Genomic DNA, 57,671 nt, shown 5'->3' with positions numbered 1-57,671 from the left:
ACTTGGCATCAAGGTCAGTCTGGGGCATACGAACGCATCTACCTCCCTCTTGGAAGCGGCCGTGGCGGCTGGGGCCACCGGATTCACCCACTTGGGCAATGCCTGTCCCCAGGCTTTGGATCGGCACGACAACATCGTTCTTCGGGTGCTGAATCTGCCTGGTTTGCGCTGGGGTGTGATTCCGGACGGGATCCATGTTTCGAAGCTAATGTTCCGGTTGATGCATCAGGTGGCCTCGGCCGACACGATCTATTACACCACCGACGCCATGGCTGCCGCGGGTGCGCCGCCGGGCCGCTACCGGTTAGGGCAATCGGTTCTGGAAGTGGGGAGCGATGAAGTGGTGCGAAAGCCTGGAGCCCAGAATTTTGCCGGTTCGGCCTTGCGTCCGGTGGAGGGGGTTATTCGAGCGGCGGGGATGTTAGATGAGCCTTGGCAGAAAGCCTGGCTCCGCTTCTCCGACCGATTGACCACCTGGATGGGATGGGAGCCGGGGTTGAGAGTGGGAGGACCGGCTGAGTTTTGCCTTATCGAGGCTCAACCGGGCGGGAAGCCCCGGTTAACCCGGGTTGTGTGGGAAGCTTCCTGAAGCACCATCGAAAGCAACACACGCCGAGCAACAGGCCAGCGGGCAGGTCGATGAAATAGTGTTGTTTCACGGCCAAGGTGGACCAGGTGATGAGTGCGGCGATCACCCAATAGGTGGTTCCAGCCCGCCAACCCCGGAGCCGCCACATCCAGCACGCTAGGAACACCGTGTTCGAGACATGCAGGCTGGGAAAGATGTTATAACCGGGGTCGAGTCGGTATACCCAGCTCATGGCCAGTCCAGTCCAGTCAGAGACGGGGCCCAGTTCCGGGCGGATCATCTGAAAGGGCAGGAGAAAGCAGGGAAGCGCCAGTCCGAATTGGAGTGAATATCCCCAGGCCGTGTCGCGGAACAGTGGGAGGTCCTTCCACATTTCCCGACAAAAGATGGGGGAGGCGCAGACCAGGAAATAGGAGAGGTAGACCCACACCCAGACTGGAGAAAAGGTGATGCTCGAATCAATCGGGAGGGCGAGATTCCAGCGTTCCGGATGATCCGCCCATCGGTGGGCATTCCACCAGGCCAGCCCATGAAACGACAGCGACAGTGTCACGGCCAAGGCGACGGCGACTACCGTTCGTTCAACGAGAGGGTTGGCGAGCGGCGACAGCGAGCTTGGGTCCCTGGAGAGCAGGGGACGCTGCCAAGCGCGATCTGGTTTCATGGGGGCATGCCTCTCGATAGAGCCTGGCGGATCGGCGCGGGGTATGCCGAAACCCACCCCCAAGGCAGCAAAGCCGTTGGGGGTCCACCTTTCTACCGGGGCGGTTTGGCGAGCTTAGCTCCGCGCGGGGAGCTTCTTCTCGACCATATTTTTGTCCAGCGTGACGTACTTTGGCAGGCCGCCTTCGCTGGGAACGCGGACTTCGCCTTCGACCAACGGTTTGATGTAGTCGACGAACTTCTCGTTCGGGGTGAAACCATCGGCGCTCAACCAATCCCGCGGGATCAGGTGTTCGACATTGGCGATTTCGTCGAGCGGGTGCAGCCCGGTGGTCCAGCGATAAGGAGAATCCGAGGAACGGACAATCTTGACCATGAACCCACTTTGACCCTCGGCGGCAGCGCGGACGGCGGCAGCGCCGCAGGCGGCGGCTTCTTGGATGTCGACTCCGCTGGCATAGTGTCCGGCCGCCCGTTGGGCATAGCCCAGCTTGACCGTGCGGGTCTTCAACCCGAGGCGCTTGGTAAGCAGTTTGCCCAGATTATCTGCGGCCCCTGAGAGAACGGGGTGACCAAAAGAGTCCAGTTGCGACTTGTCTGCGGCGATTTCTTCGCCCTTCTCATTCTTGACCCCTTCGCCGACCACCACGACGCAATACTTCAGGGCGTCGATCGTCTCCTTGACCTTGGCCAGGAAAGCTTCCTCGTTGAGCGGGATCTCCGGCACCAGGATCAGGTGCGGGGCATCCATCGGCTGGCGCTTGGCCACGATGGTTCCGGCGGCAATCCAACCGGCCGAGCGACCCATCACTTCCACCAAACAGCAGGCGCCATCGTCGGTGGCCATGGCACCGACATCGAGGGCGATTTCCATCACGGTGGCGGCGTTGTATTTGACCACGGAACCAAAGCCTGGGCAGTGGTCGGTGTGGGGAAGGTCATTGTCGATCGTTTTGGGAACGCCGATCACCTTCATCTCGTAGCCGCGCTTGATGGCTTCGTGATGGATCTTGTTGGCGGTATCCTGAGAGTCATTACCACCGATGTAGAAGAAATAGCGGATGTTATGCGCCTGGAAAACCTCGAAGAGGCGGTCCATATCCCGAGCGGCTTGCTCAGGTTTCTTGCTGAAATCGATCTTGTAACGGCAAGTGCCCAAGGCGGCGGCCGGGGTGTATTTCAACCCCTCGATATTCTTGGCTTTTTCATCGTTGAGGTCGATCAGCTCTTCATTCAGTACACCCAGGATGCCGTTCAGTCCACCGAAGATCTCTTCGATGAACTCGTGGCGACCGGCCTCTTGAATGACTCCAGCCAGGCTGGCGTTGATGACCGCGGTAGGGCCGCCCGACTGGGCAACCAACAAATTTCCAACTAGTTCAGGCATAATATCGTTTGCGAGTTCCGCGTCCGTTCATGTTCGCTTCGGTCACAGCGTCACCCGCTTGCTTAGAAGTGAGCTGGCGAACCTTGCCAATCCGTCCGGACGCTGTCAAAGGCGATTTCCTAATTTAGCGGGGGCCCGCCTCAGCTTAGTCAGGCAACGGCACCTGGAATGGACCTGAATCCTGAGGTGATCTGCCCCCTCCACCCTTGCTCTTCTAGAAGCATTTGCAGTAAACCTATACGCTTTCATGCCATCCGCCTTTGAATACCAACTCGTACAATTAGTTAACGGAAGCTTCAGTATCCGGTCGCTGGCGGAGAAGGAGACGTTCCATCCGGTGGTTGGACCGGTGGCGGAGGCCGAGGCTCTTTATCTCCGTCAGTTGAAGCTGAAGGAGCGGTTGCAGGGCCACCAGGGCGAGTTTGTGATTTGGGACATCGGGCTGGGGGCCGCCGCCAACGTGCTTACCGTGTTGCGTCAGACGCGGGAGATTGCCTCCCGAGTCCGGATTATCAGCTTCGATCATACCCTGGAACCGTTGCGGTTTGCCTTGGCCCATCAGGAGTCGCTGGGCTACTTCGAGGGTTTTGGGGGAGAGGTGGCGCGGTTCTTGGCAGAGCGGGAGACTCAGTTTGTTCATGAGCGGCAAGAAGTTAGCTGGAGCTTTATTGAGGGCGATTTTCCGACCCGTCTGAACGAGCACGCCGCCGGTGCATGGCCGAAGCCCCACGCCATCTTTTTCGATGCCTTTTCCCCGGCGAAGAATCCCGACATGTGGACGCAGCCCCTGTTTGCCAGGATTCACAGCCTGCTCGACCCTGGTCGTCCGTGTGCACTGCCCACCTATTCCCGAAGCACCCTGCTGCGGGTCTCCCTCTTGCTTGCTGGTTTCTATGTGGGAGCCGGTCACGCCACCGGAGAGAAGGAGGAAACGACCTTGGCGGCCAACAACTTGGGCTTGTTGGATGAGCCCCTCGATGCATTATGGCTAGCCCGCGCTCGGCGATCGACCAGCGCGGAGCCGTTGTGGACACCGGTGTACCGCCAGGAACGAATGTCAGCGACGACTTGGGAAAAGCTGCAGTCGCACCCCCAGTTTCGCTGAGTTATCTCTCAGGAAACGTCGCGACAGGCTGCTAAGGAGAGCGTCACGGCTCCAAGCAGCGACCCGAGGAGAATCATGCGGGTTCCGGTGTAGGGTCGGATCGAGTGAAACGACAGACCTCTGAGAGTGTTGGAGAGGAGCAGCCCACCGAGCATTCCCACGAAGCCACCGAAAATGGCAGCGAGGACGACCTCCACGACCAGACTTTCGACATCGGCGACGCCGACCCCGTTGCTGGTCAAGCCCGAGGCCCGGCTGGTTAGCCGTGGGATGACTGGGAGATGGAACCAATTCTGCATGAATGCGGGTTGTTGAGTGTGCTGCGACGGACCCTAACCCATGGGCTTTAAGGATGCAAGACGATGGCGTAGCGGGGTGCGTCGGTCTTTGCGGGCTTTCCGTTGAGTCCTTGACGTAGCCCCGGATCCCGTTAGTGTCGCGTCCAGCCACAAGGAATGGCTCAGGCGGCTTAAGGGATTCCGCAGCCTGCCGAGATAACATGTAAGTAACTTATAGAAAGCGAATGAAATCGAAACTTCTCACGCTTTGTTTGACCGGCGTTGCCGCGAGCCTTATGGCTGCAGATTCGGCACCTTCCAAGGTCGACAAGCAGAAAATCAGCTACAGCTTCGGAATGCAGTATGGCACGTTCTTGAAGCGCAACGGGATCGAGATCGACCTCACCGAGTGGACCAAGGCGGTCAATGACACTTTGGCGGGTAAGCCGGGGATGACCGATCAGGAAGCCCAGGAGGTCATGAACGCGTTTCGCACGGAGATGATGGCGAAACAGCAGATCAAGCAAAAGGAAGAGGGCGAGAAAAACGAGAAGGCCGGCGTGGCTTTTCTCGAGGAGAATGCCAAGAAAGAGGGCATTAAGACCACCGCCAGCGGTCTGCAATACAAGATTATCAAAGAGGGCACGGGAGCCAAGCCGACTCCGACCGACACCGTGACCACTCATTACAAGGGAACGCTGATCGACGGCACGGAGTTCGACAGCTCCTACGGCCGTGGTGAGCCCGCTTCCTTCCCGGTCAACGGCGTGATCGCCGGTTGGACGGAAGCGTTGCAGCTCATGCCGGTTGGCTCCAAGTGGCAGTTGTTCATCCCCTCCAAGCTCGCTTACAAGGAGCGGGGTAGCCCGCCCAAGATTGGGCCAAACTCTACCCTCGTTTTTGATATCGAATTACTCGATATCAAGAAGGCTGAGGCGGCCAAGCCCGTCACCAGTGACATCATCAAGGTTCCCTCGGCTGAAGAGCTGAAGAAGGGCGCCAAGATTGAGGTCATCAAGGACGTGGACGCCGAGATCAAGAAGCAGAAGGAAGAAGCGGCCAAGAAGGGCGCTGACTCCAACAAGCCGAAGTAAGCTTCTCAGGAATCCCTTTTAGTCAAAAACCACCCCTGGATTTCCATCCAGGGGTGGTTTTGTTTTTAGGGAACGCGGGTCCTCGTCAGCCTACCAACGAGCGGCCCTCTCGCCCGGAACCAGGCCCGAGCAGACTTACACCGCAGAGACGGGAAAGGCGCAGAGAGGGAGAGTACCTGGTGAACCACGGATTTCGCTGATCCCACGGATTAAGAATCCTGAGGGGATCGGAAGTGAAGCTCACTTGTTCTTTTCCATCCGAGACATCCGAGAAATCCGTGGTTAAGACCACCGCCTTCCTACCCTCCGGAACTCGCAAAAACAAACGGGGGCCTCGCTGGTTGGCGAGGCCCCCGTTTCGAAGTGGCTCCCTGCCGTGATTTGATGGGGCAGGGTAGACGGGTGTCTTGAGACTACGCGGACGGCTCAGGGCCGGCCGGGGGCAAGGGAGGAGTTCCCGGATCCTCGCCTTCGCCTTCGACGTCGGTTTTTTCCGAAATCACCGGGGCGATGGCTTGAAGACGATCACTCTCATCGAGGTCGATCAGTTTGACCCCCTGGGTGTTGCGGCCGGCTTCTCGAATGTCCTTCACCTGGGTGCGAACCATTTGTCCGCCGACGGTGATCAACATGAGATCCTCGTCATCCCTCACACTGAGTGCGCCCACGACTCCACCGGTCTTATCCGTGGTTTTCATGGTGATGATGCCTTTGCCGCCCCGGGATTGGACCCTGTATTCGGTGAAGTCGGTTCGTTTGCCAATGCCGTTTTCGCCCGCGACCAACAGGGTGTTGCTGGGGACCACGATCGCCAGCGCGACGACCGCATCGGTGGCTTCCAAACTGATTCCACGCACCCCGGCCGCCGGCCGGCCCATGGAACGCACCCCGTCCTCGGAAAAGCGAATGCTCATGCCCTCGCGCGTGATGAGCACCACATCGTCGGTTCCGGTGGTGAATTTGACATCGATTAGGAGATCACCCGGCTCGATGGTGATAGCAATGATGCCGCCCTTGCGCACATTGCCGAAATCGGCCAGTTCCGTCTTTTTGACGGTGCCCAGCTTGGTCGCAAAGAAGAGGAAGCCGGGCTGGGTCCAGGTTTGGTCCTCCCCGGACTGGCCGGCTTTGGACTGAATCCGGATCAAGGCGGCAATGGTCTCGCCGCCTTTCAACTCGAGCAAGTTCGCGATGTTTCGGCCCTTTGCCGCCCGTCCCATGTCGGGGATCTCATGCACCCGTTCGACATACACCCGACCGGTGTTGGTAAAGAACATGAGGTAGTCGTGCGTGCTGGCCGTGAAGAGATGCTGGATGAAGTCGGCATCGTCGCCTTCCGAACCACTGCCCTCTCGAGTGGTCATCCCGATCACTCCTTTGCCACCGCGGCGCTGAGCTTTGTACGAACTCACGTTCGTGCGCTTGATCAGCCCGTTGTGCGTCAGAGTGATGATGACGCCTTCGTTGGCGATGAGATCTTCGATCGCGATCTCCCCTTCGTCGGCGACCAGCTCGGTGAGCCGCGGGGTGGCGTGCTTCTCTTTAATCGCCAGCAACTCTTCCTTGATGATCGCCAGCACGCGAGCTTCGCGGGCGATGATGTCGAGCAGATCTTTGATGCGCTCGAGAAGTTCCCCGTATTCGCCTTTGACCTTGTCGATTTCCAGTCCGGTCAGCTGGTAGAGTCGCAGCTCGAGGATGGCATTAACCTGGGCCTCGCTGAATTCGTATCGGCCGTTGGTCAGCCGGGCCTCGCTGCGGATCAGAATGCCGAAGCGCTCGACCTGGGCGCGGGTCCATTCGAAAGCCAGCAGCTTGATCCGCGCCTCTTCCCGATTCGCGGACGAGCGGATGATTCGGATGAACTCATCCAGATTGGCCAGGGCGATGAGGTAGGCCTCCAGCGTTTCGGCCCGTTCCTCGGCCTTGCGCAGCTCAAAGCGCGTGCGGCGCAGCACGACTTCGCGCCGATGCTCGATGTAGCAGGCGATGATCTCCTTGAGATTGAGAATCTTCGGCCGGCCATGATCGATGGCCAGCATGTTGACGGCGAAGCTGTTCTCGAGGGAGGTCAGCTTGTAGAGATTGTTGATCACCACCTTGGCGATCGCATCCCGCTTGAGCTCCACCACCACCCGGGTGTTCTCGTCCGACTCGTCGCGGATCGCGCTGATGTCGGTCATGCCGGGGGTTTTCTCGTTCACCAGCTCGGCGATGCGTTCGACGAGAGTGGCTCGGTTGACAGAGTAGGGGATCTCCGTGATCACGAGTTGCTCGCGGTTGCCCTTGAGCTGTTCGACGCCGACGCGACCGCGCACTCGGAGGCTGCCTTTGCCGGTGGTGAAGTAGTCCTTGATCGGCTCGAGTCCGCACAGAGTACAGCCGGTCGGGAAGTCGGGCCCCTTGATGAACTTCATCAGGCCCGGGATCGTGATATCCGGGTTGTCGATCTGCGCGCAGATGCCGTCGACCACCTCGCCCAGGTTGTGGGGCGGGATGTTGGTGGCCATGCCTACCGCGATGCCCGTGCCGCCGTTGATCAACAGGTTCGGGAACGCCGCCGGGAATACCTTAGGTTCGGTGAGACGTTCGTCGTAGTTCGGCACGAAGTCCACGGTGTCCCGATCCATGTCGGTCATGAGCGCTGCGCCGAGGTGCGTGAGCCGCGCTTCGGTATAACGCATGGCGGCGGGAGGATCGCCTTCGACGCTTCCGAAATTTCCCTGCGGGTCGATCAGTGGCGCGCGCATGGCCCACGGCTGGGCCATATGCACCAGGGTAGGGTAGATGACAGCCTCGCCGTGGGGATGGTAGTTACCTGAAGTATCACCGCAGATCTTGGCGCACTTCATGTGCTTGCGCCCGGGGACGAGGGACAGCTCGTGCATCGCGAACAGGATGCGGCGTTGGGACGGTTTGAGGCCGTCGCGAACATCGGGCAGGGCACGAGAAACGATCACCGACATCGAGTAGTCGAGGAAGGAGTTCTTGATCTCCTCGGCCACGTTGATTTTGGCGATCTTCTCGTTGGGAGCGAACAGAGGCACGCTCCCGGAAGGGGGGATCGGTGGGTCTTGTGAGTCAGACATATGTCAAATCGGAATCGGTCGAAGCCATTAAACGTCGAGGTTGCGCACGTTGAGGGCGTTGTCCTCGATGAACTGACGGCGGGGTTCCACTTCGTCGCCCATGAGTTTGGTGAACATCTCCTCGGCCTCCACGGCATCGGTGAGGTCGATGCGGAGCAGCTTGCGCTTTTCCGGGTTCATGGTGGTTTCAAACAGCTCCTTCGGGTTCATTTCACCCAGACCCTTGAAGCGTTTCACCTGAATACCCCGGCGGCCGACTTCGATCACCCCGGCGAGAATTTCGGATATCGAGAAGAGCGGTTTGACCTGCTGTCGCTCGCCTTCACCCTCGACCAGTTCGAACAAGGGCTTATCCTGTGCCGAATAGTGCTCCACCGCGAGACCTTTGCGGGAGAGGTTGGTGAGCAGCTCGCCAATCGACTTGCTCTCATGAAGTTCCACGTGGCGAGCCCGGCGAGAGGGCATTCCTCGCTCCTTTTCGATGCGCTCCGTGTCGCCCTCGCTCTCGCCGAAAAGGCGGAGATCCGGGTTGGCCTCGCCGAATTTCCGGAGGTCTTCCTCGGTGTGGAAATACTGCACGGTCTCCTCGTTGCCTGAGCGGACCTTGACCAGGTGCCGCGCCAGTTCCCCCGTTTGGGGATCGCGCTTCTCGACATATTCGGCGAGGTCGCCTCCGTGACGCTTCAGCGCACGAGAATATTTGTCCAAGGATTCCAGCAACTCGAGGATTTCGGCCAGTTGCTTGCTGCTGAGTTCCTTGCCATCGGTCAGATTCCTCAGTTTGACTTCGTCGGTGCCGAGCTGGATCAAGATCTTGTTCAGCTGTGCGTCGTCATCCACATACTCCACGCGTTTCTTTCGGGAGATTTGATAAAGCGGAGGCTGGGCGATGTAGACAAACCCCTGTTTGATGAGCTCCGGCATTTGACGGTAAAAGAAAGTTAGGAGGAGGGTGCGGATGTGCGATCCGTCGACATCGGCGTCCGTCATGATGATGATCTTGTGATAGCGCAGCTTCTCAAGATTGAAGGAGCCCTCGGTCTCGCCCGATCCGATGCCGGTGCCCACGGCGGTGATCATGGTCCGGATTTCGTTGTTTTGCAGCACCTTGTCGAGCCGGGCTTTCTCGACGTTGATCAGCTTACCGCGGATCGGGAGAATCGCCTGGAATTTGCGGTCGCGTCCCTGTTTGGCGGAGCCACCGGCCGAGTCACCTTCGACGATGTAGAGCTCGGTGTTGGCGGGGTCTCGATCCGAACAGTCGGCTAGTTTTCCGGGCAGTCCGCCTCCGGTCATCGCAGTTTTGCGAACCGCTTCACGAGCACGGCGGGCCGCTTCGCGCGCGCGCGCGGCGTTGAGGCCCTTCTCAATGACCCGCTTCGCCACCGCTGGGTTGGCGTCGAAGAAGTTCATCAGATGGTCGTAAGTGATGGAGGAAACAATGCCCTCCACCTCTTGGGTGACCAGTTTGACCTTGGTCTGGGATTCGAAGCTGGGGCTGGGGTGCTTGACCGCGAGCACGGCCACCAAACCTTCGCGCACGTCGTCGCCGGTGATGGCAGGGTCCTTCTCCTTGAGGACGTTATTCTGCTTGGCGTATTGATTGATGGCCCGCGTCAGCGCGGTTCGGAAGCCGGTGGAGTGGGTTCCTCCGTCCGGATTGGGAATGGCGTTGGTGTAGCAGAGGATCTGGTCGCTATAGCTGTCGTTGTACTGCAGCACACAGTCCACGATCATGTCCGCCTCCATCTCCAACCCTTCCTTGCCCTTGTATTTGACGGGCCGGTGCCCGTTCAGCACGATGGGTTTGGGATGGATGACCTCCTTATTCTTGCCGAGCTGACGGACGAACTCCTCGATGCCGTCCTTGTAGTAAAACTTCTCGATCTTGTTTTCGACCCGCTCGTCGGTCAGGGCGATCTCCACACCCGGGTTAAGGAAGGCCAGTTCGCGGAGGCGATTGGCCAGGATCTCGAATTTGAACTCCGTGGTGATGGTGAAGATGGTCGCGTCCGGCTTGAAGGTGATGAGCGTGCCGGTGGAGCGGGTTTTGCCGATCACTTCCAGCTTCCTCATGGTCCGGCCGCGCTCGAATGCCATGTGATAGACCTGGCCGTTTCGATACACCTCGACCTCGAACCACTCGGAAAGCGCGTTCACGCACTTGGCGCCCACCCCATGCAGACCCCCGGAGTATTTGTACGCGCCCTGCCCGAACTTGCCGCCCGCGTGCAGGTTGGTCAGCACCAGCTCCACGGCGGGAATGTTGAACTTCGGATGGATATCCACGGGAATGCCCCGGCCATCATCCTTGAGCGTAACCGACCCGTCGACGTGGATGGTCACCTCGATATGATCGCAGAACCCGGCGAGATGCTCGTCGATGGAGTTGTCCAGGACCTCAAACACGCAATGGTGGAGGCCGCGCTCATCGGTGTGACCGATGTACATACCCGGACGTTCACGAACCGCCTCCAATCCCTCCAGCTTGTCGATCTTCGAGGCATTGTAATCCGCACCACCTCCCTCGCTGACCGGCCGCTGCTGGGCGGAGTCTTCATTCACATTCGACATAGATTCGTCGTCCGAAACCGTAGTTGCTTTGGCCATAAGGCAAATTGAAAAACGACATCGAAATGCCGTTCGTTTTAGAGCAGGCCAAGCGTAGGATTCCGACCGGGTTTTAACAACAAGAAACTGAGGGTGAGTCTGGGGGCTTCCTCAAGCTGTTGGGGATGGAGTTCTTGCCGCCTACAGGATCTTGAGGTCGAGGCGAGCACGACGGAGCTTCGCTTCAGACGCAGCAATCGAGGAGGGAACCCAAACCCTGATGTCCCGGGGCGGTCAACGTGATTTTGCTGCCGTTGGCGTTGGCAGAGTAGGTTACCCCGGCTTCCGGGCTTCGCTCCTTGCCACGCGGGGGGGAGGAGTCAGCTCGCACCGCCTCGTCTCGGGTCTGCTCGGCCTTTTCGACGGCTCGGAGCCCGGTGAGGATCAAATTTGATTTGATGGTCGGAAGCATCGCAGATGGTTTCCTGGGAGGGACTGGCGGGAACGAGGATCTTGGGTCCTGGGATGTTCCTGCTCGATCTCCCTCTACCCCGCCTTCTTTCAGCTATCGCCGTGCCATGACAAAAAAGAGCTGGAATCTCGTTGGCCGATGTAAAGTCCTAGCCTGGAGCGTCCGATAGCACGAGCAGTCGCTGTCCGGTGGGACTTTTCGGGGGAGATGTCTGCTCACGGAACACGGCCTGTCTGCATAGATGCCAGGCGTGGGACAATCCTGGCCATTAACTCCTTCCGGATTCCGCCGATGGAACTAACTAACGCGTTCGGTGCAGCGTGGCCGCCTGAGATGTCGGAAACCCCGGGGTTACTGGTTTCTGCGGGTGGGGCGGGCGTTCGGACCGGTTTGACCAGAACACATGTCGCAACAGGTTGGAAATCGTATTCTGAGGATTCATCCGCAGCCTTCCGGAGGAATGATACCGACTGCTTCCGATTTGGCTTCACCGTTGGATGCCGCCTCCGACCTGGCCTCCTCGGCCGGGGCGACGACGGCGCGCTTACAGCTGGCCTCCCTGTTGGGGCTGGTTCCCGACACCGTGCTGAGAATCCGCTCGGACGGCACCATCCTGGAGTACCATCCTTCCCAGGATAGCGAGCTATCACTGTCGGTCTCTCAGGTTCGGGGCGCCCGGTTGCAGGATTTGCTGCCGGGGCGCTACGCCGAGGAGGCCATGCATTTGATCTCCCAGGCGTTGCTGAAGGATGCTGTTCAGAGCCACACGGCCGAGATTCCAGTCAACTCGTTGGTGCGGGAACTGGAAGCCAGAGTATTGCCTTGTGGTCCGGACGAGGTGATGGTGCTGGTGCGGGACGTCACGGATCGGCAGCGTCTGGAGAAGGAGATTCTGGAGATCAGCCATCGGGAGCAGCAGCGGATTGGCCAGGATCTTCACGACAGTCTCGGGCAGCACCTTACGGGCATCAGCTTTCTGAGCAAGGCCCTGCAAACGAAGCTGACCTCTCGAAATCTTGCCGAGGCGGCTCAGGCCGGCGAAATCGCCCAGCTGGTGGTGCAGACCCTCGCTCACACCCGGAATATTGCGCGCGGGCTCTTTCCCGTGGAGTTGGAGACCACGGGACGGCTCGCTCCCGCCCTCACGGAACTCATCGCCAACACGGAGAAGCTCTTTCGAGTCACCTGCCGATTGGAGTTGGATCCCGCCCTGGACATTGCGGATGTTCGGATCTCGACCGAGCTTTTTCGGATCGCTCAAGAAGCCATCAGCAATGCCATCAAGCATGGCAAAGCTCGTCGGATCTGCGTTCGGCTGCAGGCGAGCCCGCCGCACGCCAAGCTGCTGATCCAGGACGATGGGGGTGGCATTGCCTCTGGAACGGGCACTACGGGTCTGGGACTGCGGATCATGGGCTTTCGAGCGAATCGTATTGGCGGGCGCATCGATGTCTCTCCGCTGGACATTGGCGGCACCCTGGTAACCTGCGAATTTCCTTTTCCTGGCGCCGCGGCTGACGCGTCGAGGATGGAGTTGAAACCTGTTTAGTAACCGACTTTATGCAGAACAAGCCCCCGACCCCTCAACCTGTGAACCGAAAGCCCAAGACGAAAGTTTTGCTGGTGGATGATCATCCGGTCCTGCGTCGAGGTCTTGGACAATTGATCAATCAGGAGCCGGACATGGTTGTGTGCGGTGAGGCGGAGGATGCCCCGCGTGCTTTCGAGGCCGTGGGAGAACTCGCCCCGGACGTTGTTGTGGTGGATGTTTCCCTGAAAGGGAGCAACGGCATCGAGTTGCTGAAGAACCTGAAGGCCCGGTATCCCAACCTGCCGGTCCTGGTGCTCTCCATGCACGACGAGTCCCTGTATGCCGAGCGAGCGTTGCGCGCCGGCGGCCTGGGCTACATCATGAAGGACGAGGCATTCGAGCAGGTGCTTTCCGCCATCCGACAGGTGCTGAAGGGAGAGATATTTCTCAGTGAGAAAATGAAAGGCAAGATGCTGCAGCAAGTTGCGCTGGGCAAGGGTAAGGTGGTGGCTTCGCCGATCGAGACGTTGACCGACCGGGAGCTGGAGGTTTTTCGGCTGATTGGACAAGGCCACGGAACTCGCCAGATCGCCGAGGAGTTGCATCTAAGCGTGCGCACCGTCGAAGCTTACCGCGAATACATCAAGGATAAGCTGAACCTGAAGAACGCCACCGAGCTGGTTCAGCATGCCTTTCATTGGGTGCATCACCAGGAGGCGGCATGACGCGCGGCCTGAAGACCCATTCGCCGTTATTTCTCGAACCACTCCCGGTCTCCTGACAGGTCACATGAAGCGCGTTCTGGTCATCGACGACACACCCGAGATTCTGGAAGTGATCTCGGAGTGTCTGACGTACCAGGGCCTCGAAACCGTGGTTGCCCGGGACGGCACCACCGGAATAGCCCTCGCTCAGCAAAAGCCTCCCGACCTGATCATCTGCGACGTCAATATGCCCGGCTTGGATGGGTATTCCGTGTTGATGGCCCTGCGCAAGATTGAGGTCACCGCCACCGTGCCCTTTATTTTTCTGACCGGCGTGGCCGACAAGATTCATGTTCGCCGCGGGATGGAGTTGGGAGCCGACGACTACCTCACCAAGCCTTTCACCCAGAAGGAGCTGAAGGCGGCGGTCGCCGCCCGCTTGGAGAAGCAGGCCGAACTTCAGCGTCAAGCCGACCGTCGCCTGGACGAGCTGCGGGGAAGCTTGACCTTGGCGCTGCCGCACGAGCTGCGCACGCCCTTGAACGGGATTCTGGGCCTGGCTGGAATCCTGATCGAGGATTACGCCAACTGCACTCCAAACGAGGTGCTGGCCACCGCTCAGGACATCCATTCCTCGGCCGAGCGGCTGCACCACCTCATCGAGAACTTCCTGGTCTTTGCGCAGATCCAGCTGCTCGTGACGGAACGGAAGTCGTTGGCGGACGGCGATTGGCTGCCGGTTTCGGGCCGGGATGTCATTCCCGAGATCGCGATGGCAGTGGCACGGCGTTACCATCGGGAGGCCGATTTGGTATTGGAGCTTTCGAGTGTTGCGTTCAACGTTCCAGGGGAGAAGCTGCGCAAGATCCTGGGCGAATCCTTGGACAACGCCTTCAAGTTCTCAGCGCCGTCGAAGAAGGTCCGGGTGGCTACCCAAGAGACTGAGGACGGCCGCAGCGAGTTGGTGATCGAGGATCACGGCCGGGGCATGACGGCGGAGCAGGTGGCCAAGATTGGTCCGCATATCCAGTTTGAGCGTCAGTTGTATGAGCAGCAGGGCGCGGGGCTGGGGCTGATTATTTCCAAGCGCATGACCGAGCTTCTCGGAGGCGACTTCCTGGTTCGCAGCACCCCGGGTGTCGGGACATCCATCCACGCCCGGTTTCCCGCCCCCGCGATTCGTGAGCAACCCCTGTCTTCCGACACCGAGTTGACAGCCAAGGCTGCCTGATCCCTTCCGCCTGTCACCGAAAGTCGGCAGCGCCGCGGTGCCCGGGCTCTTTCGGCTATACAAATCAGTTCTCGGATGGTGATGTTGCCGACATGAATCAGCGCGCATGGCGGCAGCTTTCGGCAGGGTGCATCGTGACGGCGGTTCTGGTTTTCAGCGGCGTCATCGGACCGGTTCCAACGATCGTTGCCCAAGAGACCAAGCTCGGATATTATCGTTTTCCCGCCCTCTATCGCGACACGGTGCTGTTCACGGCCGAGGGAGATCTGTGGCGCGTCGGAGCATCGGGAGGCGTGGCGCAGCGCTTGACCACGCATCCCGAGGAGGAACGTCGCGCGTGCGTCTCACCCGACGGCAAGTGGATCGCCTTTGCTGCCAGCTACGAAGGCCCCACCGAGGTCTACACCATGCCCTTTTCGGGCGGCTTGCCGGTGCGCCGCACCTACACGGATCAGACCACCGAGCCCGTGGGTTGGACTCCGGACGGCAAACTGCTTTACACCACCCTTCGGTACTGGGTCCTTCCCGATCAGCAGATTCACGTTCTGGACTTGGAGAGCGGGGCCACCACGCTGCTGCCTCTGGCCCAGGCAAGCCGAGGGGTCTTTGATGATGCGGGAGATTCCTTCTTCTTCACCCGGCTGCCTTTCAATCAGGGCAGCGTGAAGCGTTATCGCGGCGGCACGGCGGAAAACCTTTGGAAGTTCAAAGCCGGAGAGCCCGAGGCGGTGCCTTTGACGGCCGACTACGCGGGCAGCAGTCGCTGGCCGCTCTGGTGGCAAGGACGGGTTTATTTCGTCAGCGACCGTGACGGCTTCATGAATCTGTGGTCGATGGCACCGGATGGCACGGGCGTGAAACAGCACACGGCCCACCAGGGTTGGGATGTCAAATGGCCGAGCCTCTCAGAAGGGCGGATCGTGTATCAGCTGGGCGGCGACCTCCGGCGGCACGACATCGCATCGGGCCAGGACATCGTGATCCCGATTTCTCTCGCCTCGGATTTCGATCATCAGAGGGAGAAATGGGTGAAGAAGCCGCTGGACTACGTCACCGCGGCGCACCTGTCTCCGACGGGCGATCGCGTCGCGCTCACCGCGCGTGGGCAGGTCTTTGTGGCTCCGGTGGGACCCGGGCGGCTGGTGGAGGCGACGCGGCAGTCCGGCTTCCGATACCGCGACGCCCGGTTCATGCCCGATGGCCGGAACCTGGTCTCGCTTTCCGATGAAAGCGGCGAGGTGGAGTTCACGCGGCTTCCCGCCAATGGCCTTGGTCAGCCGGAGCGATTGACGACGAATGGAACGGTTCTCCGCTGGGAGGGCGTTCCTTCCCCGGACGGCCAGTGGCTCGCCTGGGCGGACAAGGACCAGAAGCTCTGGGTCTTTCACTTGGAGCGAAAGGAGCTTCGCTGGGTGGCCGATTCACCTCACTTCGATTCCTTTGACTTCAGCTGGTCTCCGGACAGTCGCTGGCTCGCCTATTCCGTCGCGGGCGACAATCAGTACTATCGCATCTGGCTCTACCGCCTCCAGGATCAGTCCAAGACTCCGGTCACGAGCGATCGCGTCTATAGCATCGGCCCGCAGTGGAGCCCGGACGGCAAGTGGATCTACTTCCTCTCCGACCGCCATCTGGAGTCCCTGGTTTCCAGCCCCTGGGGGCCGCGGCAGCCAGAGCCGTTTTTCGATCGATCCACCAAGCTCTACCTCGCGGCCTTGACGCCGGGGTTGCGCTCGCCTTTTGAGCCGCCCACGGAACTGCATCCTCCCGCCGACAAGAAGGACGACAAGAAAGACGACAAGCCTGACTCCAAGAGCGGCACAGCTGAGGCCAAGGAACTCAAGCAGACCGAGTCTGCCGGGAGTGGAGAAGCCAGTAAACCCAAGGAGGTCGCAGCCTCGACCAACGCGCCGCCGGAAGTGGTGATCGATCTGGCGGGAGTTTCCTCGCGGATTTGGCCGGCACCGCTGCCTCCGGGAAATTACCAGGAGCTGGCGGTGGGTGAGAAGCGGGTGTTCTGGCTGTCCCGCGACGCCGGCAAGGATTCCAAGCCCAAGCTCCAGACTCTCGAGATTGGTTTCGACGACCCGAAACCCAAAACGCTGGTGGAGGACGTTCAGGGCTATGAGTTGTCGGCCGATCGGAAGAAGCTCCTCATTCGCAAGGGAGACAACTTTCATGTCGAGGACGCGTCCGCGTCGGCTCCCGCCAAGCTGGAGAAGTCGATCGATTTGAAGGGCTGGAGCTTTTCGCTGGATCCTCGCGAGGAGTGGCGCCAGATGTTTCGCGAGGCGTGGCGGTTGGAGCGCGACTATTTTTACGACCGCAAGATGCACGGCGTCGACTGGCGGGCGGTGCTGGAGAGATACTTGCCTTCGGTGGATCGGATCACCGACCGGGCGGAGCTCAGCGACCTGATCGGCGACATGGTCAGCGAGTTGGCCGCCCTTCACATTCGCGTTGTGGGAGGGGACCATCGCGACGGGCCGGATAACGTGAATCCAGGCACCTTGGGAGCCGAGCTGGTTCGCGACTCCCAGCGCGAGGGATGGCGGATTGAGCGTCTCTATCGGTCCGACCCCGACTACCCTGAAAAGCTGTCCCCGCTCGCCCGCCCCGGGGTGGAGCTCCAGGAGGGCGACGTGATTCAGTGGATCAACGGGGTGAGCACTCTCACCGTTCCTCATCCCTATGCATTGCTTCGCAATCAGGCCGGCCGCCAGGTGATTCTTCGGATTAAACCCCGGTCCGGTGAAGGCACGCGGGATGTCGTGGTGGTGCCTCTGGATCGCGGAGGAGAGACGGATCTGCGGTACTCGGAATGGGAATATACCCGTCGTTTGCGAGTGGAGGAGCAGGGGAAGGGGCAGCTCGGCTACGTGCATCTGCGGGCGATGGGCGGTGACGATATCGCCCAGTGGGCGCGCGAGTTTTATCCCATCTATGATCGCAGAGGCTTGATCATCGATGTGCGCCACAACCGCGGCGGCAACATTGATAGCTGGATCCTCGAGAAGCTGCTTCGGAAGGCCTGGTTCTATTGGCAGCCGCGGGTGGGAAAACCCACGTGGAACATGCAGTATGCGTTTCGGGGGCATATGGTGGTGCTCTGCGATGAATTCACGGCATCCGACGGGGAAGCTTTCGCGGAAGGGTTCAAGCGTCTCGGCCTGGGCAAGGTGATCGGCAAACGAACCTGGGGCGGCGAGATCTGGCTTTCGGCCAACAACTGGCTGGTGGATAAAGGAATCGCCACGGCGGCGGAGATCGGGGTCTACGGGCCGGAAGGGCAGTGGCTGATCGAAGGCCACGGGGTGGAGCCGGACGTGGTGGTGGATAATCCTCCGCACGCCACCTTCAAAGGGGAGGACGCCCAGCTGACCCGCGCGATCGAGCACCTGTTGGAGGAAATCCGACTGAAGCCCGTGGAGGTTCCACCCGCGCCCCCGCACCCCGATAAGTCGTTCAAGCCCGCGCGGTAGCCGTTGCGTGGGAGACGCCCGCGAACGCGATAGCCCAAGAATCCTTAGGGACAATCCGCCTAGATCCAGCTAGCCTTGGTCCGGTCGCCGCCGCAAGGCGCCCGAATTTATCGTCCTGCATGTCGTCTGATGGAAGCGTGTCAACGTCCCGATCCAGTACCACCGTCCTGTGCCTGGGATTTCTGCTTTGCCTTGCGGGAACCACCCAGGCCGGCGAGCCGGCGCCTCACTGGGCCTTCCAGCCCATGCGGGAGCAGCCGCCGCCCGCCGTTCGAAACGAGCGCTGGATTCAATCGCCTGTGGATCGATTCATTCTCGCGCGGCTCGAAGCGCTCCGAGTGGCACCCAGCCCGGCGGCGGGACGGCAGCAGCTGATTCGCAGGGCGACGTTTGATCTGACCGGGCTGGCCCCGACGGCGGCAGAAACCGAGGCTTTTCTGGCGGACACTTCGCCCCGCGCCTTCCAGACCGTGGTGGACCGTCTGCTGAATTCGCCTCGCTATGGGGAACGGTGGGGCAGGTGGTGGCTCGATATTGCCCGTTACGCCGACAGCAATGGGCAGGACGAGAACAAGTTCATGGCGAATGCCTGGAGATACCGCGACTGGGTTATCCGGTCCTTCGATCGCGATCTTCCCTTCGACCAGTTCGTAACCCTGCAGCTCGCCGGGGATCTGCTTCCGGCCGAGGGGGTGCCGGAGCCGGTGCTCTTTGATCGATGGACCGCCACCGGCTTTCTGGTTCTCGGGCCGAAGATGCTGGCGGAGCAGGACAAGCCCAAGCTCGTCATGGATTTGGTGGACGAGCAGCTCGACACGATCGGCCGCGCTTTTCTGGGGCTGACGGTGAGTTGCGCGCGCTGTCATGACCACAAGTTCGACCCTATCTCCACCCGGGATTACTATGCGCTGGCCGGTATCCTGAAGAGCACCCGTTCGATGGAGAACTTGTCGTTTGTGTCCAAATGGAACGAACGCAGCATCGCCACTCGGGAGCATCGCGACCTGCTCGCTCGTTTTCGTCAGCGGACCAACGAGATCGGGCTGGCGTTGGCCGCGACGATCCGTGAGGCCAATCAGGCGGTGGAGAAAGCAGGCGTGGCCGGGGCGGGGAACACCAATGCTCCCTCCGCTGCAGCGGTGCCGGCGGACCGCCGTCCGCTTTGGTCAGCACAGCATCTGGCTGCGGTGAGCCGCCTCGAAGCGGAGCGTGCGAGCCTGCTTTCCAATGCTCCGCCGGCAGAGCCGTTCGCGCCTTCGGCCGATGAGGGATCGGTCACGAATCTGCCGGTGCATGTGCGCGGCAGCCATTTGACCCTCGCCAAGGAGGCCGTTCCGCGTGGATTCATCCAGGTGCTAGGGGTGTCGCATGCTGACCCGATTCCCGAGCGGCAGAGCGGGCGGCTGGAGCTGGCCCGGTGGCTTGTGAATCCCCAGCATCCATTGCTGGCGCGGGTGACCGTCAATCGGCTCTGGCAGGCCCACTTCGGGGAGGGCTTGGTTCGGACTTCGGACAATTTTGGGGTGAAGGGCGAGGAGCCATCGCATCCGGAGCTTCTGGACTGGCTGGCCGCTGAGCTGATTCGCTCCGGCTGGAGTGTGAAATCGATGCATCGGCAGCTGATGCTTTCGGCGGTTTACCAGCAATCCTCAGCTGCGCCGGAGCGCACGGCGGGGGGGCACGAGATGCCGCTGGATGTGCTGGATCCAGACAACCGCCTGTTGAGCCGTTTTCCCCGGCAGCGGCTGGAGGCGGAGATGGTTCGGGATGCGCTGCTGCAGGTGGCCGGGCAGCTGGACGTCACGGTTGGAGGGTCCCTGGCCCCTTGGAAGAACGATGAGTATGTGCCGGGCGACGAAGAACCTTTTCGATCGCAGCGGCGATCGGTGTACCTTCCCATCATCCGTGATCGGGTGTATGATGTGTTCACTCTGTTCGATTTTGCCAACCCCAGCGTGGGGACGGCCAAACGCGGATCCACGGTGGTCGCTCACCAGGCCCTCTTTTACATGAACAGTCCGCTGGTCAAGTCTTCGGCGAAGCGGCTTGCGGCGGAGGTTCTGGACGCGCCCCGGGCTACGGATGCTGAGCGCGCGCAGCGGTTGTATCGCCGTGTTCTGGGGCGTTTGCCGACTCGGGACGAAGTGGGCCGGGCCGTTGCGTTTCTCCAGCGTGCGGGAGCTGATGCGAAGGCATCGGGTGAGCTTCTTCATCGTGGCTGGTCGGCGCTGGCGCAGGTGCTTTTGGCATCGAACGAGTTCGCTTATCGAGATTGACCATGATTTTGCCTTATCCCCGTGATCTGAACCCGATCAGCCGCCGGCGCTGGCTGTCGCGGTGTGCGTTGGGCTTTGGTCAGCTGGCGCTGGGTGGCATTCTTTCGGGCCTGGGCAGGGCGGCTGCCGAGAGCCCGCTGGCCGCCAAACCGTCGCGTTTCCCAGCCCGTGCGAAGCGCGTGATCTTTCTGTTCATGCATGGCGGTCCCTCTCATGTGGACACCTTTGACTACAAGCCGTCGCTCATCAGGGATCACGGCAAGCCGCTGCCCTTCGCCAAGCCGCGGGTCCAGTTTGCCCAAACCGGGAATCTGGGCCGATCGCCGTGGGACTTTCGCGCTTACGGACAGAGCGGGGCGATGGTCAGCGACCTATTTCCGCAGGTCGGGGCTTGCGCGGATGATTTGTGCTTTCTCAAATCGGTTCATGGAACCAACGAGGCGCATGGAGGTGCGCTGCTCAAGCTTCACACCGGCTCGGATACGTTTGTGCGGCCGGGAATGGGAGCCTGGGTGTCCTATGGGCTGGGCTCCGAGAATGCCAACCTTCCCAGCTTCATCACGATGAACCCGACGCAGGGGCATGGCGGCGTGGGAAACTATTCCAGCGCTTTCTTGCCTGCGGTGCACCATGGCACTTCCATCAGCACCGGCGGTGGCAAGACCGCGATCCACTATCTGCACGATCCGGAGGAAAACCCTCAGCTGCAGCGTGCCCAGCTGGATTTGCTGGGTGCCATGAATCGCGATCACCTGGCGCACACCGGCGCCGATTCCGCGCTCGAGGCGCGGATCGAGTCCTTCGAACTGGCATTTCGGATGCAGATGGAGGCTCCGGAGGTGATGAATCTGGACCGGGAGACGGCCGCGACCCGCCGCCTTTACGGACTGGACGATCCCCAGACTGCCTCCTTCGCGCGGCAATGCCTCATGGCGCGCCGATTCAGCGAACGAGGCGTACGCTTCGTGCAAGCGACCCACGGATACTGGGATCAGCACGACAATCTCACCAAGGACCACGGCCGGTTGGCGGCGGAAGTGGATCGGCCGATCGCTGGGCTGCTTCAGGATCTCAAGTCGCGCGGGATGCTCGAGGAAACCTTGGTTATCTGGGGGGGCGAGTTCGGAAGGACTCCCACCCTGCAGGGTAAGGACGGCCGGGACCATCATCCTCACGCCTTCACCATGTGGCTTGCGGGAGGCGGGGTCAAGGCGGGGTTCAGCTACGGTGTGACCGATGAGTATGGATTTTATTGCGTCGATCAGAAGCTGCATGTGCACGATCTGCATGCCACCTTGCTCGCCCTGCTGGGCTTGGACCACGAGGAGTTGACCTTCCGTCACGCCGGGCGCGATTTTCGACTGACTGACGTTCATGGCCGCGTGGTAGACGATCTCTTCGCCTAGATGGGTGGTTCAGCACTTGGCAGGCGGTTCGATTCTAACAATGGACGAGATATGAATAAACCGTGTGTCAGGACAAACCGTCTCCCCGTTCGAGGGTGGCCGTTCGGCTTCGTCGCCCTCCTATGGATTGGGCTGTCCTTCGCATCGGGAGTTCCTCCGGACGCGAACTGGCTATCCCTCGCCAAGATCGATTCCGAGCCCGTGGCCATGTCCTGGGATACCCGTCCCCGGCTGTGGCTGCTGGAAGCGGTCACCACCTCCCCAGGACGTCAGGGGCGTGTCCTCATCGTCGAAGAGTCCGCGGCTCCGCAGCCGTCCCACGCCCTGAAATTGTTTAGTGACGAATTGCCTGACTCCACGGGCTTCATCTGGACCCCGCAGGGGGTGTTGGTGGGGACAGCCACCGGACTGTGGCTATTGCAGGATACCAATCTCGATGATCGCGTTGACCGACGTCAGCAGTTGGTCACCGGCTTTCTGGGGACTGGCCAGGGTGGCAAGCTCACCTCGTTCGTGCGCGGGCCTGACTCTTGGATCTACTTTCTCCACGAAGGATCGGGGGTGGCTTCGCTTGAGTCCAAACAGGCGGGGGTGGTCGTTCCCTCGCGCGCGGGGTGTGGAGTGATGAGGTACCATCCCGAGGCACGAATCCTCGAGACCGTCTCGGACGGCCCGTTGCTGCCGGTAGCTCTTGCCTTCGATCCTGAGGGGAACCTTTTCGCAGCAACGCGCACGCGGGAAAGCCTCTTCCACATCGTCGCGGGGGGCAATTTCCTTCCTTTGAACTCTTTCCCGACGCCCCTGCAGTATCGGACGCCTCGAATGGGTGCGGTTGGTGACCCAAGTTTGCACCGCTACGGAAGCTACGGGCTTACCTTCGCAGAAGCATCCGATGCAGTGGGCTCCGGTGTTGTGGGGGGTGTTTTGTGGTTTACCAACGTTCCCTCCCGATTGAGTTTTCGCCTCCAGCCCGATGGGGCCGGTTTTCGCGCGAGTGCGGTCTTCTCAACCTTGGGACCAGAAGCGGCGTCATGGCTGGAGCGGGGAGAACGCTCGATCGCGGGACCCGGAGGGGCGATGTGGGTGCGCAGCGGCGTCGGCATTGCTCGTATTGGGGGGGCGGGGCTGGCTTCCGCGGCCTCGTGGAGTTCGCTCGCTCGCGTGCGCTCCGCGGAACTGATCCCGTTGTTGGAGTCCACTAATGGATGGTTGCGAACCTGGGCGCGTCAGCGCCTGGCTAGCGAGGCTTCGGCGGAAGACCGACAGGCCTTGTTTCGGCGGCTGGACGAAGGGCCTTCAACCCGCGTTCGGCTGGAGTCGCTTTGGACGCTGGCATCCCTGAAGGCAGGGCGGGCTGAGGCTCTAACGCGAGCCTTGGCGGCCTCCGATGCCGTGGTGCGCGCCTGGGGGGTCCGACTACTCGGTGAGGTCGGAAGTTTGAGTCCTGAGCAGGGGGTAGCCCTGAGGGCCCAAGCGGAGCATCGCGACCCACGCGTTCGCCGCGAGGTGGCCAACTCCCTCAGGCGACTGGCTTACGGGGCCGCAGCCGCTACGAATGAACCCACTGGTTCAGCGGCGCAGACCGTGTTGCAGCAGGCGATGGAATCGTTGCTCCTGACCTCGGCGGGCGAGGCGGATGACGTGATCAAGTCCTTGGCCGCCGGTGCGTTCGACTCGCTTGTGGCGAGGGATGAGGTGGGTGCGTTTCAGGTTCTTCGGCGGGTAGGGGATCCTGGCTTGTCGCTGGCGGGGGAACTGCTGAACAGGGCCGTGCAGCAGCTTTTTGCCTCGCGCGACGCTCGTGCGGTGAATCGTGGATTGGATTTCCTGTTTGAGATCTCGGAGGAGTCTCCCGCGCTGTGTGCGGCGGGGTTGATGGGGATGATGAAGGGGCAGAAATCCAGCAAAGTCTGGACTGGATACCCAGGAGTGAAGCGATTGCTGAAACGACTTGCGGCGAGCCCGAACGACGAGCTGGCAGGGGCAGCTCGGCAAGTTGATGCGTTTTGCGGAAATCCGGCGGCTCAGAATGCGATCATCGCCAAGGTCAACGACAGTCGGCTGCCCGAGGCCGAGCGGTTGAAGGCGATTCGATTTACGGAAGTGATTCCGAGCGAGTTGGCTCGCTCGGCGTTGTTGGAGGCCGTTATGGCGACCAATTTGGTTTCCTTGCAGGGTGCTGCGATGGAGGTGCTGCGCGTGATTGGAAAGACGGAGGATCTCGAACGCTTGGTTCGCCGATGGGACGGCTTATCGACCGAGCTTCGACAGGTGTCTTCCGAAGTGCTGGTGGCCAAACTCGAATGGGTGCCGGTTTTGCTGCGCGGCCTTGAGGAAGGTCGCGTGAGGGCCGCCGATCTTTCTCCTCAGGCCGTGGTTCGACTCCGGGAACACCCGAACCTGAAGATTCGCGCTCGTGCGTTGGCGGCGCTGGATTCCAGCGACCGTTGATTTGGGGTGGGAGGGACTGTAGAACCTTGGCGGCAAGGGGATTACATTCCTCAATAAGTTCTTTGCTCTCGACGGGGCATTAGTGATTCAATCACCCGCCTGATGAAGATTTTGGTCATTGGCTCGGGCGGTCGCGAGCATGCCTTAGTGTGGAAGTTGGCGAACTCCAGTCGAGTGAAGCACCTCTGGTGCGCTCCTGGCAATGCAGGCATCGGCCAGGAAACCCTGGCCTCGAGTGGCGAAGCGGTGGAGTGCGTTCCGATCTCCGCGGAAGCCATTGCAGCTTTGGCCGATTTCGCCAGTGTTCAGCAGGTGGACTTGACCGTGGTCGGGCCCGACAACCCTTTGGCATTGGGCATCGTTGATCTGTTCAACGAGCGGGGACTGAGGATTTGGGGCCCGAACCGTGTAGCCGCCCAGTTTGAATCTTCGAAGGCGTTTTCCCAAGCCTTCATGGAGCGCCACGGCATCCCGACTGCGCGGGCGGGAACCTTCACCGACCCCGTGCTGGCCAAGCGTTTCGCGGCTTCGCTGGGGGGGCGTTGTGCGGTGAAGGCCGATGGTTTGGCGCTGGGCAAGGGGGTGCTGCTGTGCCATTCGGTGAGTGAGTCGGACGCGGCGATCGATGACATTTTGGTGAAGCAGGCCTTCGGACAGGCGGGGAGTTTGGTCGTCATTCAGGAGTTGCTGGAGGGCGTCGAGATCTCCCTGCATGCCCTGTGCGACGGCCGAGTTGCCAAGCTGTTTCCGAGTTCCCAGGATCACAAGCGAGCGTTGGATGGCGACCAGGGGCTGAACACGGGCGGCATGGGCACCTATTGCCCGACACCGTTCCTCACCGAGCAGCAGTTGCAGGAAACAGGTGAGCAGATCCTCGGTCCCTGGGTGCGTGGCTGTGAGCGGGAGGGGATTGATTTTCATGGCATTTTGTATCCTGGAGTCATGCTGACTCGCGAAGGTCCGCGGGTGCTCGAGTTCAACGCGCGGTTTGGCGACCCGGAAACGCAGGTTTACTTGACGCGACTGGAGAACGACTTGCTGGAGCTGCTCGAAGCGAGCGTCGACGGGACGCTGTCGAAGCAGGAGTTGCGCTGGAAAGCGGGCGCCTCCGTGTGTGTGGTGCTCGCCTCGGGCGGCTATCCGGGATCCTATGCCAAGGGCAAGGTCATCCGGGGGTTGGCGGCGGCCGCAAAGTTGGCGCAGGTGAAGGTGTTTCACGCCGGCACCGCGCTTCAAGGCGAGGATGTTGTCACGCAAGGCGGCCGCGTCCTGGGCGTCACGGCATGGGATGTCACCCTGGCGGCGGCGCAGAAGCGCGCCTATGACGCGGCCGAGCTGATTCAGTTTGAGGGGAAGCAGTATCGACGCGACATCGGGGCCAAGGGGCTGAGTCCCGGCTTGGCTTGCGGATGAACGACACACGCCGATGGTGCTGAACTCCGATTCACGTATGGAAACGAAGAACAAGAGCTGGACTTGTCTGAGCAGACTGGTGGGGTGGTGCTGGGTGGCATCCCTCTCCGCACTGCCGATGTCCGGTGCTGAGCCTGTCTCCTCGCCGGACTTTCGGGAGGTTTACGAGCTACTCCGAACGAACCTGCCCGGAATAGATGAAGCAGCATTGCAGAAGGCTTCCGTAAGGGGGTTGCTTTCCCAGTTCGCTGACCGAGTCAACCTCATATCGGGAACGAACGCACCAGCACCCGCCCGCCAGGATTCGGTGGAGGCCAGGCTGATGGAGGAGCGCTTCGCTTACCTCAGGCTCCCCCTGTTGGACGGCGTGGCTGATGAGGTGGCTCAGCAGTTGCGGGCCTTGGTATCCAGCAATCAGGTGAATGGCGGGATCTTGGACCTGCGGTTTACCAAGGGGCGCGATTTTGGGTCGGCGGTGGCGGTGGCCTCCCAGTTGGTCGCCGGGACTCAGCCATTGCTCGATTGGGGCGGGGGATTGGTTCAGTCGGGTGGAACGAGCATCGTGGCCCGGATTCCTTGGACCATTTTGGTCAATGCCGAGACCTCGGGGAGTCCGGAGGCCCTGGCGGCTGCGCTCCGCTTTACTGAGACGGGGATTTTGGTCGGAAGCAAGACGGCTGGGAATGCGGCGACCTTCCGCGAGTTCGCGCTCCAGAATGGGCAGCGGTTGTCGATTGCTAACCAACCCGTGAAAACCCCTGATGGAAAGGAGATTCCGAGCGGGGGTTTGGTTCCTGACATCACCGTTTCCGTGGACTTGGAACAGGAACGCTTGTATCAGCAGGATCCGTCGCGCACACTGGGCAAACCGGATGCGGCAGCCGCCAGTGGCAAGAACACTTCGGCCTCCGCTCGGGCGGCTCGCCGGCGCGTGAACGAGGCGGATTTAGTGCGTTTGCAGAAGGAAGGAAAACGTCTGGATTCGGACACCATTAGCACGGGCAACCAGCTGGATCCGGTGGAGGAAACCCCTCGGGTTCAGGATCCTGTCCTGAATCGTGCTCTGGACCTGCTGAAGGGTCTAGCCATTGTCCGCAAGGCGCGGCGCGGATAATTTCACCATTGACGAGTTGATAACACAGTTCCAATTTCGAAAGATCGCTACGACATGAAACGGGTTTTGTTCGTTTGCACCGGAAACATTTGCCGCAGCCCCATGGCCGAGGGGCTGTTCCGTCACATCACTCGGGGCCGAAAGGGCTACGAGGCCTTGTCGGCCGGGGTTGGGGCGATCGACGGTCAAGCTCCGAGCGAGTATTCGGTTCGGGCGTTGGCGGAATTGGGCATCGATATTGCGCACCAGCGCAGCCGTCCGCTGAGCGCCGACCTGGTAGCACGGGCCGACTACATTTTTGGGATGACCCACAACCACGTGGACAATATCATCCTCCTGTACCCGCAAGCTGCGGAAAAGACCTTCCTGCTGCGGGAGTTTGACGAGACGTTGGATCAGTATGAGAAAGACATCAGTGATCCGATCGGTGGTTCCTATGAAGTGTATCGGAACTGCCGCGACCAGATTGAGCAAGGCATTGCATCCATGTTGAATTTTCTAGACCAGACGGCCGGCGTATCCGGAGGAGCAGTTGAAAACACCGCGAAGGGCACCGTGGCCCTGGGTGCTGATCATGGCGGTTTCGAGCTGAAGGAGGCCATCAAGGAGCATCTCAAGGGGCTTGGACTGCGGGTCAACGACATTGGCACCCATTCTTTGGATTCTACAGATTATCCCGACTATGGTCATGCGGTCGCCCAGATGGTCGCTGACCATCAGGTCGAGTTGGGGATTCTGTTCTGCACGACCGGCGTCGGCATGAGCATCGCTGCCAACAAAGTGCCCGGCGTCCGTGCCGCCTTGGTGTTTGACGAAAAAACCGCCCAACTGGCGCGCGAGCACAACAATGCCAACGTCTTGTGCTTGTCCGGTCGATCGACATCCGCGGCTCAGGCGCGAAAGATTACCGAGGCTTTTCTGGCTTCGCGTTTTGAGGGCGGACGCCATGAGCGTCGGGTTCGCAAGCTGGAGCGTGCCGTCCCGCCGGAGCTGCAGCTGCGAAATGTGGACTCCGAGATCTCGCAGGTCATCGAGCACGAGCGCGATCGTCAGATGGAAAACATCGAGCTGATCGCCAGTGAGAACTTTACCAGCCCGGCCGTGATGGATGCTCAAGGGTCCGTCCTGACGAACAAGTATGCGGAAGGGTATCCGGGCAAGCGATGGTATGGCGGCTGTGAGAATGTGGACGTGGTAGAGCGCCTGGCCATTGAGCGTGCTAAGAAGCTATTCGGCGCGGAGCATGCCAATGTGCAGCCTCACTCGGGCAGCGGGGCGAACATGGCGGTGTATTTCGCCTTTCTGAAGCCTGGTGACAAGATGCTTACCATGGACCTGAGCCATGGCGGTCATTTGACCCATGGAAACAAGGCGAACTTCTCCGGTAAGTTTTTTGAGATCGTGCACTATGGAGTGCGCAAAGAGGATGAGCGGATCGACTATGATCAGCTGGCCCGCATGGCGCGGGAACATCGCCCCAAGATGATCACGGTGGGCGCCAGCGCTTACCCGCGAGTCATTGACTTTGCCCGCATGGGAGAGATTGCCCGGGAAGTGGGGGCCATGCTCTTGGCGGATATCGCCCATATCGCCGGACTCGTGGTGGCGGGCGAGCACCCGAGCCCAGTCGGTCATGCCGATTTCGTGACCACCACCACACACAAGACCCTTCGGGGGCCTCGCGGTGGCCTGATCATGTGTCGGGAACAGTTCGCCAAAGAGATCGATTCCCAAGTTTTCCCTGGAATTCAAGGCGGCCCGCTGATGCACGTGATCGCGGCCAAGGCGGTCTGCTTCCAGGAAGCGCTCCAGGAATCGTTCCACGCTTACCAGCATCAGGTCGTACGAAATGCTCGTGCGCTTGCAGATGGAATGAAGCGAAACGGCTTTCGTCTCGTCAGTGGTGGGACGGACAATCATTTGATGTTGGTGGATGTGGGAGCCCGCGGGCTTACTGGCAAGGATTGCCAGCTAGCCCTTGATGAGGCGGGGATCACGGTGAACAAGAACACGATCCCCTTTGAGACGCGATCGCCCTTCCAGGCCAGCGGGATACGTCTGGGCACGCCGGCGGTGACCACCCGGGGCATGGGCGAGCCAGAGATGGCCGCCATTGCCGACATGATCAGCGAAGTCCTCATGGATATTAAGAATCTTGACGCTGCGCACGTTGTGAGGCAGCGTGTTCGTGAACTGACCGCAAGTTTTCCCTTGCCGTATTGACCGAGCTGCCTGTTTAGCTCTACCGCAGCTGCCCACCCGGATTATCACCGGACCAGCCCTGCACGGAACAGTCCCGCACAATTCCCACATCAAAGTTCTGGGAACCTCACGAGGCCTTAACTGACCTCGTGAGGGCGCGAATCAAGCCTGATCGAGCGGCGTTTTATTTTACTGAAAAATTAATTATGGCCAAAGTAACGAAGAAGTCGGACAAGCCTGCTGAAGCACCTCAGAAAGCGGCATCCGGCCCTGGTGCTGTGCGTGACGCAGCCGACAAGCCTCGTGGTTTTCGTGGGGCTAAGCCCAAGATGGCGCGCAAGCCGAAGGCGGGGGAAGCTCCTGGAGCAGTTGAGCCTCGCGGTGAAGAGCAGTTACCCTTGAGGGAGCGGGATCCGGTATCGATTCCGTCGGTGCCCGGGAATCAGTCGCGGATTACGGCTGAGGTGGCGGAAGCGCCGCTGACCGAGTCGACCCAGCTGAATCCTCCCAAGCATGCGATTGAAACCGCGGAAGCCGAGGATACCCGTCCCGTTCGCAAGCCCGCTCCTGCCGACCAGCCGCAAGGGCAGACCGTGAACATCGCCAATCTTCAGGCGATGAGCATGAGTGATTTGAACCAGATGGCCCGCCAGATGGGCATCGAGAACTTTGGCACCATGCGCAAGCATGAGGTCATTTTCCACATCCTGCAGAAGAACGCCGAGCGGAACGGTATTCTCTTCTCTGAAGGCGTTCTGGAAGTGCTCGGTGAAGGGTTTGGCTTCTTGCGTTCCCAGAGCTTCAACTACCTGCCGTGTCCGGAAGACATTTACGTCTCTCCTTCCCAGATCCGACGTTTCGATCTTCAGACCGGCAATGTCATCGCCGGACAGATCCGGCCGCCGAAGGATAAGGAACGTTTTTTTGCGTTGTTGAAGGTGGAGGCTGTGGACGGCGAGGAGCCGGACAAGGCCAAGGACAAGACTCATTTTGACAACCTCACGCCGCTCTTCCCCAACCGGCGTTTCTTGCTCGAGACGAGCAATGACGAGCTGTCGACCCGCGTGTTGGACTTGGTGTGTCCGATCGGCAAGGGCACGCGCGGCTTGATTGTCGCGCCACCGCGGACCGGCAAGACGGTGCTGATGCAGAAGCTGGCGAACGCCATTCTGAAGAATAATCCGGAAGTGTACCTGTTTATTCTCCTGATCGATGAGCGCCCGGAAGAAGTCACGGAGATGGAGCGGAGCTGCAAGCCGGCCGAAGTCGTTAGCTCCACCTTCGATGAACCGCCTGAGCGCCATGTGCAGGTGGCCGAGATGGTGATCGAGAAGGCCAAGCGCATGGTGGAGCATAAGCGCGATGTGGTGATTCTGCTCGATTCCATCACTCGTCTGGCGCGCGCCTACAACACGGTGCAGCCTCATTCCGGGAAAATCCTCTCGGGTGGTGTCGATGCCAACGCGCTGCACAAGCCTAAACGCTTTTTCGGTGCGGCTCGTAACATCGAGGAAGGCGGGTCGCTGTCCATCATCGCGACGGCGCTCGTCGATACCGGTTCGCGGATGGATGAAGTGATCTTTGAAGAGTTCAAGGGCACGGGGAATATGGAAGTCCATCTCGATCGCCATTTGGTCGACCGCCGCATCTTTCCCTCGATCAACGTCGAGCTCTCTGGTACGCGGAAAGAAGAGCTGCTCTATCACCCTGACGAGTACAACAAGGTGGTGGTGCTCCGCCGGGCGCTCACAGGAGTCCCGCCGGTCGAGGCGATGGAGTTGCTGCTCAATAAGCTCAAGAAGACCCGCAGCAACATTGAGTTCCTGCTCGGGATGAACATGGGCTGATCTGAGGGTTCTTTTCTGTTCGTGCCGCCGCTTGCGTTACGAACTGGGCCGTCAGTGCAGCGTATGATGCAGCCGCGGTTGCCGAATCAGCTCCGCGTCCAAGTTCAGGTAGAAATCCAGCCGACGATCCGTTTCCGGGTCGTTGATGGCTTTCGCCATCAGTAGGTAGGTCGCGTAGTGGTTTCCCTCGGATTCCACCAGACTTCCGTAGAATGTTCCCAGCTCCGAATCGATGGATTGCAGCGCTGCCGCCAGGATCTGGAACTTCTCGCAGCTCCGGCCTTCGATCAAGGCGCAGCACACCAGGTGGTCGATCACCTGCTCGCGTCTTCCTCTTCGATGGCTGCCCATGAGACCCTTAATCCAGCGGCTCGGGAACGGCTGGCCGAACTGAATGTTGCGCCGTCGGAGCAGGGTGAGGACTTGGTCGAAGTGCTGGAGTTCCTCGATGGCAATGGCGTTGAGCTCACCGACCCGGGCATAAAGCTCCGGGTATTTCTCCAGGTTGAGGGAGGTGGTGGCCGCTTTGCGCTCGAGATGGGCGTGGTCCACCAGGACTTCCGGCAGGTGTTCCAGCACCGAAGGCAGCCAATCTGAGGGGATTTTTTCGCGAAACAGCAGCATCCCGAAGGTGTTAGCGATTGCCTGAGCCGAGGCAAGCTTGTTCGTTGATCCCCTTTTGTCTCGAATTCCGGTAACCCTGGGCGCAGTTTGGTGTCTATAGGTATATGGAAACGCGTCTTCCTGCCCAATCCCTTAGTGTGGTACGAACCTCCGCGCCCGCTTCAACTGCGGCCTTTACCCTTATTGAGCTGCTGGTGGTCATTGCCATCATCGGGATTTTGGCGGCGATGCTCCTTCCGGCTTTGGGTAGCGCTCAGGAGTTGGGACGACGTGCTTCGTGCCTCAATAATCACCGTCAGCTGGGGTTATCGCTGATTCTCTATCTCGATGAGAGTGAGGGGCTTTATCCCCCCCGCACCAAACCGACCTGGGTGGAGCGGCTCTTCCCGTTCTATCAGACCATCAAGCTCTTGAAATGTCCGAGCGATCGGATTCTGCCCACCGGACCGGAGGGGAACACCGCCGAGTTGGCTCCCAATGCTGCCCGGACCTACATCATTAACGGGTGGGACGACTATTTCAAAACGACCTTGAAGCCTGAGGATTGGCTCAACTTCCTGGATCATAAGTATCCCATAGGCATGCCGGAGTCCTATGTAAAGTATCCCTCGGACACCGTGACCTTCGGGGAGAAACTCACCGAGTCCAGGCATTTCCATGTGGATATCTATCAAGGGTTAGGCAATGACATTACCGAGATTGATCATGGCAAACACTCCAATCGGGGACGGGCTGGTACCGGGGGGGGATCCAACTACACGTTTGCCGATGGTCATGCGGAGTATATCCGCTACGGGCGCACCTTGAACCCGGTGAATCTCTGGGCTGTTACCGAGCAGTGGCGGACCAATGCGGTGACGAATGTTCAATAGACCGACCTGATCTAAGGCGTTGATTGGCCTCTGTTTGTCGGGGTAGAGGAAAGCCAAATTTCGGTCAAGGTGCGCGTTTGACAGCCGGACAGCCCATGCTAGGCTCGCCGCTCACCCGCCACGGGCTCGGCCGAGACGCGCAGAGCCTGGGAGACGGGCCAATGCAACACAGCACACATACGAATCATGAGTGAAACGGTTGTCTCCACCCCCGCTATCGGTGGCAATTCCCAGGTTTCGAGGATCACCGAGGCGGTGATTCGCATTGCCGGTAACTCCCAGGACGGCATTCAGGCTATCGGAGGTTTCTTGGCCCGGCTTGCCGGGCGCAGCGAACAGGAGGTCATGACCTTCATGACCATCCCGTCCACGATCTCGGGCGGTCCGTCGATTTTCCAGGTTCGTATCGGTTCGGGCGAGGTGTTGAGCTCGGGTGACGAAGCGGATGTGCTGCTGGCCTTCTACCAGCACTCCTACGAGGGACATCTGAACTCGCTGCGCAAAGGCGGGATCGTTCTCTATGATTCGGACCATGTTCAGCCGAATCCGGAGTTGCAGGCCAATTACCGTCATGTGGGCGTGCCCATCTCGTCGCGAACGATCGAGGCCATCGGCGGCAGCGGCAAAGACAAAGGAAAGAATCTCTTCGCGCTGGGCTTGGTCGCCAAGATGTTCGACCTGAATTTGCCCAAACTCGAGAAGCTGATCGCCGAACGGTTTACCGGCAAGGATGCGAGCATCACTCAGAACGCTCTCTCCGCTTTTCATGCGGGCTTTAGTTTCCAATTGGACAATGTTCTCGAGACGTTCCGTTTCGTGGATAGCCAGAAGCGCGGCTCCCAGCAGGTGGTCATGGGCGGCAACGAAGCCCTGGGTTTCGGACTGATCGCTGCGGGCGTTCGTTTCGGCGCGGGATATCCGATTACTCCTTGGTCGGACATCATGGAGCTGCTCCGTCGCGAACTTCCCAAGTATGGCGGTGCCTTCATCCAATGCGAAGACGAGATCGCCAGTATCTCGATGGCGTTGGGCGCTAGCTATGCGGGGAGCGTTTCGGTGACCGGCTCCAGCGGTCCTGGCATTTCACTGAAGACCGAAGCCTTGGGCTGGGCGGTCATGGCGGAGATGCCGATCGTGATTGTCGATGTCCAGCGCGGCGGCCCTTCAACCGGCATGCCGACCAATGTGGAACAGAGCGATTTGAACATCGCCTGTTTCGGAGGTCATGGTGACTCCCCGCGCGTGGTTTTGGCTCCGGCCAATGTGGAGGATTGCTTCTACACAGCGATCGAAGCGGTGAACATCGCGCGCAAGTATAGCGTTCCCGTCATCCTGCTGACCGATCAGGCGATCGCGACCCGGATCGAGGCGTTCGAACAACCGGATCTGCAGAAGGTCATGCAGGATATTTCTCCGGACCTCACGCCGGTTGCGGATCACAAGCCTTACGATTTAACGCCCGCTGATGGCGTGACCCGTCATATTGTTCCCGGAACCCGCGTGGCCACTGGCAAGTACCCCGTGGTGACTGGGCTGGAACATGATGAGCTGGGCCATCCCACCGGATCGCCGAAGCTTCATCAGGCCATGACGATCAAGCGTCGCAAGAAGCTGCAGACCTTGGCCAACGAGCTGCCGGTTCCCAAGATCTTCGGTCCGAACGAAGGGCAGGTCCTGTTCGTGGGCTGGGGTTCCACCCAGGGCCCGATTCAGGAGGCGGTTGGCAAAGCGCGGGCGCAAGGTTTGGCGTATTCCGCGATGCACCTCAAATACATCAACCCGCTTCCGAACGGGCTCGAAAACATCTTTGCCGGATTCAAGCACGTGTTTGTCGTGGAGATGAACGATGGGGGGCTTTACGGGCACGGACAGCTCGCCAGTTTGCTACGGGCTCGCTATTGCGATCCAAAGATCCGGGGCATCAACAAGGTGGATGGCCTGACGTGGAAAGTGCGGGACGTCCTGGAGTATTCTGAAGCCCTATTGGCTGAAATCTCCAAGGGTAACCAGTAAGCCCGCGAGCGCTAAACGATTTTATCTGAACTCCCTGATTCTCAAGTCACACACATGAGCACAATTCTTTTTCAAACTCCTCCCCGCAGTTCAGCGGTGCAGATTCCTCCGATTCCTGATAGTGAACGGAAGGGGCTCACGAAGAAGGAAATCGCGGCGGATCATCCCACCTGGTGTCCCGGGTGCGGCGACTTTTCGGTGTTGGCCTTGTATTTTAAGCTGATCGAAAAGCGGAAGATTCACCACGAGAAGGTGACGACGATCGCGGGCATTGGCTGCTCCAGCCGCTTCCCGTACTTCGTTCAAGCCCACGGCGCCCACTACATCCACGGTCGTGCGCTTCCGTTCGCCAGTGGCGTGAGCCTCTCCCGTCCAGACCTGCATGTCTTCGCGTTCAGCGGCGACGGGGATGCCTTTTCCATCGGTGGCAATCACTTCAACCATACGGCCCGCAAGAACATCAAGATGACCCTGGTGGTCATGGACAACTGGGTCTACGGGTTGACCAAGAAGCAGACCTCGCCGACGTCTCCGCTTGGCTTCAAGAGCAAGACCGACCAGTGGGGTGCGGTGGATCAACCGATCAACCCCATGAAGCAGGCGATCAGCGCCGGCGCCACCTTCGTCGCCCGCACGACGCACACGAATCCCAATCATGTGTTGCAGATGATGGAAGCGGCGATGGATCATGACGGCTTCAGCTTCATCGAGTGCTTGAGCGAGTGCGTGGAGTTTTATGAAGGCGCCTTCGATGCCTCCAATCCCCGCAAAGGCGGCAAGTTCGAACTCGTCCCCGCGGATCACGATGTGACCAACGAGATGGCGGCTTACAAGCTGGCGAGCGAAGATTTCCCGGGTAAGTTTGGCATCTTCTACCAGGTCAAGAAGCCGACCAAGAATGCACGAGAAACACAGATCATGACCGACGCGAAGGCGAAGGTTCAGGGGTTGGCCGATTGGCAGATCCTCCAGAAGAGCTTCGATCGAATGAAGTGATTCCGTTGTTCGGCCTATGCCCATCTATGAGTTCGCCTGCGGCAAGTGTCGCAAGGTATTTAGCTTCCTGTCCAAGCGGGTACAACCGAAGCGAACTCCTGCGTGTCCGAAATGCGGGAACCGGCGTCTGTCGAAAGAGATCAGCGCCTTTGCCATGATCAGTGGAGCGGCCGAGCCCGCTGCAGCTGATCCCGGCGGTCCTGACTCTGACGCCGGCATGCCAGATCTTTCCGATCCTCGCGTGGCCCGTGCCATGAGTGCCATGGAGCGGGACATGGAGCACCTGGACGAAAATAATCCTCGTCACATGGCTCAGATGCTCAAGCGGATGAAGGAGATCATGCCAGGACAGGCCTTGCCCAAGGAATTTGATGTCGCCATCAAGCGGCTCGAAGCCGGCGAGGATCCGGACAAGATCGAGGCGGACATGGGAGATGTGCTGGGTGGCATGATGGGAGATGAATCGGAAGGGCAGGGTGGAGGGGCCGGGGGAGATGCGTTTTCGCATGATCCTGGGTTGTATGAGTATTGATCGTCTGGCAGGCTACCGCTGCTGATGTCATTTAAACACCGAACTCGCCACGCCACCGAAAGTCGTCCCCCAGCCTATTCCTCCGCCATCTCGAAACAGCTTCGCGAATTATCGGCGAAGATCATTATCGGGTCGGATCGGGAAAACCCTTCGGATGTCGTGCTCCGCCGGACCCTGCAGCATGCCAAGGGCATCTCTCGGGCGGATGCCGGGGCGATTTCTCGGGCGGTTTTCGCTTACTTCCGTTGGAAGAATTGGTTTCCAGCCCGAATGCATCCGGTGGATGTCATCATGGATGCGCTCCTGATGGAGGAACGGTTCGCTGAAGATCCCGCTCGTTTCCCCGACGCGGACTTGATGGAGAAAGCGGTCCCCGCCTGGATTTCTGAGGAGCTTCAGGTGACCCCCGGTTGGGCGCGCAGCCTGCAATCGCGTCCCCGACTCTGGCTTCGGGCGAAGCAGGGGACCAGCGCAGCCTTGATGGCTACTCTGCGAGGATGCTCAGTCGTGCATCCCACTCTATTTCCCGATGCGCTGGAGTTTAAGGGAGAGGAGGATCTATTCCGCACGCCGGAGTTTCAGTCGGGAGCCTTCGAGATCCAGGATTTGAGTTCACAGGTGGTCAGTCATTTGTGCGACCCCAAGCCGGGCGAGACCTGGTGGGACGCTTGTGCGGGCGAAGGCGGCAAGACCTTGCATCTGGCCGACTTCATGAAGAATAAAGGCCTGATCTGGGCCAGCGACCGATCGGACTGGCGTCTGAAGCGGCTTCGTCAACGCACGGCGCGGGCGCAGGTTTTTAACTATCGGGCGGTGGCGTGGGATGGTGCCGCGAAGCTGCCCACCAAGACTCGTTTCGACGGCATACTCGTGGACGCACCTTGCTCCGGAGTGGGAACCTGGCAGCGCAATCCTCAGGCGCGCTGGACCACATCGTTGAACGATGTGAAGGAGTTGGCGGAGGTGCAGATTCAGCTGCTACGGCACGTGGCTCCCGCACTCAAGCCCGGGGCTACGCTGGTCTATGCCGTGTGCACGCTCACACGCTCCGAGACCGAGCAGGTCGTCGCGAAAGTGGCCGAGAGCATTCCATCGCTGCTTCCTTGCGCATTCGAGCGCCAAATTCCTGGTGCTCGCACTTCGGGGAATACCGTTTGGCTGTGGCCGCAGGAATTCGGAGGCAACGGCATGTTCATCGCGCGTTGGAAGAAGGCGGCCGTCTGACCGGAGCGCTGTTGCGGTAGTCCATCGTACGAAGTTCCGCCTTCAGCCCAATCCATGCAGTAGGGCGGCATGCGGTTGCGCAGCAGGTTTTTGCGAAAACCGAGGCGTGCGGAGCGAGCGTATTGAGCGAACTACGTAAGCGACGAACAACGAAGGATTTCGCAAAAACATCAAGCAGACGCGCGCTGAACGACTGCATGGATTGGGCTTCAGGCGGATCGGGGCGACGGAAGGGGGGGGAGCCCGGAGATTTCCAGCACATCCTCGGAAACTTCGCTCCTCGTAGGCAACGGGTACGACTCTCCCACTGAAGTGGGAACTCCTTACCAGAGGCCAAGCATCGCTCGCACCGAAAACTGCCCCACCCTGCATCCGAGGTTAGAAAGCACTTGCGGCATCATTGGTAGAGGTTTAGCTTTCGTACGAAGCCTCCGGTTAGAATTTGTCATTCGGGAGATCATCCAAAATGGAGCTATTACCTATGTACCACTCGATTCGTCGGACCCTTCAGCTGGCCGTCTCTGTGGCCGCACTCCACTTCACCTCGACTCAGTGCTCCTGGGGGCAAGGAATGCTCGTGAACGGCGATTTTGATCTGCCCGCGCCGGGTATTGGGTGGGAGGAAGAGACGGCTTTTGCGGGCGGATTTGCCGGCACCACTTCCTTGAACGGAGGAATACCGGGCTGGATGCCTGGTCCTGCTTTCGACGGCAGCACCGGTAGCCAAATTGCGTGGTGGCACGTTCCTCGCGCTCAATGGGCTGAGATTGGTTACTACTTTATTCCTTCTGGGCTGCAACAGACGTTCGCCACCGTTCCGAACCAAGCCTACGAGGTGACGTTCTCTATCGGAACTCCTAATCGTGGTCAGGATCCATCCCTACCAGGCGTCCTACAGGTCAGCGTGGAAAATTGGGGAGCGATCTATACGGCACCTGCTACCGATGGTCTCGCCGGGCACACGCCTCCCTTTGCAGCTCACAAGTTCTATTTCGAGGCTGGACCCGGGGGTACCACCACCTTGCTCTTTCAAAACCTCAGCCAGGCGGTCGTGCTGGATTCGGTCTCGGTTTCCGCGATTCCCGAACCGAGCGTGCTGGCCATTTTTACGCTCCTCGGTCTGGCCGGGGTTCGCCTTCGTGGTTTAAGCCGGCCAAGCGCTCGATCGTAGTTCGCGAGCCATTTTCCTTCTGAAGTTGAAGGGAACACCGGGATAAATCCCCAGTAACCCCGCTCCTATTCTCGACGACGCCAGCGCAGCTCCTGAAACTCGCTCAAGGCTTCGGCAGTAGCGCGGCCTCTTCCAGCTGTTTCAAGAAGACGCCGGCTCGCTGGGGGAAGTAATCGTTGAGCAGGCGCTGCACTTCCGGCTTCCAATGTTGGTCGACGGTGTAGAGTTCGTAGGGGCCCGTCTTGTAGGAATGCACATCGCGTCGGTAATCGCCCCAACGAGCGGACTCCAGGATGAGAGCATCCTCCACAGATGCAGCCAGTCGCTTATAGCGGTCGGCTGACGTTTGCGGAGAAAGTGCACCTCCATCCCCACAAATTTCCCGGGCTCGGCGGGCCAGCAGCTTCACAAATTCCGGATTCTCGCGCAGCTTCTGAAAGATGCGGGCCGGGCTTTGATCGTCGTCATAGGCCAAGGTAGAGTCGCCCACTTTTTCCAGGGTCCGTTCTCCATCCCAAACCACGAAGACAAACTTGCCGTCCGGCCGACGAGGCCGCCCGACGTACCAGTTTGACGAACGATCGTAGTCGGCGTTGGCTCCGTATTGGTTCAGCAGAGTGTAATCAGCGAAGGCTGGCAGATCCAGAAGCTCGCCCACGCGGGCGTAGGCTTCGGGTGTTCCGACGCCATCGTTCACGCGCTTCATCAGTTCGTCCCAGCTCTGGGAGTCGCCTTCGACAATGCTGTCCGCATTGCGCACGTCGAACTGGCTCTCTTTGCCGCCCAGGTGCTTGGCCAGGAACGACGCCCCCGGACGTTCAACCAGATTGTAGACACCCCAATACAAGCCGTTCAGAAACAGGTGAACGAATCGACCTCGAGCCGACAGCCTTCCCATCTCGCGATAGGTGTCGCGCATCCACTGGTCCCGCAGGTATTCGGCGCGCTGACGCTCGTCGGAGTTCCAGTGAAGCCAGCTGTTGTTGCCTCCGCCGCGCAGAATGATTTCCTCAAACTCCTTCACTCCCTCTCCGAACAGAGGATGCTTGAGGTCCTCTGCATTATGACGTTTGCGAAACACCAGACGGAGAGAATGCTTCGGGCTTTCTTCAGGACGCCGATTCCACCCTCCTTGGATTCGGACGCCGCACTCGGTGTTAAACCCAGGCCCGCCGCGCGGCTCGATCCACTCAATGGCCCCATGTCGCTCCCACTCCGCCCCGGTTTCCATCGGATTCGAGTAAATGCCGCGCTGCGGATCAAAGATATCCTGGGGATCGGCAGTCAGGCTCAGAATCGGGACCGAACGCAGCGCTTTTTCGAGCCGTGGAGCGTAAGCAGCGTTCGTGATCACTTCCGGATCCATCGCGTAGTCGGCGGGAACCGGTTTGCCTTCACGCACACCCCAGGTTGCCGGCGAACCGGCACCGGTCTGATGCAGCGTGTCGCGGATGAAGAGGTAGGACCGGGTGGCGGTGTCGGATGGCAGGCTGTTCGGCCGGTAAGCGCGAGCCCGCAGCACTGTGTTGACAGACAATGACAGGGCAGCACGGTAGGCGACCCCGTTGGTCGGATCGGGCAGGGTGCCATTGGTCGTGAAGTAGATGGTAACGTCAGTGGAGAGGGAATGGAGCGAGACCTGGATCGCTTCGGAGTAGAGCCCACTGCGCTGGCTGAACGTGGGCGCTGGCGGGCTTCCTCCCACACCGGGGCGATTCGGTCCTCCGGGCGTCGGCAGCGCCAAGTATCCTGGCTGGGGAGGAGCGTTTGGCTTCGGCCGAACGAAGAATGACTCCGGCATTCCGTAGGAAATATCGATGCGTTGAGCTGGATAGGCGGGTGTGAGTTCAGAGGCGACGGTCATGCCATCAGGTTGGATCAGCCCCAGGTAATCTCCCTTTTTGCTGAGCTTAAAGTTGGTGTGGAGCGGTCGATCGGGCTCCCGACGGTTCTTGCCGGAGGCGAAGACAATCAGAAACCTGCCAGGTGCCAGGCGAATCGATGGCAATACCCACTTGGTCTTCTTTTCGGGCTTGTCCGTCAGAGCCCAGTTGAAGAGATCGACGGCCTCGCTCCCGGCATTGAACAGCTCTATCCAATCGGAGTGTTCGCCATCCTCATCGATCAGGCCACCATGATTCTCGGCGAGCAGTTCGGAGATTACGACCTGCGCGGACGTTTCACGCGGGGTTGCCGCCATCCAGAGCAGAATCAGAAACACCCAGCCGACCGCACTTCGGTCGCACTGGGTTCGGAGCAGAGACAAGCGGTAGACCGAGGGCCTACCAGCGAATTTTTGAGGGAAAGAACTCAGCAATCAGGTCCTCGTAATAAGGTCGCAGCTTCTCGACCTTCGGTGCCTCATGACTCTTGGTGTACAGGTCATAAGGGTTGAAGGCGTTCACCCACTTGAGGTTCTCGCGATCCTGAGCGTTCAGCAGATGGCTGTATTCTCCTTCGCGATGCCAGGGATAGAAGGAGTGGTAACGCAGCATGTACAGCCCCTGGATGGGCAGGTAGTCCTTGCAGACCTGGTAAATGTATTCGTCATGTCCCCAGGACATTTGGACTTGGTCGAGACCGCAGCCCTCCTCGTAGACGCCGTTGGGCGTTTGCAGTTTAGGAACCTGGCTGTCGGGGTTGGCTTCGAAAAACTTCGGGAAGACAATCTTGTTCGAGTAGGCGCATCCGGTGGGGAAGGTGTCCCCCACCACTGCCCACTGCGGCTCGCCCCAGAGGCAGAGTATCTTGCCCAGATCGTGAACCAAGCCGGTCAGGACAAACCAGCGGGGATGGCCATCGTTGCGGATCTGCTCAGCGGTTTGAAGGAGGTGCTGCAGCTGGGAAAGATCCGTATCGGGGTCGCTGTCATCCACCAGTTGGTTAAGATATTCCATCGCCTCCCAAATTCCCATTTCGCGGCGGTTGAGCCCCAGGTATTCCTTGCGCTTGGCTTGGCCGAATTCGTAGGTCTGGTAGGTGTGGTTGAGCCGGTAAAATTCACGCACCGTGGGGCGGGCGTCCGCTTCATAGTTCCGGAACTCTTCCTTTTTCTTCTCCGGATCGGTCGCTTTGAAGGGCTTAGCCGCCGCCGTGGCGGTGGCTGCGGGAACCCCGGGTTCGGGATAGCGCTCCTTCATAAAATCTTCCCATTCCTCCAAGCTCTGGAGAGGCGTCGGATTGGGCGAATTTTCGGTCTTCATAAGCGTATTCGGTAGATGTATCAGCTACAACGATTACTGTCCCTCAATCGACAATTTCGGGCAAGTCGTAAATCCGACTCGCAATTGCCAGTGTCTCAAAGAGATGTAAGCGTGTTTCCGGCGGGGCTGGACGAGCTGCTTAGGGCTCGTGGATCACCCGATAAAAGCCGCCCTCACCGACGATCTCTTGGAACTGAGACAATGCTGTGGCTGTTGGAGTGAAGGGTTCCCCGAGATCAATCCATGCGCCACCGAGGAGGGGGGTAAACTGGCTTCGATAGTTGTCGTAGGGCGAGAGAAGGGTTACGTCCAACTGGACGGCTTTCGAGGTTTTCTGCGGCCAGAGTTCCACTGTTGGCGGGGCGGCGATGATCATTCTCGCTCCGTTAGCGTAACCGATCCCAGGATCCGTTATGGTGATCCCAACCACAATGCCGTTATTGACCGTCGCCACGGCCATAGCGTTGCTGCCGGCGCCGTTGCTTAAGATGGAAACAGCGGGGATGTTGGTGCCGTATCCGGAGCCTCCTCTTGTCACTGTTGCACCGGTCACAAAACCTCCAAAAACCTGGGCTGTGGCCTGCGCTTGAACTGGGGCTGGCGCTACGGCTAACCGGTAGAGGTTCGACGACATCCCGCCTGGCACCGCCAAGGTAAAGGCCGAGTTAGTCGCGGTGAACGCCGCGTTGAGGTCGGAGAATTCGCCCTGTGCGAAGGTCTGCGCTTGATACCTGGTGCCCTCGGTCAGGTTGGTGAAACTCACCAACCTCATGGGAGCGATTTGCATTCGGGGAGGGGAGACATAAGGTGGCGCGATCACGACGACGGGCGGCGTGGTGTACCCTTTTCCCGGGTTGAGGATGGTGACCGCAGTCACCACTCCGTTGCTTACGGTTGCTTGGGCTCGGGCGCCACTTCCTCCCCCGCCGATGAACCGAACGATCGGTGTGTTGGTATAACCCGCTCCCATCTCCCCCATTGTAACCCCAACCACGAATCCGTTCACGACACTCGCCGTGCCGGTGGCCGGCGCATATACACGCGTGATCACCGCGCCTAGCCCCGTTACGCTGGAGGTCCCCGGGTCGCCAGTCCCACCCCAAACAATGACAAAATCCACGGGATCTCCTGGACTCAAGTCAACAGCGGCTTCGGAGAACGGCGCTGCCTGGGCGGCTCTTTGAACGTGGTTCGAATATCGGAGAGTGCCGTCGATAACCAAGTAGACGTGGCTGTCCATGTCCCGGCTATCCGCTCCATAAAACTCACCCTCGACGGTATATTTTCCGGGGAGAGGGCAAGTCCACCTCACGGTGCAATAACCGTTGCGATTGTCCCCATTCCACATGAAGGGACCCGGCATCACGGTAGACCAATTCAGGTGCATGATGCTCGGAGAGCCTTTCGTCCCTGCCATATACCAGCCATCCGTCCCCCATTTTCTGGTCAGCAAATCCATCGCTTCAGTTTCAACACTCCACTTCCTTCCGAACGACCATACACCGTTGGGATTCTTAACCCCCGAATAGCCTGAGGTAGCGTCCCAAGTTTGGCCAGAGGAGACCACCGTGACGGTGATGAAGAGGAGCGCTGAGACGATTGACTGGATGGTTGGCTTCATGGGGTTGATTGCATTTAGAATGGCCGGCACAGTTCGAGGGACCGCGTTGTCGCCAGAGTCCTAGCGGATAACAAAGGGGCGGTGGCTCGGCAAAAGCGCATGGTCGGTACGAAGGGGTGAAGGCTTGCGCTAGTTCGGGAACGCCTAGGTTCCTCTCCGATTCAGTGAGAGCCACGGCGTTGGCGCCCAGGCGAATACTTCACCCACTGCATGATGACAAGGTTGACAGAATCCGCGTTATTGCCTAGCCGCCAAACTACGCAAGGCCTTGTGATTATTTTCCTGGATCGACGCGGCTTTGCGCGTTTTGACGCACGGAGCCTGAGTGCCCCCGGTTGGTGGACGAAGCAGGGTTCGGGACGTTTAGGCGTTGCCCTTTAGAAAGCGGGAGACCGCGGCGCTGCGGGAGTGAACTTGCAGCTTGTCGTAGATCTTTCGCAGGTGGCTGCCAATCGTGCGGTCGCTCACCCCGAGTTGAGCGGCGATCTCCTTGGTGCTGAGCCCCCGGGAGATATGCTCCAGGATTTCCGTTTCCCGAGCGGTGAGCTGGTCGAGATGCCGCTTCAATTGGCCCTGCTGGTGGAATTTCTTCACCACCAACCGGGCGATTGACGCCGACATCGGTGAGCCTCCTGCGTGAGCCTCCTCAATCGCCTCGAGAAGTCGGACGGGGGATACGGGCTTGCTCAGATAGCCGACGGCGCCCGCCTCCAGGGCGGTGAAGATCGTGGCTGAGTCGTCGTGCACGGTCAGGACAAGGATGGCCAGGCTCGGCGATCGAGCCACCATCTCTTCAATGATCTGCAGGCCGCTTCGCCCGGGCAGTTCGAGATCCAGCAGCAGCACGTTGGGCTCAACACGAGGTACCTGTGTCAGGGCGACCTTGGCGTGGCGGTAGGATCCCACACACGCGAACCCATCAGCGCCGTCGATCAAGGCAGCGAGGTGCTCGCGATAAGTATCGTCGTCCTCCAAGGTCGCAACCCGAATGTCATTCCGAATTGTTTTCATTGTCGATCGTTGGCAATTTGACGCGGATGAGGAGGCGCGTTCCTACTCCGGGGGAGCTCTCAATCTCGAAAGAGCCACCAAATTTTTCAACGCGACTGAGCATGCCGCTTAGTCCCATGGTTCCGGCTCGCACGGACCTCGGATCGAACCCCTGACCGTTGTCCTGCAACGTCAGCTCCAATCTTTCTCCCTGCCAGCAGGCGGCGATTCTGACCTCGGTGGCTCGGGAGTGCTTGACGACATTGTGGAGAGCTTCGCGGACGACAAGCAAGAGATTGCGGCGTTTCTCCAGCGGGAAAGCTCGCGCGGGCAGGCTCGCGGGCAGATCGAACCGGCACCCGATGTGCGCGTCGCGCAGAAACTCTTCAGCGGTCAAACAGAGCCGATCGAGGAAGCTCTCGAGCGTGTCGTTGGACGGATTGGCCATCCAGATGAGATCTTTCAGCCCTCGCGCGGCTGCCCGGGAGTGTTGCGCCAGTTGACGCAGTTGGTCGCGGGAGGAAGCTGTCTCCGCGGAGACGGCCGTATCTGCCAGCGCGGTCAGCCGCGTGAGGTCGGCGCCCAGCCCGTCATGCAGATCCTGGGCAATGCGGCATCGTTCCGTGGCCACGGCTGCCTGCCGTTCCAGGCGGTGGAGCTCTCGCAACCTTCTCCAGCGCCACGACGCCAAGCTTCCGCCGGCCGCCAAGATCACCGCTCCGCAGAGGGAGTAGTACCACCAGGTCTGGTAGAAAAACGGAGCGATGCGGAATCCGCAGGTGGCGCCGCTCTCATTCCAAACCCCTTGATGGTTCGCGGCGATCACTTGGAATTGGTAGTCCCCCGGCTTCAGGTTCGTGAAAAACGCCTGCCGCCGCGTCCCCGCATCCACCCATCGGTCCTCCAGTCCAACCAGTCGGTATTTGAACCGGGCGCGATCGGCATTTACGAATGTGTTGGCCGTGTAGCTCAGCTCGAGCACCCGCCCGCTGCCCGGGGGGAGATGGAACATGGATCCCGCCCCCGGTGGAGCCGGGGAGCCTACCGGTCGGGTGGGAACGTCCTGCGTGGCGAGCGAGAGTTCCCTCGCCGGCATCTCTTCGGGGTTGCGGGTAAACACCAAATCTCCGGTGGCTCGCAGGGATTCGATGACCACTGCCGGAGGAACCGCCTGCGCTCGGTGCAGTTTCGGATCGATCACCACAACTCCCTTGGTGGTCGCAAACCAGAGTCGTCCATCCCGAGTTTTACAACCGGGTGGATAACTCTTCTGACCATTGGTCTCTTCGCTGGGCAGCCCATCCGCCTTGGTATAACTCACGCAGTGCACCGTCTGCGCACGCCCCTCAGCCAGGTCGTTGAGCGCGGCGCGGTGGACGCGATAAATGCCTCGGTCATGGCTGATCCAGAGCTGGTCATAATCGTCCTCGAGAATGCAGTTCACCAGGTTATCGGGCAACCCTTGCGCCTTGGTAAAGCTGGCGATGCGCCCGTCGAGCAGCCGATACAGGCCCGACTCGGTGCCGATCCATAACGTCCCATCCTGGTTCTGGTGCAGGGCCCAAACAAATTCGTTTGCCAGGCCATTGGAGGAGGAATACGTGGTGAATCCTCCTTTCCCATAGCTCTGGAGTCCGCCTCCGAAGGTTCCGATCCACAAACGGCCGTCGGGGGCCTCGAGCAACGCCCGCACATCGTTGTTGGCCAATCCTTCGGCCGTGGTGAACTTCGTCCGCTGCCCCCCCGCCAGACGGTGAAGCCCCGCTGCGCCAGCCACCCACAATCCCCCGTCGCGGGTTGGGAGGATGACGCGAATCTTCGATTCGAACCAATCACCGAGGATCGGGTGCCGGCTCACCCCGCCGCTCCGCCACGAGTTTAAACCTTCTCCAGTACCGATCCAGACCGTACCCGCGCCGTCCACGGCCAAAGCCCGAATGTTGTTGCGGGAGAGGCCCTGTTCCGTCGTCCAGCGATCCCAGCTCCCGGAGGAATAGCGCGCCAACCCGCCATCGGTCCCGACCCAGACAGCTCCGTCGAGCCCTTCGCAAACCGCCCACGTATTGTCGTGCGGAAGTTCCTCGGGAGCTGAATAGCTCCGCATTTGACGTGGTTGCCAGCGCCAGAGCCCGCTGTTGAGGGTGCCCATCCACAAGCCACCTTCGTGGTCCTCTCGCATACAGGTGACCACATCCCGACCTCGCGAAAGCGGAACTTCAATCTTCTGAAGCCGTCCCTGTCGAAGACGGTGCAGTTGGTTCGGTTCCCCTGGCAGATAAATGTCCCTTGCCCGGGTCTCGAGCATGAAGGGCAATCCATACCCCAGGGTGAAGGTGGCTGACGTCCCTACGGATGGCGGCTTCCACTCCCCCCCTTCAACCACGTAGATCGACGGATGCTGCGAGTACCGAGTACCCGCCTCATTCACCTCATCAAACATGCCCCACACGCGTCCATCGGATGCGGTGTGCAAGCAGAGGACGGCCGCCGGACGGCCCGACACCTGAGGGTGCGGCTCGAATCGCTTGAAGCGCTGGCGGTCTTCGTCGAAGTAATACAATCCCCCGAAGGCGCCTACCATGATCCTTCCGGAGGAAAGCTCTACAATCGCGGTGATATGCCCGACAGCCGGTAAGCCGCTCTCTTGCCCATACATGGTGATGCCACTCTCTCGTACCCGGGCGACGGAATGGTCTCCACCGATCCACACGTTGCCTCGTGAATCCGCGCAGATCGCAAAAACGTCTTCGAAGCGATCGTCTCCTGGAAGCTTGACCGGACGGAGGCGACCGCCCGTCATGCGGAGCAATAGCTTTCGCCCCCCGATCCAAAGATTCTCGTGAAGATCCTCGACCAACACCCGAGGATCGTCGCTTTGGAAATCTGGGGTGTTGGCTCGGTTATAAACGGTGAAGCTCGCCCCATCATAGCGTGCCAGGCCACTTTGGGTCAGCAGCCAGAGAGAGCCGTCGCGAGTCTGCAGCAGGGCGCGAATATCGTCGTCGGGAAGGCCGTGCTCCTTTCGGAAATTGTAGCCATGGTATTCGTCCTCCATCGCCACCGGCGGTGGCAGGGCGGCGTGCATGACTTCGAAACCCATCGCCGCAATCACGGCCATCATTCGGAACAGGCGCTGGAATCCGCATCGTTCCATCACTCGTAATTGAGACACTTGCGCACAAATCCTGGCAGCGTCGCACCCTGCCGAGCGGAGGGAGGCCGCCGTGAACCCACATCGCCAAGGCTGGGAATCCGATGGAAACTGCGTGGGCAGTTGACTGAGCCTTGGGTATTTTGGGAGTTCATCGACCGATGGATCAACAGGGGTTGCCTAGTTTGACGCCCTTGGCGTCACGTCGACCACGGCTTGGTCGAGAACCCGCCTGTCCTTCTCCCGGCCGAAGGAGGACCCAGGTGATCGTCATGCTTGAGATTCCCATAGTCGATGCTCTTGGACCGTTTTCTCATGATCAGGGACTGAGATTGGGACGGATACGCCGTTTCAACCCTCTTTCCACCGCGCCCGGTCCTGTACCTTGATACGGCGTGTCATCGCAGATCTAAAGCGAGAATTTTGAAATGGCCTGCCCGGGGGACACGGATCGGATCACGAATCTGGCTTTCCTCGGGAGGCACCGATGATGAGGGAGCAATTCAGGGGGGCTCAGCCGTTTTCGTATGCGCGCCGCAGCGGAAGAGGGCGACGCCCGCGTCACCCCGTTCCGAGCAGTCCTCCTTGGAAATACTCATTCTTCCATCCAAGCTTGATCGGGGCGTCCGTTTGAGGCACATTGCCCTAATGCGTACCCACCGAAGGAAGTGCCTCCTACCAAAGGCGATGCATTTTGCCCTGACTTCTTTGTCGTTGCTGCTCTTTTGGTTCTTGGGCGTGGGTGCCTGGTCCGGTTCGGCGGCAACGGTGGTGAAGTTGGGGACGGTCTCTTCCGTCTTCGGTCCGGAGGACCTGGACTTGGAGGGGGAGTTTGTCTACGCCGTGAACTTCAGCGCCGACGATCCGGTACGGGTGGTCAAAGGGGTCACGTTTACTCCCGACCGCACTCGAATCCCCGGAGCCACCTTCCTTGGCCCCCAACAGGTCGCGCCCTGGATGACCACTCCCGATTTCGGGGACAGCCCCGACGACGACGCCCTCGAGGGTATTTTTCAAGACATCCGATGGGCGAATTCGGGAGCCAGCGAACGTCTGCGAGCGACATTGGCCATCACCAACGGCGTGGAATATAAGCTTCAGATCCTCATCTCGGCCAATAACGCCGAGAACCGACGCTGGGATATTCGCATCAACGGCGCGCAAGCCGTTGATGAGATCACTTCGTTGGGGGTATCCCCGGGCGAGGGTTATTCCTCCGGCCGGGCCACGGTCTACACCTATCAGTTCCTTTCCAAGACCAATAGTTTCGTGGTGGAGATGGGCAGTTTTTTTGGATCCAACGATGGCGGGGATCGCAACCCCATTTGGCAGGGGCTGACCCTCGAGAAGATCTTCATTCCCCCGACTCCAGACCAGGTGCTGCTCGAATCCCGTGAGTTCTTTGCGAATCAGACAGTGGCGGTCGGACGTTTTCAGGTGGTGGACCGCCGATCGGGGATCACGCATGCCCTCGCCTTGGTGCCGGGGGAGGGGGCTGCTGACAATGACAAGTTCGTCGTGGCGGACGGGCAGCTATTCAAAGGCAGCTTTGACTTCGGCGCGGCCCTGCCCGGAACGGTCTACTCCATTCGCGTGCGGGCCACCGATCCCACGGATTCCACCCGGTTTCTGGAAGCCGCCTTCCCTCTCACCCTGCGGGCTCCCTCGGCGCCTTCCGGGGTTTTCCTCGATGTGACGTCGATCAGCCGCGATGTCTCGCCCGGACAGATGGTCGGGGTGCTGGGTGCGTCGGATCCTGACCGCTTCGATCGCCACAGCTTTGAATTCGTCTCAGGCGCCGCCGGGGCCGAGGAGAATGAGTTCTTCGTCATCTCCAGCAATCGCGTTCGCCTGGCCCAGCCGTTGGTCCAGGGGAGCTCCACGGTCCGCCTTCGGATCCGCGCCACCGACCTTGCCGGGCTGAGCACGGAGGCGAACGTCGTTCTGCCTGTCACGGAATCCCAGCTGCGGATTAATGAGGTGGTGGTCAGCAAGCTGGGCGGGATCTCCGACGAGGCCGGCAATCTGCAGGAATGGGTCGAGATTCACAATCTGCAGAATCAGTGGATGGATCTGCGCGGGTTTTTCTTGAGCGACGATCCGGACCGGCCCAGCCGCTGGAAATTCCCATCCGCCATCCTGCCGCCCCAGGGGTTCCTGACCATTCTCGCGGACGGCGTGGAGACGCCGCCGACCAACAGTCAAAAGCTGCATTTGAACTTCTCCCTGGCTTCCGCGGGCGGTGAGCTCCGACTCACCCGTCCCGATGGCCCCACGCTGGCTCACGAACTCGTGACGCCCTCCATCTACCCTGGCGTCTCCTATGGCTACGGACCCACAGGGCAGGTGGGCTTTCTCACGCGTCCGACGCCCGGGGCCGCCAACGAGTCGGTTGCCGAATTCGGCTCGAACGAGGTCCTCTTCAGCAGAGGACACGGGTTCCTGACCAAGAGCTTCGACCTGGTGCTGACCCCGACCGTCTCCAATTCCGTCATTCGCTTCACCCTCGACGGTTCCTTGCCGAGCGCCACCCGAGGGATTCTGTACACGAACCCCATCGCCGTGAAGCCCAACACGAACGGCACCACGCGCGGCACACGCATCGTCCGCGCCGTGGCGATCCATCCCCGCGCCGCCTACGCGCCGGTTAAAACCCAGACCTACCTCTTCGTGAACGGGGACATTTCCCCGACGGTGGACGGCGTCGTGGGACAATCCCTGCTGGCGACTTCGATTACACGCAACACCAACTACGGGCCCCTCTTGGATGACGCTTTCCTGGCGCTTCCCGCGATGTCGCTGATTCTTCCATCGGGCCCCAACGACACCGAGCGTCTGGCGTCGCTGGAGCTGTTTGATCCCCTGGAGCGTGAGGAGGGATTTCAGATCGATTGCGGCGTGCATGCAACCGGCACAACCAGTCTGGCGTCTCCGAAGCTCAGCATGGCGGCTAAGTTCAGATCGGAGTATGGGGCCTCCAAGCTTCGGTATCCCATCTACGCCCGCGGCTCCATGATTCCCCGTGGGGCGGCCACCGAATTCAAGGAGCTTCGGCTGCGAAGCCATTCTCACGACACCTTTTTCTGGTTGGGGACCAGCGAGAATCCCCCGGTGCCTTATGGCAATCCCCCGGTGAACCGGTCGGGCGATGCCCAATTGGGCCGGAATGTATGGATCGACGAGATGCAGCTCTTCATGGGGCAGCCCGGCAAGCACGCGCGTCAGGTGCACCTGTTTCTGAACGGGTCCTATCATGGGCTCTATCACATTCAGGAGCATCCCGATGAAGATTTCATGGCCAGCTACTTGCCGGGATCGGCTGACGATTTTCATTTCAGCGCGGCAGCGCTGTACGGAAGCGAGCATGGTGTCGGCGATACCTGGTCCCAGCCCTGGGCCAAGATGAAGGCGAGCCTGAAGAATTACTCGGAGGCCAAGCGGTGGGTGGATGTCACGAATCTCTGCGATTACATGGTGCTCAGCTTCTACGCCGGCAACGATTGGGATTGGTCGGCGCAGCACAACTGGTCGGCGGCGGGGCCGAAGCTTCCGGATCAAGGCGGGTGGAAATTCTTTGCTCAGGATTCCGACATCTGCCTGCAGGACGTGGCGGCGGATTGCACCGATCAGGATGTTCCGGATGGCATCTTCACCGCGCTGATGGCGCATGCTGAGTTTCGGCTGCTTTTCCGGGATCGTGTGGCATATCATTGCTTGGGTCGCGGCATGCTGACGCCGCAGAAGGCTGGAGGTCTGTACGATGCCCGCATGAACGAGATCTTCACCGCCATCGTTGCGGAGACCGCCCGTTGGCAGCCTTCCTCCAGCGTGAGCGCGCTCCCGTGGGATCGGAACCAAGAATGGATGAATGAGTGGAATTACCTGCGGAATGTATTTTTTCCCAACCGGGTCTCCCGACTGATTCAGCAACTCCGCGGACATTCCGGATGGTGGCCGGCCGAGCCCCCGGATCTCAGCAAGCTTGAGGGAGTGGTTCCCGCGGGCTACCAGCTCGGCTTTAGCGTCATCACCGGCGCGGTATTTGTGACCATCGATGGGTCGGATCCCCGACTGACGAATGGCTCGCCGAACCCTGCGGCCGTGCAATTGGAGGCCGCCCCCTTGCAGACCATGCTCGTCTCGAGTGGAGATCTCTGGCGGTTCCTGGACAACGGGGTCGATCCCGGGGCCCTGTGGAAAACCAATGGGTTCGACGACTCGAGCTGGAAGTCGGGGCCTACCGAGATTGGTTACGGCGATGGAGGCGAGGCGACGGTGGCGGAATTCGTGGACATGGATCCCAACGCCCCTGGAGTTCAAAAGAATATCACCACGTATTTCCGCAAACGTTTTGAAGTGTCGGATCCGGGGCGGTTTACGGCGCTGCGTCTTCGCCTGCTCCGAGATGATGGCGCCGTGGTTTATCTCAACGGAGTGGAGATCTGGCGGACGAACATGACCGCCAACGCGATCACCTCGAAAACCCTGGCTTTGCGTGATGTTTCGGGCGCGGAAGAAACGAACTTTTACAACATTCTGCTTACTGGACCGCGGGCGGTCTTACGCCCGGAGGGCAATGTGATCGCCGCCGAGATCCACCAGCGGACGGCGGACAATATCGACATCAGTTTCAACCTCGAGTTGATCGGATTTTCAGCCAACCCCGGGGCGACGATCCGCATCACTGAACCCACCCTCGTTCGAACGCGTACCCGAGTGGGAAATGAGTGGTCTGCTTTGGTGGAGGCGTTCTTGGTCCCGGACACGGTGCCTCGCGCCGCCACTTCCAACCTGTTGATCAGTGAGATTCAGTATCGGCCGCTCGACGACGCCGCCAACGAGTTTTTGGAATTCCTTAACACCTCATCGGCCACCATTGATCTTTCTGACGTTGTCGTGACGCAGGCGATCGACTTTCGATTTCCGCGTCCGACACTGCTGGGAGCCCAGGAGCGGCTGGTCGTGGCCAAGGACCCCGTTCTTTTCCAGGCTCGGTACGGGACTAACACCTCTCCGTATTACCGTGACGGCATTCGTGTTCTTGGCCCCTGGAACGGGTCGCTGGCCAACGAGGGCGAGGCGATCGTGGTTGTGGGCGCTGATCAACAGCAACTCTTCGCTTGCGCCTATGGGGCTGACGGTGCCTGGCCGGACCGGGCGGATGGCCGAGGCAGTTCCTTGGAATTGATTTCTAGGGAGGCTGTGCCCCTCGAGCGCGGTGCCCGCTCAGCTTGGTTGAGTGATGGGGGGAACTGGCGTGCCTCGGTTGCCGTGCATGGGTCTCCGGGTGTCTCGGGTGAAGAGTCATCGTTGGGAGTGGTGTTCAATGAGATCCTCGCTGCTCCGGTCGCGCCGGCCACCGATGCGATCGAGTTGATCAATCATTCTGCATCGACGGTGGATGTGAGCGGGTGGTACTTGAGCGATTCCCGGTCGAATTATCGCAAGTATCGCTTCGTGGCCGGAACGAGCCTCGATGCTGGGCGGTACCTGGTACTTCGCGAGGCTGATTTCAATCAGGTTGGCAACCCCGCCAGTCTGGTGCCTTTTGGATTGGATGATCTAGGCGAGCGGCTGACGTTGGTTCAGGCGGATGCTTCCGGCGCCTTGCTTCGCTTTGTCGATACGGTCGAGTTCAACTCCGCACCGAAAGGGGCGGCATTCGGCCGGTTTCCCAACGGGGTCGGACCGTTCACCTGGCTGCAGACGGTCACCTTGGGGGGAGTCAACTCTGACCCAATGCCGGGTTTCGCTTCCTGGGCGAGTGTGGTTTTTCCTCTTGGAACGGCCCCGGAGTCCATGCTTTTGACTGCCGATCCTGACCAGGATGGGTTGGATAATTTTGGGGAGTATGCCTTCGCGTCCTCACCCCTGAGGCGTTCGGAAACGTCCTTCCGTCTCGTCGGGTTTGCGGCGGACTCTGGATTGGAGTTCTCCTATCGCATTCGGACCTTTGCTCCGGAGTTGCGCTACCAGGTCGAGGTGTCTCACGATCTGACCCGTTGGGACACTTCGGGAAATGGAGTCACCATTGTCAGCCAAACGGCCCAATCCGATGGCTCCACTCTGGTGGTCGCTCGATACTTGCCGGTGGGGCCGCTCTCACTGCCCGGTTCCACCTTCCTGCGGATCGCGGTGAACGGGCCATGAGGGGACAGTTTGCCCACGGAGCACACTGACCACACGGAGCAGACGAATGTGACCGCACCAGATTCTTGATTCGTGCCTTCCGAGAGATCCGTGGATAGTTAGTTTACGGATTTAAAATAGAGGCTCCCCATCGGCAACGCCCGAACCCGCAGGGTTCAAAGAAATTTAGCCGGGGGTGCTCGCACCCCCGGAACTGTTAAAAGTACGGAGCATCGCGCAGCGATGCCACTGGCTTCTGAGACTTGCGTCAGCCGCTTCAAGGAACCTAATCAGTTCGTCAGCCCATTGGCCGACGGGTGGCACGCCTTTCAGGGTGCTGTTTATTTGGGGGCCGACAGACCGGGGGTGTCGCTGTTAGCAGGCAATTCATTCCCGTTTCTGGGTTAATTCCTAGACCCGCTGCCGGTTCCGGATCCGTGTGTTCGGTGTGATCCGTCGGCCGGACCTCCGTCTCTGCTGACAAGTCCGACAGGCTTCCCATGAACCTCTTTACTCTCCGCGTTCTCCGCGCCTCCGCGAGAGATTCCGGCAGTCCGTCCGAGTTAGGGGAGGGATCTTTTCTCGCGGAGGCGCGGAGAACGCGGAGGAGCTTTAAATCAGTGCGAAACGAAGGATCCCGCAGATCAGCCCGATCATAGCCAGTTCCCCTCCATTAACCAAGCCTCGTCACCTCGGCTCCTACACTTCCAAACTGCAGGGAACGAGGTCACGAGTTTGGCGACGCGAACCCTTACCTTAAGCGTTCAATGCTCCCCCACGCGAGGCGATGATGTTTCTGCACCGCCCAGCAGCCTTGCCCTTACGTCGGCGGTGGTTGCTGTTAGCTGATCTCGTCAGCGGGGTGCTTTCAGTTTGGGACGCGGGCTCGCGAAATCGTGTTCCTTCTCGCGCACGATGAGCACCGGGCAGTCGGCTCGCTGGGCGACTCGTTCCGCGGTGCTGCCGAGCAGCACGTGGCTGATGCCGGTCCGACCGTGCGTCGAGATGATGATTAGATCGGCGTCCAGATCTTTGGCGGCCTGGACGATCTCGAGAAACGGCCTGCCGATGCGAACCACCGCCTCCGAGGTCGATTCCTCGGGTAGGCTGGCCTGCAGTTCCAGCAGTTGGCGTTGCGATTGTTCCCGAATGCGGGCTTCAATCAGCCCGACATCCACCGCCGACATCTCCGGCATGGGGATGAATGGTTCGCAGACATGCAGCAGGAGGATCTTGGCATCAAATTGTTCGGCGAAGGGCAGGGCATATTGCAGCGCCTTGTTGGAACAGTCGGAGAAATCGATGGGGACCAGAATGCGCTTTACCGAAAAGCTGGGCGATGCGGTCACCCGTTTTTTCGCGGTGGACTGCGGGATGCTCTCGCGCGGTTTAAGCTCAACGGTTAATCCTCCGGTTTTTTTGGTGGGTTTGAATTTCATGGCTTTGGTCGAGTTAACGGCGGGCGGGTGGGCCTGCCGGAGTTGAGTTGTCACTGCCCGTCTGAACCATCTAAGGACAGTATGGAAAGCCTTGGTGAAAACAGCATTACGTTTCTTGGCTGGTGTCTCCTCAATTTTGGGCGATGGATAGTCAGAGGTGAAACGCCCCCGCTGCCGCCCTTCCTGGCGCATCGTCCAATTTCTAGTCGTTGAGAAAGGGGCATAGGTGGGGTATACATCATCTCTGTCATATGTCGAATCAACGTTTTCTTACCTTGCGGTGGCTGTCTGGCTTCCTGGCGCTCATGCTTGGCGGGGGCCTGCTTGATCTGGCGGCCGCCGGCTTGGTGTTGGTTCAGCCCGGGGATGTCTGGCGTTATCACAAGGGCACCAACGAGCCGGTCGCGGATTGGAAGACGACGTCGGACGCATCGCTGGACTCGACCTGGTTGTCGGGCGTGGGGGGCATTGGATATGGAGATGCGCTGCCGGGTGAGACCACGAAGCTCAACGACATGCGCAACCTGTACACCAGCGTCTATCTTCGACGTTCGTTCGAGATCACGGAACTGGTGGATACCAATCTTCACCTGCAGCTGACGGTGGACTATGACGACGGGTTGATTGCTTATCTCGATGGACTGCCCTTGCGGCGAATCAATGTTCCCGATGGCGATCTGAAATATACGGCCACCGCCTCGGGCGATCATGAAGCGTCCTGCTGCAGCTCTCCGACCAACCCGGCCAGTGTGATTGACTTGGGCCTGGTCCGCGGGCGTCTTGGGATTGGGACTCACGTCTTGGCGATCCACGCCATGAATTCCAGCAAGGACAGTTCCGACTTTCATGCGCTGGTCGGGCTTCAGCTGGTGACCAATACGCCGCCGGATGGAGGGGTGAGCGGCAACCTAACGGAGGATACCCGTTGGACCGCGGACAAGAGCCCGTATCTGGTGGTGGGCACTGTGACTGTCGACCCGGGAGTCACGTTGACTATTGAGCCCGGGGTTTCGGTGCTGTTCGGCGCGGGGCTGGGAATGGAAATTGAGGGGCGTTTGCTGGCTGAGGGCACCGCCGATCGTCGGATTACCTTTGGGCGCCGCCCTGGGGCAGGAGCCTGGGGACGCTTGGATTTCGCGCCTTCGGACCGGGAATCCCGCATTGCCTATGCCGACATCGATGGTGCCAGCGGTGAAGGCAATATCCGGACCGAGCGGACCAGGATCCACCTGGATCATGTGACATTCCTGAACACCAAGGCACAGCTGGTGACCTTGGACGACTCCTCCTGTGTCATCCAGCATTGCCATTTTCCTTCCATTGAGAACAATGAGCTTCTGCATTTCTTTCGCATGCCGGCCAACGGCTACGCCATTCTGCGCAGCAATCTTTTCGGTACTCCGGGCATCCCGGTCACCAGCGGTTACAATGATATTATCGACTTCACCGGGGGTAACCGGCCCGGACCCATCGCTCAGTTCATTGGGAACACGTTCTTGTCGGCCGTGGATGATTGCTTCGACATGGATGGCACGGATGCGCACATCGAGGGCAACGTCTTTCTGAATGTGCGTCAGGATGCGGCGCGGAGCAGCAGCTCCAATCCCATCACGACCGGAGAGGACAACTTCGGAGGCAATGACACTTCCCAGCTCGTGATCTGTCGCAATATTTTCTATAACGTGGAGCATTTTCTGCTCCTCAAGGAACACGGATCCGCCTTGGTTCAAAACAACACGATCATTCGCCTGCGCGACAACCCCATCGCAGACTATCCGGGCTCGGTCATCAATTTCGGTGAGCCTAAGCGGGGCGCGGGTCCGGGTTTTGGCGCCATCTTCGAGGGGAACATTGTCTGGGACTCGTCGGTTCCCCTCGCGATCAACTATCAGCCGGAGCAGATGTTTCTCCAGGTGAACCACTCCCTGATTCAAGGAACCAATCATCCGGGGATCGGCAATCTTTCGTCTGATCCCCTCTTTGTGAATCCGTCGGACCTGAGTTATCTAGCGATCCGCGAAAGCCTGTCCTTGAAGCCGGGATCTCCGGCCATTGGCACCGGGCCCAATGGCCTGGACATGGGAGCATTGGTGCCCGGAGGCGCCAGCATCTCGGGTGAGCCACCCGCTGCGACAGCGCTCACTTCGGCAACCTTGAAGGTTTCGGGCCCCGGCATCTTCGCCTACCGATGGCGGATCAACGGTGGGGCTTGGAGCGAGGAAGTTCCCCTGACAACCAATATCCTTTTTAGCGCGGCGATGTTTGAGAATGCGCGGCCGATCGAGGTTCAGAACCTATCCCCGGGCACCTATGTTGTGGAGGTTCTTGGTAAGAACTCTGCTGGGGTTTGGCAGGACGAGACTGCTCCGACCCGAAGTCGGACCTGGACGGTGGTTGCCGATGAACCTCCGTTGGGCATTGACGCGGTTCGATGGGAGGCGGGACTGCTGAAGTTCGAGTTTTCAGCGCGGGCAGGACGGACCTACAGTGTTCTTTATGCGGACAGCGTGACTGGCGTCTGGCGGAAACTAAAGGACGTCGCTGCGGGAGTGGGAGACTCGATTGTGAACGTGGAGGATGAGGTCGCTGCCAGCAGTCAGCGCTATTATCGTCTCGTCTCACCAGCCACGGAGCCTTGAAGGGGAAGGACGTGGGCCGGAGAAACGTCCGAGGACGGACGTCGCTAGTGCGACTGTGAAGCGCACCAACATAGCAGGGTGAGAGTCCCTGTCAGGCCTATGTTCACCAGGCCTGTGACTGAAAGTAACTGCGGCACAGCAATGTGACCGTGGAGAGCAACTGGAAGTGAACTGCCAGTCCGT

35 protein-coding genes (1 of these 35 running past the window's edge) are annotated in these 57,671 nt (G+C 59.9%); 22 read left to right on the top strand and 13 right to left on the bottom strand.

Going from position 1 to position 57,671, the window contains the following annotated elements; all coding sequences use genetic code 11:
- A protein-coding gene (locus JNN07_04280) for an N-acetylglucosamine-6-phosphate deacetylase (protein ID MBL9166936.1) crosses the window boundary here: on the top strand, positions 1-589 show its 3' portion. Its footprint begins 560 nt before the window's first position; the window shows 589 of its 1,149 coding nt (coding positions 561-1,149); its start codon lies off the left edge, out of view; its stop codon occupies positions 587-589.
- Here JNN07_04280 and JNN07_04275 read toward each other — a convergent pair.
- Together JNN07_04275 and JNN07_04270 are read right to left on the bottom strand one after the other, a co-directional pair.
- Positions 528-1,253, bottom strand: coding sequence for an inositol phosphorylceramide synthase (locus JNN07_04275; protein MBL9166935.1), 726 nt, complete (start codon positions 1,251-1,253; stop codon positions 528-530). The two genes, JNN07_04280 and JNN07_04275, sit on opposite strands and share 62 nt — an antisense overlap.
- Positions 1,254-1,367: 114 nt before the next feature.
- Positions 1,368-2,639 carry a 6-phosphofructokinase gene (locus JNN07_04270; GenBank protein ID MBL9166934.1) on the bottom strand — a complete coding sequence of 424 codons (1,272 nt, stop codon included), beginning with the start codon at positions 2,637-2,639 and terminating at the stop codon, positions 1,368-1,370.
- 247 nt (positions 2,640-2,886) lie between these two features.
- Between JNN07_04270 and JNN07_04265 the strand changes: the two genes are divergently transcribed.
- Positions 2,887-3,744 (top strand): hypothetical protein, encoded by an 858-nt coding sequence (locus JNN07_04265; protein MBL9166933.1) that lies wholly within the window; start codon positions 2,887-2,889, stop codon positions 3,742-3,744.
- An 8-nt stretch (positions 3,745-3,752) separates the two neighbouring features.
- Here JNN07_04265 and JNN07_04260 read toward each other — a convergent pair whose 3' ends face one another.
- Complete coding sequence (locus JNN07_04260; GenBank protein ID MBL9166932.1) at positions 3,753-4,043, bottom strand: hypothetical protein; 291 nt, start codon at positions 4,041-4,043, stop codon at positions 3,753-3,755.
- Between the two features lie 275 nt (positions 4,044-4,318).
- Between JNN07_04260 and JNN07_04255 the strand changes: the two genes are divergently transcribed.
- Positions 4,319-5,116, top strand: a complete 798-nt coding sequence (locus JNN07_04255) for an FKBP-type peptidyl-prolyl cis-trans isomerase (GenBank protein MBL9166931.1) — start codon at positions 4,319-4,321, stop codon at positions 5,114-5,116.
- Positions 5,117-5,529: 413 nt separating this feature from the next.
- On the opposite strand, the gene gyrA is transcribed toward JNN07_04255, so the two are convergent.
- The 3 genes from gyrA to JNN07_04240 form a co-directional block, all read right to left on the bottom strand.
- Positions 5,530-8,205 carry a DNA gyrase subunit A gene (gene gyrA, locus JNN07_04250; GenBank protein ID MBL9166930.1) on the bottom strand — a complete coding sequence of 892 codons (2,676 nt, stop codon included), beginning with the start codon at positions 8,203-8,205 and terminating at the stop codon, positions 5,530-5,532.
- Positions 8,206-8,232: 27 nt separating this feature from the next.
- Positions 8,233-10,779, bottom strand: a complete 2,547-nt coding sequence (gene gyrB / locus JNN07_04245; protein ID MBL9166929.1) for a DNA topoisomerase (ATP-hydrolyzing) subunit B — start codon at positions 10,777-10,779, stop codon at positions 8,233-8,235.
- A 220-nt stretch (positions 10,780-10,999) separates the two neighbouring features.
- A complete protein-coding gene (locus JNN07_04240) occupies positions 11,000-11,227 on the bottom strand; it encodes a hypothetical protein (protein MBL9166928.1) in 228 nt (75 codons plus the stop codon).
- Positions 11,228-11,630: 403 nt separating this feature from the next.
- Here JNN07_04240 and JNN07_04235 point away from each other — a divergent pair, with 403 nt between their 5' ends.
- The 11 genes from JNN07_04235 to rho all read left to right on the top strand — a co-directional run bounded on the left by JNN07_04235 (position 11,631) and on the right by rho (position 30,884).
- Positions 11,631-12,776 carry a PAS domain-containing protein gene (locus JNN07_04235; GenBank protein ID MBL9166927.1) on the top strand — a complete coding sequence of 382 codons (1,146 nt, stop codon included), beginning with the start codon at positions 11,631-11,633 and terminating at the stop codon, positions 12,774-12,776.
- Between the two features lie 11 nt (positions 12,777-12,787).
- Entirely contained in the window at positions 12,788-13,483 is a 696-nt protein-coding gene (locus JNN07_04230) for a response regulator transcription factor (protein ID MBL9166926.1), read from the top strand.
- Positions 13,484-13,547: 64 nt separating this feature from the next.
- Positions 13,548-14,693 (top strand): hybrid sensor histidine kinase/response regulator, encoded by a 1,146-nt coding sequence (locus JNN07_04225; protein MBL9166925.1) that lies wholly within the window; start codon positions 13,548-13,550, stop codon positions 14,691-14,693.
- A gap of 92 nt (positions 14,694-14,785) precedes the next feature.
- On the top strand, positions 14,786-18,175 hold the full coding sequence (locus JNN07_04220; GenBank protein MBL9166924.1) for a PD40 domain-containing protein: 3,390 nt from the start codon (positions 14,786-14,788) through the stop codon (positions 18,173-18,175).
- Between the two features lie 137 nt (positions 18,176-18,312).
- Positions 18,313-20,451: a DUF1549 domain-containing protein gene (locus JNN07_04215; GenBank protein ID MBL9166923.1), complete on the top strand. Its 2,139-nt coding sequence runs from the start codon at positions 18,313-18,315 to the stop codon at positions 20,449-20,451.
- A 2-nt stretch (positions 20,452-20,453) separates the two neighbouring features.
- A complete protein-coding gene (locus JNN07_04210) occupies positions 20,454-21,857 on the top strand; it encodes a DUF1501 domain-containing protein (protein MBL9166922.1) in 1,404 nt (467 codons plus the stop codon).
- A 51-nt stretch (positions 21,858-21,908) separates the two neighbouring features.
- A complete protein-coding gene (locus JNN07_04205) occupies positions 21,909-24,308 on the top strand; it encodes a hypothetical protein (GenBank protein ID MBL9166921.1) in 2,400 nt (799 codons plus the stop codon).
- 102 nt (positions 24,309-24,410) lie between these two features.
- Positions 24,411-25,721 carry a phosphoribosylamine--glycine ligase gene (gene purD, locus JNN07_04200; protein ID MBL9166920.1) on the top strand — a complete coding sequence of 437 codons (1,311 nt, stop codon included), beginning with the start codon at positions 24,411-24,413 and terminating at the stop codon, positions 25,719-25,721.
- 37 nt (positions 25,722-25,758) lie between these two features.
- The gene (locus JNN07_04195) at positions 25,759-26,835 is read left to right on the top strand and encodes a hypothetical protein (protein MBL9166919.1); all 1,077 of its coding nucleotides are present in this window, start codon (positions 25,759-25,761) and stop codon (positions 26,833-26,835) included.
- Positions 26,836-26,889: 54 nt separating this feature from the next.
- Complete coding sequence (rpiB, locus tag JNN07_04190; GenBank protein ID MBL9166918.1) at positions 26,890-29,058, top strand: ribose 5-phosphate isomerase B; 2,169 nt, start codon at positions 26,890-26,892, stop codon at positions 29,056-29,058.
- 497 nt (positions 29,059-29,555) lie between these two features.
- Positions 29,556-30,884, top strand: a complete 1,329-nt coding sequence (gene rho, locus JNN07_04185; protein ID MBL9166917.1) for a transcription termination factor Rho — start codon at positions 29,556-29,558, stop codon at positions 30,882-30,884.
- Positions 30,885-30,935: 51 nt separating this feature from the next.
- On the opposite strand, the gene JNN07_04180 is transcribed toward rho, so the two are convergent.
- On the bottom strand, positions 30,936-31,508 hold the full coding sequence (locus JNN07_04180; GenBank protein ID MBL9166916.1) for a tRNA-(ms[2]io[6]A)-hydroxylase: 573 nt from the start codon (positions 31,506-31,508) through the stop codon (positions 30,936-30,938).
- Between the two features lie 104 nt (positions 31,509-31,612).
- Between JNN07_04180 and JNN07_04175 the strand changes: the two genes are divergently transcribed.
- The 6 genes from JNN07_04175 (at position 31,613) to JNN07_04150 (ending at position 38,316) form a co-directional block, all read left to right on the top strand.
- On the top strand, positions 31,613-32,380 hold the full coding sequence (locus JNN07_04175; protein MBL9166915.1) for a type II secretion system protein: 768 nt from the start codon (positions 31,613-31,615) through the stop codon (positions 32,378-32,380).
- 186 nt (positions 32,381-32,566) lie between these two features.
- Positions 32,567-34,393 (top strand): 2-oxoacid:acceptor oxidoreductase subunit alpha, encoded by a 1,827-nt coding sequence (locus JNN07_04170; protein MBL9166914.1) that lies wholly within the window; start codon positions 32,567-32,569, stop codon positions 34,391-34,393.
- Between the two features lie 54 nt (positions 34,394-34,447).
- Positions 34,448-35,389 (top strand): pyruvate ferredoxin oxidoreductase, encoded by a 942-nt coding sequence (locus JNN07_04165; GenBank protein MBL9166913.1) that lies wholly within the window; start codon positions 34,448-34,450, stop codon positions 35,387-35,389.
- A gap of 16 nt (positions 35,390-35,405) precedes the next feature.
- Positions 35,406-35,921 carry a zinc ribbon domain-containing protein gene (locus tag JNN07_04160; GenBank protein ID MBL9166912.1) on the top strand — a complete coding sequence of 172 codons (516 nt, stop codon included), beginning with the start codon at positions 35,406-35,408 and terminating at the stop codon, positions 35,919-35,921.
- A gap of 24 nt (positions 35,922-35,945) precedes the next feature.
- Positions 35,946-37,145 (top strand): RsmB/NOP family class I SAM-dependent RNA methyltransferase, encoded by a 1,200-nt coding sequence (locus tag JNN07_04155; protein ID MBL9166911.1) that lies wholly within the window; start codon positions 35,946-35,948, stop codon positions 37,143-37,145.
- 481 nt (positions 37,146-37,626) lie between these two features.
- Positions 37,627-38,316, top strand: a complete 690-nt coding sequence (locus tag JNN07_04150) for a hypothetical protein (GenBank protein MBL9166910.1) — start codon at positions 37,627-37,629, stop codon at positions 38,314-38,316.
- A 103-nt stretch (positions 38,317-38,419) separates the two neighbouring features.
- Here JNN07_04150 and JNN07_04145 read toward each other — a convergent pair whose 3' ends face one another.
- From JNN07_04145 to JNN07_04125, 5 genes are all read right to left on the bottom strand, one after another.
- Entirely contained in the window at positions 38,420-40,582 is a 2,163-nt protein-coding gene (locus JNN07_04145) for a CotH kinase family protein (protein ID MBL9166909.1), read from the bottom strand.
- A 16-nt stretch (positions 40,583-40,598) separates the two neighbouring features.
- A complete protein-coding gene (locus JNN07_04140) occupies positions 40,599-41,519 on the bottom strand; it encodes an inositol oxygenase (GenBank protein MBL9166908.1) in 921 nt (306 codons plus the stop codon).
- Positions 41,520-41,658: 139 nt separating this feature from the next.
- Positions 41,659-43,140: a hypothetical protein gene (locus tag JNN07_04135; protein MBL9166907.1), complete on the bottom strand. Its 1,482-nt coding sequence runs from the start codon at positions 43,138-43,140 to the stop codon at positions 41,659-41,661.
- Positions 43,141-43,503: 363 nt separating this feature from the next.
- A complete protein-coding gene (locus JNN07_04130; GenBank protein ID MBL9166906.1) occupies positions 43,504-44,151 on the bottom strand; it encodes a response regulator transcription factor in 648 nt (215 codons plus the stop codon).
- Positions 44,132-47,302, bottom strand: a complete 3,171-nt coding sequence (locus JNN07_04125) for a hypothetical protein (GenBank protein MBL9166905.1) — start codon at positions 47,300-47,302, stop codon at positions 44,132-44,134. The genes JNN07_04130 and JNN07_04125 overlap by 20 nt, the downstream gene beginning before the upstream one ends.
- A gap of 666 nt (positions 47,303-47,968) precedes the next feature.
- On the opposite strand from JNN07_04125, the gene JNN07_04120 reads away from it, so the two are divergent.
- Positions 47,969-53,431 (top strand): lamin tail domain-containing protein, encoded by a 5,463-nt coding sequence (locus tag JNN07_04120; GenBank protein ID MBL9166904.1) that lies wholly within the window; start codon positions 47,969-47,971, stop codon positions 53,429-53,431.
- 833 nt (positions 53,432-54,264) lie between these two features.
- Here JNN07_04120 and JNN07_04115 read toward each other — a convergent pair.
- Positions 54,265-54,849: a universal stress protein gene (locus JNN07_04115; protein ID MBL9166903.1), complete on the bottom strand. Its 585-nt coding sequence runs from the start codon at positions 54,847-54,849 to the stop codon at positions 54,265-54,267.
- Between the two features lie 251 nt (positions 54,850-55,100).
- On the opposite strand from JNN07_04115, the gene JNN07_04110 reads away from it, so the two are divergent.
- Complete coding sequence (locus JNN07_04110; protein MBL9166902.1) at positions 55,101-57,488, top strand: hypothetical protein; 2,388 nt, start codon at positions 55,101-55,103, stop codon at positions 57,486-57,488.
- Positions 57,489-57,671 lie beyond the last annotated feature (183 nt).

The sequence above is a fragment of the Verrucomicrobiales bacterium genome (assembly GCA_016793885.1).
GTDB lineage: Bacteria > Verrucomicrobiota > Verrucomicrobiia > Limisphaerales > UBA11320 > UBA11320.
The sequence above is the reverse complement of the archived record's forward strand: the minus strand, read 5'-3'. Positions and strand labels throughout refer to the sequence as shown.

Excerpts from the sequence above, each read along its gene's own strand:
- JNN07_04135 (MBL9166907.1), bottom strand. The coding sequence starts at position 43,140 with ATGAAGCCAACCATCCAGTCAATCGTCTCAGCGCTCCTCTTCATCACC.
- JNN07_04130 (MBL9166906.1), bottom strand. The coding sequence starts at position 44,151 with ATGAAAACAATTCGGAATGACATTCGGGTTGCGACCTTGGAGGACGAC.
- JNN07_04230 (MBL9166926.1), top strand. The coding sequence starts at position 12,788 with ATGCAGAACAAGCCCCCGACCCCTCAACCTGTGAACCGAAAGCCCAAG.
- JNN07_04255 (MBL9166931.1), top strand. The coding sequence starts at position 4,319 with ATGGCTGCAGATTCGGCACCTTCCAAGGTCGACAAGCAGAAAATCAGC.
- JNN07_04265 (MBL9166933.1), top strand. The coding sequence starts at position 2,887 with ATGCCATCCGCCTTTGAATACCAACTCGTACAATTAGTTAACGGAAGC.
- gyrA (MBL9166930.1), bottom strand. The coding sequence starts at position 8,205 with ATGTCTGACTCACAAGACCCACCGATCCCCCCTTCCGGGAGCGTGCCT.
- JNN07_04225 (MBL9166925.1), top strand. The coding sequence starts at position 13,548 with ATGAAGCGCGTTCTGGTCATCGACGACACACCCGAGATTCTGGAAGTG.
- purD (MBL9166920.1), top strand. The coding sequence starts at position 24,411 with ATGAAGATTTTGGTCATTGGCTCGGGCGGTCGCGAGCATGCCTTAGTG.
- JNN07_04115 (MBL9166903.1), bottom strand. The coding sequence starts at position 54,849 with ATGAAATTCAAACCCACCAAAAAAACCGGAGGATTAACCGTTGAGCTT.
- JNN07_04210 (MBL9166922.1), top strand. The coding sequence starts at position 20,454 with ATGATTTTGCCTTATCCCCGTGATCTGAACCCGATCAGCCGCCGGCGC.
- JNN07_04205 (MBL9166921.1), top strand. The coding sequence starts at position 21,909 with ATGAATAAACCGTGTGTCAGGACAAACCGTCTCCCCGTTCGAGGGTGG.
- JNN07_04120 (MBL9166904.1), top strand. The coding sequence starts at position 47,969 with ATGCATTTTGCCCTGACTTCTTTGTCGTTGCTGCTCTTTTGGTTCTTG.
- JNN07_04195 (MBL9166919.1), top strand. The coding sequence starts at position 25,759 with ATGGAAACGAAGAACAAGAGCTGGACTTGTCTGAGCAGACTGGTGGGG.
- JNN07_04260 (MBL9166932.1), bottom strand. The coding sequence starts at position 4,043 with ATGCAGAATTGGTTCCATCTCCCAGTCATCCCACGGCTAACCAGCCGG.
- JNN07_04220 (MBL9166924.1), top strand. The coding sequence starts at position 14,786 with ATGAATCAGCGCGCATGGCGGCAGCTTTCGGCAGGGTGCATCGTGACG.
- JNN07_04175 (MBL9166915.1), top strand. The coding sequence starts at position 31,613 with ATGGAAACGCGTCTTCCTGCCCAATCCCTTAGTGTGGTACGAACCTCC.
- JNN07_04140 (MBL9166908.1), bottom strand. The coding sequence starts at position 41,519 with ATGAAGACCGAAAATTCGCCCAATCCGACGCCTCTCCAGAGCTTGGAG.
- JNN07_04275 (MBL9166935.1), bottom strand. The coding sequence starts at position 1,253 with ATGAAACCAGATCGCGCTTGGCAGCGTCCCCTGCTCTCCAGGGACCCA.
- JNN07_04110 (MBL9166902.1), top strand. The coding sequence starts at position 55,101 with ATGTCGAATCAACGTTTTCTTACCTTGCGGTGGCTGTCTGGCTTCCTG.
- rpiB (MBL9166918.1), top strand. The coding sequence starts at position 26,890 with ATGAAACGGGTTTTGTTCGTTTGCACCGGAAACATTTGCCGCAGCCCC.
- JNN07_04165 (MBL9166913.1), top strand. The coding sequence starts at position 34,448 with ATGAGCACAATTCTTTTTCAAACTCCTCCCCGCAGTTCAGCGGTGCAG.
- JNN07_04170 (MBL9166914.1), top strand. The coding sequence starts at position 32,567 with ATGAGTGAAACGGTTGTCTCCACCCCCGCTATCGGTGGCAATTCCCAG.
- JNN07_04240 (MBL9166928.1), bottom strand. The coding sequence starts at position 11,227 with ATGCTTCCGACCATCAAATCAAATTTGATCCTCACCGGGCTCCGAGCC.
- JNN07_04160 (MBL9166912.1), top strand. The coding sequence starts at position 35,406 with ATGCCCATCTATGAGTTCGCCTGCGGCAAGTGTCGCAAGGTATTTAGC.
- JNN07_04180 (MBL9166916.1), bottom strand. The coding sequence starts at position 31,508 with ATGCTGCTGTTTCGCGAAAAAATCCCCTCAGATTGGCTGCCTTCGGTG.
- JNN07_04150 (MBL9166910.1), top strand. The coding sequence starts at position 37,627 with ATGTACCACTCGATTCGTCGGACCCTTCAGCTGGCCGTCTCTGTGGCC.
- gyrB (MBL9166929.1), bottom strand. The coding sequence starts at position 10,779 with ATGTCGAATGTGAATGAAGACTCCGCCCAGCAGCGGCCGGTCAGCGAG.
- JNN07_04155 (MBL9166911.1), top strand. The coding sequence starts at position 35,946 with ATGTCATTTAAACACCGAACTCGCCACGCCACCGAAAGTCGTCCCCCA.
- JNN07_04270 (MBL9166934.1), bottom strand. The coding sequence starts at position 2,639 with ATGCCTGAACTAGTTGGAAATTTGTTGGTTGCCCAGTCGGGCGGCCCT.
- JNN07_04235 (MBL9166927.1), top strand. The coding sequence starts at position 11,631 with ATGTCGCAACAGGTTGGAAATCGTATTCTGAGGATTCATCCGCAGCCT.